Source organism: Kitasatospora sp. NPDC049285, from assembly GCF_040678815.1.
Taxonomy (GTDB): Bacteria; Actinomycetota; Actinomycetes; order Streptomycetales; family Streptomycetaceae; genus Kitasatospora.
This window is the reverse complement of sequence record NZ_JBFAQR010000043.1, coordinates 1-54785: the sequence shown is the minus strand read 5'-3', so window position 1 is coordinate 54785 and position 54785 is coordinate 1. Positions and strand designations below refer to the sequence as shown.

The following is a 54785-nucleotide window of genomic DNA, read 5'->3' as shown; positions in this document are numbered from 1 at the left end:
TGACGACGCCTCAGGGCTCGGCGACGGTCCTGGACGTCTCCGACCACCCGTCGGTGGAGGACCTCTACCTGGCCGCGGACGCCCTGGTCACCGACTACTCGTCGATGATGTTCGACTACGCCGTGCTGGACCGGCCGATCGCGGTGTACGCCCCCGACTGGGAGGAGTACCAGGAGGTCCGCGGCGTGTACTTCGACCTGATGAAGGAGCCGCCGGGCGCGGTGGCCGCCGAGCAGGACGCGCTGGTCGAGGCCTTGCTGGCGGGCGACCCGGAGCCGGAGGCCCGCCGGCGCTTCCGCGCGCGGTTCTGCCCGTGGGACGACGGCCGGGCCGCCGAGCGGGTGGTCAGCCGGATCTTCCCGGTCCGCAAGTGACCGCGTCCCACCAGGTGGGACGCACCATTCCCACCTGGTGGGCGTGACATATCTCGCAGCCGCGCCCGGGGTCCGAGTGGTGGACGGGGCGCGGGGTGGATGTCGTAGTCTGCGGTTCTCCGAACGGCCAGGGAGGGCCCGTGATCTACCCCCTTACCAAGCTCGTCCTCAAGCCGCTCGCCAAGGCGCTGTACCGGCCGGTGATCGAGGGCCTGGAGAACGTGCCGCGCAAGGGCGGGGTGATCCTGGCCAGCAACCACCTGTCCTTCGTGGACAGCGTGGTGATCCCGCTGACCGCGCCGCGCCAGGTGTTCTTCCTGGCGAAGGCCGAGTACTTCACCGGCACCGGCCTCAAGGGCGCGATCTCCCGGGCGTTCTTCACCCACGTGATCAACGCCGTCCCGGTGGAGCGCGGCACCTACCGCTCCGCCGCCGCCTCGCTGGACCAGGCGCTGGAGATCCTCCAGGACGGCCGCGCGTTCGGCATCTACCCGGAGGGCACCCGTTCGCTGGACGGCCGCCTCTACCGCGGCAAGACCGGTGTGGCCTGGCTGGCGCTGACCGCCGGCGTGCCGGTGGTGCCGGTCGCCCTGGACGGCCCGCAGCACATCCTGCCGGTCGGCAAGCGGATCCCCCGGCTGCGGAAGATCACCGTGAAGTTCGGCGCGCCGCTGTACTTCGACGAGCTGCACGGCCAGGCCCGCTCCGCCAAGGCCCGCCGCCAGGTCACCGACGAGGTGATGGCCGCCATCCACGAGCTCTCCGGCCAGCAGCTGGCCGAGGCGTACAACGAGACCCCGAAGGCCGCCTGACGGCCCGACGGCCCCGCCGCGCTCAGTGCGCGGCGCTCGGCACCGGCAGCGCCTCCCGGCGCAGCAGTGCCGCGTAGCGGCCCTCGCGGGCCACCAGCTCGTCGTGGCCGCCGAGTTCGACGATCCGGCCGTGGTCGAGGACGGCGATCTGCGCGGCCTCCCGGATGGTGGAGAGCCGGTGCGCGATGGTGATCGTGGTGCGGCCCGCGGCGAGGGTGTCCAGGGCCTGCTGGACGGCGTGCTCGGTCTGGTTGTCCAGCGCGCTGGTCGCCTCGTCCAGGATCAGCACCGGCGGGTTGCGCAGGATGGTCCGGGCGATGGCCAGCCGCTGCTTCTCGCCGCCGGAGAACCGGTAGCCGCGCTCCCCGACCAGGGTGTCGTAGCCGTCCGGCAGTTCGGCGATCATCTGGTGGATCTGCGCGGCGCGGGCCGCCGCCACCAGCTCCTCGTCGCTCGCGTCGGGCTTGGCGAAGCGCAGGTTGTCGGCCACCGAGGCGTGGAACAGGTAGGTCTCCTGGGAGACCACGCCGACCGCCCGGGACAGCGTCTCGAACGACAGCTCGCGCACGTCGACCCCGTCGATCAGCACCCGGCCGCCGGTGACGTCGTACAGCCGCGGCACCAGGTAGGACAGCGTCGACTTGCCCGACCCGGTCTCGCCGACCACCGCCAGCGACGTCCCCGCCGGGACGGTCAGCTCGATGCCGCTCAGGGTCGGCCGGTCCTGGCCGCTCTGGTACTGGAACTCCACCTGCTCGAAGCGGACGTCGCCGCGGATCTCCGCGAGGTGGACGGGGTTCTCCCGCTCGGCGATCTCCACCGGCAGGTCGAGGTACTCGAAGATCCGCTGGAACAGCGCCAGCGAGGTCTGCACGTCCACGCCCGTGGACAGCAGGCTGACGGTGGGTCGGAACAGGCCCTGCTGCAGGGACACGAACGCCACCAGCGTGCCGAGCGAGACGATCGGCGCACCGGCCGCGCCGGTCAGGCCGGCCGCCCAGTAGATGATCGCCGGCATGGCCGCCATCACGATGCCGATCGTCGACATCCGCCAGCGGCCCGCCATCGAGGAGCGCACCTCCAGCTCGGCGAGCTGGTCGGACTGGGCGGCGAACTCCTTGGTCAGCGAGTCCGAGCGGCCCATGGTGCGGCCCAGCAGGATGCCGCTCACCGACAGCGACTCCTGCACCGCCGAGGAGAGCCGGGCCAGTTGGCGCTGCCGCTCGGTGGTGATCTTCTTGCGCTCGCTGCCGACCCGGCGGCTGATCCACACGAAGACCGGGAGCAGCAGCAGCGAGACGATGGTCAGCCGCCAGTCCAGGGCGACCATCGCGACCACGGTGGCCACCACCGCGGTCAGGTTCGACACGAGCGAGGTGGCCGTGGAGGTGACGGTGGCCTGCATGCCGCCGATGTCGTTGGCGATCCGCGACTGCACCTCGCCGGTGCGGGTCCTGGTGAAGAAGGCCAGGCTCATCCGCTGCAGGTGCGCGTAGACGGCGGTGCGCAGGTCGTGCATCACTTGCTGCCCCACCGTGGTGGAGATCAGCGTCTGCAGCACGTTCAGCACGCTGGTGACCACCGCGGCGGCGATCATGCCGAGCGCGAGCAGCGTCAGCAGTCCCGTCCGCCCCTGCGGTATCGCGGTGTCCAGCACCGCCCGCAGCAGGAACGGCGTGGCCACCGACACCACCGCCGAGGCCGCGACCAGCAGCCCGACCACGCCGAGCCGGCCCGCGTACGGGCGGAACAGCCGCAGGATCCGCCCCACCTGCGCAGGCGGCTTCTCCTCGCCCTGCTCGCGCACGGGCGGTTTCCAGTCGATCCGGTCGGGACGCAAGGGCGGCCTCCAGGGCAGCGCGGACGGTGTGCTCGGCGACTTTACAGAGCAATACTCACCATTAGCAAACCTAAGCTTTCCGGTATTCCCGGCCGGCCGTCGTCGACACCTTGCCCAGTCCGCCCACCGGCAGCAGGCGGGCCAGCGCGACCGCGAGCTTGTAGCGCTTGCCGGGGACGGACAGCGGACGGTTCCGGGCGAGGTCGCGCAGCGAGTCGTCGACGACGCGGTCGGCGGCGAGCCAGCCCCAGGAGGGGATGGAGGAGGTGCCCATGCCGGCGCGCTGATGGAACTCGGTGCGGGTGAAGCCGGGGCACAGGGCCTGCAGGCGCACGCCGCTGCCGGCCAGGTCGCGGGCGATGCCGAGGGTGAAGTTGACCACCCACGCCTTGGTCGCGCCGTAGGTGCCGCGCGGGACGAACGCCGCCACCGAGGCCACGTTGATCACCCCGCCGCGGCCGCGCTCGCGCATCCCGGGCACCGCCGCGGTGGTGGTCCGCAGCACCGCCTCGATGTGCACCTTGAGCATGTCGAGCTCGTCCTGGACGGGGACGGCCAGGTACGCGCCGCGGTGACCGAACCCGGCGTTGTTGACCAGCAGGTCGACGGGCCGCGCGGCGTCGCGCAGGCGGTCCTCGACCGCGCCGATGCCCGCGTCGGTGGCGAGGTCGGCGGTCAGCGTCTCGACCTGGACGCCCCACCGGTCGGCGAGTTCGGCGGCGGCCTTGGCGAGGCGCTCGGTGTCCCGGGCGACCAGCACCAGGTCGCGGCCGTCCCGGGCCAGGCGGTCGGCGAAGGCGGCGCCGATTCCGGCGGTGGCGCCGGTGATGAGAGCAGTCGTCATGCGCCGACCGTACCGGGCGGTAGCCCGGGGCCGCATCGACCGCCCGGCGGACGGACCGGTCGGCTTTTCGGGCGACACTGCCGGGCACGACGGCGCGTCCCGCGGTGGCGTTGGTCGGATGACCCTACGGTGTCGGGCAGCGCCGCTGGTCCCACACGGCGCCCATCCCCCCTGGAGAACCGATGCTCGTTCAACCCCTTCCGCGCTCCATAGAAGTCGCGCCGCCGGCCCGTCACCGACCCCGTCGCTCCTGACGGCCGACGGCCGGCACCGCCTTCCTCCCTCCCGGGCCCGCCCCTCTCCACGGGGCCGGGCCCGGTGCGCGTTTGCGCGGCCCCGAAGTGAACCCCGGTCGTACTGGCCGGTAAGTCATCGCGTCCAATCCCTTGACGGCCCGTCATCAACTCAGGATTCTCGGGTGGGACCGGGTGTGAAACGCACCCGTTTCGCACCCTCTCCCATCCCCGCCTCAACCAGCCGAGGTGTGAGCATGAACGGGCACCACCAGGCCAGACGCATCGTCATCTCCCTGCTGTCGCTGATCCTCGTGGCGGTCACCGCCACGCTCGGCGCTCCCGGCCGCACCGCGCAGGCCGCCGACGGGTGGTGGAACCCCACCGCCCGCCCCGTCCCGGACTCGCAGATCAACGTGACCGGGCAGCCGTTCGGCGGCACCGCGGCCGACGGCAGCGTCCGCGGATTCGTGGACGCGCACAACCACCTGATGTCCAACGAGGGCTTCGGCGGCCGGATCATCTGCGGCGCCACCTTCTCCGAGCAGGGCGTCGCCGACGCCCTCAAGGACTGTCCCGAGCACTACCCGGACGGCTCGCTGGCGCTCTTCGAGAACGTCACCGGCGGCGCGAACGGCCACCACGACCCGGTCGGCTGGCCGACCTTCAAGGACTGGCCGGCCCACGACTCGCTCAGCCACCAGCAGGACTACTACGCCTGGGTGGAGCGGGCCTGGCGCGGCGGTGAGCGGATCCTGGTCAACGACCTGGTCACCAACGGGCTGCTGTGCTCGATCTACCCGTTCAAGGACCGCGGTTGCGACGAGATGGACGCGATCCGCACCGAGGCCGCCAAGTCCTACCAGCTGCAGTCCTACGTCGACACCATGTACGGCGGCCCCGGCAAGGGCTGGTTCCGCATCGTGACCGACTCCGACCAGGCCCGACAGGTCGTCGCCCAGGGCAAGTTGGCGGTGGTGCTCGGCGTGGAGACCTCCGAGCCGTTCGGCTGCAAGCAGATCCTGGACGTCCCGCAGTGCGACCGGGCGGCGATCGACCGCGGCCTGGACGAGCTGTACGCGCTGGGCGTGCGCAGCATGTTCCTGTGCCACAAGTTCGACAACGCGCTGTGCGGGGTGCGCTTCGACGAGGGCACCACGGGCGTCGCGGTGAACGCCGGCCAGTTCCTGTCCACCGGCACCTTCTGGACCACCGAGCAGTGCACCGGCCCGCAGGCGGACAACCCGATCGGCCTGCCCACCGCGCAGGCCCAGTCGATGCTGCCCGCCGGGGTCACCCTGCCCACCTACGGCAGCGGCGCCCGGTGCAACACCCGCGGGCTGACCGACCTCGGCGAGTACGCGGTGCGCGGCATGGTGCAGCGTCACATGATGCTGGAAGTCGACCACATGAGCGTGAAGGCGGCCAACCGGGCGTTCGACATCCTGGAGTCGCAGGCCTACCCGGGCGTGCTGTCCAGCCACAGCTGGATGGACCTGCAGTGGACCGAGCGGGTCTACCGGCTCGGCGGCTTCATCGCCCAGTACGACCACGACGCGAGCGCGTTCGTCGCCGAGGCGCACCGCACCAAGGCGCTGCGCGACCAGTACCACGTCGGCTACGGCTACGGCACCGACCTGAACGGCGTGGGCGGCTGGCCGGGCCCGGTGGGCGCGGGCGCGCCGAACGCGGTGAGCTACCCGTTCCGCAGCGCCGACGGCGGCTCGGTGCTGGACCGCCAGGTCACCGGCGACCGGGTGTGGGACGTCAACACCGACGGGCTGGCGCACGCGGGGATGATCCCGGACTGGATCGAGCAGATCCGGCTCAGCGGCGGCCAGGACGTGGTGGACGACATGCTGAAGGGCGCGCAGTCCTACCTGACCACCTGGCGGGCCACCGAACACCACGACCCCGGTCGGGAGTTGGCCACCGGTGCGAGCGCCTCGGCGAGCTCGGCCGAGTGGAACCCGTTCACCTCCTACCAGCCGGGCCGGGCGCTCGACGGCGACCGGTCCACCCGGTGGGCCAGCGACTGGAGCGACGACCAGTGGCTGCAGGTCGACCTCGGCGCCACCCACTCCGTCGACCGGGTCACCCTCGACTGGGAGCGCGCGTACGCCCGCGGCTACCGCATCGAGGTCTCCACGGACGGCGCCACCTGGCGCACCGTCTGGTCCACCACCGCGGGCGACGGCGGCCTCGACACCGCCGCCTTCACCCCGACCCAGGCCCGCTACGTCCGCTTCCACGGCACCGCGCGGGCGACGAACTGGGGCTACTCGCTCTACGAGCTGTCGGTGCACGGCGTCTGACGGCGCGAACGACGGTGGGACGGTCGGCCTCTCTCCAGGCCGACCGTCCCACCGTCGCGTGGTGACGGACCGTCACTCCGCTTTGCCGGCCCGCACGTCCTGGTCTGCCTGCCCGCCCGCGCCGACCGGGCGCAGCCGGGTGTCCGCGGTGGCCTTCAGCTCCGGGGCGAGGCGGGCGACGTCGCGGGAGCCGACCGCGGCGATCAGACCGGGCAGCATCCAGCGGATCGGCTGCATGCCGCGCAGCCACGCCTGGGCGTAGACGTGCGCGGAGCGGCGGCCGATGCCGGCCACCAGGCGGTCCACGGCGGGCTCGATCGGGTAGGTCTTGTTCGCCGGCCAGGGGAGCTTGGCGCGCATCTGCCGGAGCACCGCGTCCTGGTCGGCGCCGCGCACCATGTCGGTGTCGGTCCAGCTCAGGTAACCGACACCGACCTTGACGCCCTGGTAGGCGACCTCGGCGCGCAGCGCGTGGGCGAAGGACTCGACGCCCGCCTTGGAGGCGCAGTAGGCGGACATCAGTGGGGCGGGGGTGAGCGCGGCGAGCGAGGCGATCTGCAGCAGGTAGCCGCGGCTCTCGGCGAGCGCGGGCAGGAAGGCCCGGGCGGTGGCCACCGAGCCGAGCAGGTTGACCTCGATCACCCGGCTGTAGGTGCGGTGGTCGCTGTCCAGCATCGGCCCGCCGAGGGCGATGCCGGCGTTGGCGACCACGGTGTCGATCCGGCCGTAGCGCTCCTTGATCCGCGCGGCGGTCTCGGTCAGCGCGTCCAGGTCGGTGACGTCGGCCTCCCAGGCGGTGGCGTGCTCGCCGCAGCGCGCGGCGACGGCCTTCAGCTCGGCGGGCTCCAGGCCGAGCAGCGCCACCTTGGCGCCCTGCTCGGAGAGCTTGCGGGCCATCAGCGCACCGAGGCCGCGGGCGGCTCCGGTGACGACCACGACCTGCGAGGACAGCGGCGGGGTCATGCGATCTCCTCCACGGCGGCGGACGGGGGGTTGGCGGGGCCGGACGGGCCGGCGGCGGCCGCGCGGTCGGCCGGCGCCGCCAGGCGGTCGGCGACCAGTGCGGCGATCCGGCGGATCTCGGCGGCGACCTCGGCGGGCCGCTCGACCGGGCTCATGTGGCCGGTACCGGGCAGTTCCAGCAGGCCGCGCGGATCGGCCAGGCCCGCGACGATCCGGCGCGCCAGCACCGGCGGGGTGAGCTTGTCACAGGCGCCGGCGATCACCGCGGTCGGCGCGGCGATCCGGGCCAGGCCGGCGTGCACGTCGAGGGTCTCGAGCACCGTCGCCCACTGGTACCGGACCCGGGTGGGGCAGGCGTGCACCACCTGCGCGCAGGCGGCGACCCGGTCGGCGGGGGTGGCGGGGCCCATGGTGGCGTACTTGAGGGCGGCCCGGGAGACGCCGTTGACCGGGCCGAGCGGCAGCCGGGAGCGCAGGATCTGCCGGTGCAGGAAGCGGCGCAGGCCCTTGGCCCGGACGGCGGGCGGCAGCACCGCGAGCTCGTCGACCAGGTCGCCGGCGCCGGTGTTGACCAGCACGTTGGCGGCGGTCCGCTCGGCCACCGCGGGCCGGTCGCCGGCCGCCATGATGGTCATCCCGCCCATGCTGTGGCCGGCCACCACCGCGCGCCGCCCGGCCGGGACGGTCGCGGTGAGCACGGCCTCCAGGTCGTCGGCGAGCTTCGCGGTGGAGTAGCCGGCCGCGCTCGCCGGGGCCGGGCTGCGGCCGTGGCCGCGCTGGTCGTAGGCGACCACCCGGAAGTCGGCGGCGAGCCGGTTGACCACCGGCGCCCAGAACGCGGTGGCGCAGGTCCAGCCGTGCGAGAGCACGATCAGCGGCGCGCCCTGGGGGCCGTACTCCTCGACGTTCAGCTCGGCGCCGTCGGCGGAGCGGACGGCACGGACGACAGCCGGGACGGGCAGCACGCAGTCGGCGGGGACGGGCGGGTTCACGCGGTCACCGCCTCGGCGAGGGCGGGGCGCGCGGCGGGGGCGGTGCGCTTGATCAGCTCGTACTCCTCGAGGTCGACGCGGCGGGTGGCGCGCCGGAAGGCGGTGGTGGAGGCGGGCCACAGCACGGTGTTCTTGCCGCCCTCGTCGAGGTACCAGCTGCGGCAGCCGCCGGTGGTCCACACGGTGCGGCTCATCCGGTGCTGGAGTTCCAGGTTCCACTGGCGCTGGGCGCGCTCGGTGGGCTGCATGGCGGTGGCGCCGACCGCGTCGAGCGTGGTGAGCGCGTCGATCAGGTAGTTCAGCTGGGACTCGATCATCAGGATCATCGAGTTGTTGCCGAGCCCGGTGTTCGGGCCGATCAGGAAGAACAGGTTGGGGAAGCCGCGCACGGTGGAGCCGCGCAGCGCCTCCATGCCGTCCTTCCACGCCTCGGCGAGGGCGGTGCCTCCGACGCCGAACACCCGCTGGGCGATCGGCAGGTCGGTGACGTGGAAGCCGGTGCCGAAGACGATGGCGTCCACCTCGTGCTCGCTGCCGTCGGCGGCCACCAGGGTGGAGCCGCGCACCTCGCGCAGGCCGGCGGCGACCACCTCGGTGTTGGGGGCGGCGAGCGCCGGGTAGTAGGTGTTGCTGAGCAGGATCCGCTTGCAGCCGATCCGGTAGTCCGGGGTCAGCTTGGCGCGCAGCGCGGGGTCGGCGACGCCCTTCTTCAGGTGGCGGACGGCGACCTGCTGGACCAGGCGGAGCAGTCCGGGCCGCCGGACGAACGCGTCGACCTGGAGCTCGCGGAGCACGAACAGGCCGGCCCGGCGCAGCAGCGCGCTCGGCGGGAGCGCCCGGTGCAGTCGCCGCTCCAGCGCGGTGACCTCGCGGTCGGCGCGCGGCAGAACCCAGGCGGGGGTGCGCTGAAAGACCGTCAGCCGGCCGACCTGCGGCTGGATGGCGGGGATGATCTGGGCGGCGGAGGCGCCGGTGCCGACCACGGCGACCCGCTTGCCGGTGAGGTCGTAGTCGTGGTCCCAGCGGGCGGTGTGGACGACCTTGCCAGGGAAGGCGTCCAGGCCCGGCAGGTCGGGGATCTGCGGGTCGGCGAGCGGCCCGGCCGCGGAGACCACGGCGTCGGCGGTCCAGTCGCCGACCGCGGTGCGGATCCGCCAGCGGGTGTGCTCCTCGTCCCAGCGCAGTTCGGTGACCTCGGCGCCGAACCGCAGGTGCGGGCGCAGGCCGAAGGTGTCGGTGACCTTCTCCAGGTAGGCGCGGATGTCGGGCTGGCCGGAGAACACCCGGGGCCAGTCGGCGTTCGGCGCGAAGGAGAAGGAGTACAGGTGGGACGGGACGTCGCAGGCGCAGCCCGGGTAGCTGTTGTCCCGCCAGGTGCCGCCGACCGAGTCGGCGCGCTCCAGGATGACGAAGTCGGTGATCCCGGCCCGGCGGAGCCGGACGCCGGCGCCGAGTCCGCCGAAGCCGGAGCCGATCACGGCGACCCGGACGTGCGGGGCCGGCCGCTGCCCGGCGCCGGCGGGCTTGGGTGGCTGCTTGGTGCGGGGTGCCATGCGGGGGCCTCCAGGCGGGGGTGGGGGTGCAGTGGCGGTGCTGGAGCGGGGCCGGTGCGCCGGGTGGTGCGGGCGGGACCCCTGAATGCTGCCAGTAATCACTGGCGCGTTTGGCAGAGTAGCTCTTGTTGACACCGAGTGGAATAGCGCGGGCGCAGCGTTTCTCGGCGGCCCGGCCGGCCCTATGCTGACCGGCGTGGCGGAGATCGAGAACGACCAGGCGCACCCGCGCGAGTACCGGGTCGCCGAGCTCGCCGAGGCGGCGGGCGTCAGCGTGCGCACCGTCCGCTTCTACCGCGAGCGCCGCCTGCTGCCGCCGCCCCGCAAGGAGGGCCGGATCGCCTGGTACGGCGAGCAGCACCTGGCCCGGCTGCGGCTGATCGCCGAACTGCTGGAGCGCGGCCACGCGCTGAGCGGCATCGCCGAGCTGATCGGCGCCGGCGAGGACGGCCGGGACGTCGCCGAGCTGATCGGCCTGCAGGCCGCGCTGGTCGCGCCGTGGTCCGACGAGACCCCCGTCCACCTCGACTGGGACGAGCTGCACGCCGCGTTCGGCGACCAGCTCACCGAGGCCAACACCGCCGAGTCCATCGCCCAGGGCTTCATCACCGTCGAGGACGACGGCATCACCCACATCAGCCGCCGCCTGATGGACGCCACCGTCGCCCTCACCGACGAGGGCGTCCCGCTCGCCGCCGTGCTGGCCGTCAGCCGCCGGGCCCGCGAGTACGCCGACGCGATGGCCGACATCTTCGTCACCCTGATCAGCGACCACCTGCTCGGCGGCCTCGCCCGCGTCCAGGACCTCACCCCCGCCGAGGCGGCCCGCCTCACCGAGCTGATCCAGCGCGTCCGCCCCCTCGCCCGCGCCGTCAACGACGCCCAGTTCACCCTGGCGATGGACCGCCGCGTCCGAGCCGAGTACGACCGCCTGAACCCCACCTGACCCACCGTCGGACCACCAGCCGCCACACGGCCCGTCACCCCACCCACCACCCCGTCCCGAGCGAGCACCCTCCCGCCCCACCCCCCTCTCGCATCACCCCACCTGCCGCCTGGACCTCACTGCGTCCCGAGCGAGCACCCTCCCGCCCCACCCCCTCTCTTCACCCCACCTGCCACCTGGACACCATGCCTCCCGCACGGGCGTGCGAGAGTGGGTACGGGTGGAAGGAGCACGGGCGTGCTGATGGAGAAGGTGGCGGAGATCCTCGCCGAGGCTTCGGCGATTGCGGTCGAGCCGCGATTCCGGGCGCTGGCGGCGGGCGAGGTGATGGAGAAGGCCCCCGGCGAGGTGGTCACCGTCGCCGACCGGGAGGCCGAGCAGATCATCGCCCGGCGGCTGACCGAACTGCTGCCGGTGCCGGTGGTCGGCGAGGAGGCCGTGGCCGCCGACCCTGACCTGGCCCGCGCGCTGCACGCCGAACCGGCGGCCTGGCTGGTCGACCCGGTCGACGGCACCAAGAACTTCGTGGCGGGCAAGCCGTCCTACGCCGTGATGGCGTCCCTGGTCCGGGCGGGCCAGACCGTCGCCGCCTGGATCTGGCAGCCCGCCACCGCCACCGCGTACGCCGCCGAGCTCGGCTCCGGCGCCTGGCGCAACGGCGAGCGGCTGGTGCGCGACCGGGTCGGCACCGGGCCCGAGAAGTGGACCGGCATCGTCAAGAGCCGCTACCTGGCCCCGACCATGCACCGGCGGCTGCTCGCCAACGCCCGCGCCCTCGGCCCGCTCGACCCCGGCCAGAGCGCCGCGGGCATCGAGTACCCGCGGGTCGCCACCGGCGAACTCGACTTCATCCTCTACTGGCGCACCCTCCCCTGGGACCACGCCCCCGGCTCGCTGCTGATCACCGAGGCCGGCGGCCGCTCCGCCCGCTTCGACGGCTCCCCCTACCGGCCCGAGGCCCCGGGCGGGCAGGACGGCCTGCTGGTCGCCGCCGACCCCGACCAGTGGGAGCGGCTGCGCACCGTCCTGCTCGCCGGGATCTGACGACGCCTCGGCCGGAAGCGGCTACCAGAGCACGGGCAGCCGCTCCGGCAGCCGCTTGATGAACCCGTCCCGCCAGGCCAGCTGGTCCGCCGGGACGGCCGGCCGCAGCTCAGGCAGGCGCTGCACCAGCGCGGTCAGCGCGATCTCCGCGTGGGTGCGGCCGAGCGCCGACGCCGGGCAGAAGTGGCGCCCGCCGCCGAACGCCAGGTGCGGGTTGGCCGGCCGGTCGAAGTCGATCCGCTCCGGGTGCGCGAACACCGCCGGGTCGTGGTTCGCGCCCTCGATCAGCACCAGCACCAACTCGCCCGCCCGGACCAGCACGTCGCCGAGCTGCAGGTCCGCCAGCGCGATCCGCGGCAGCGCGTCGCCGATCGACAGGTTGTAGCGCAGCAGCTCGTCCACCGCGCGCGGCGCGAGCCCCGGCTCCCGCCGCAGCCGCTCGGCCAGCTCCGGCCGCTCGCACAGGTAGAGGACCGCGTGCAGCAGGAACGAGGAGGTGGAGACCGCGCCCGCGCCGAACAGCGACAGCGCGACGGTGGCCAGCAGTTCGTCGTCCACCCGCTCGGCCGCGTCCGACGAGCGCCGCAGCGCGGCGAACCTGCCCAGCAGGCCCTCGGTCGGCTCGGCCTTCAACTGCCGCAGCATGTAGTCGAGATCCTTGTACCAGTTGGCGGCCGAGCCCTCGAACGGGACCGGGCTGGTCAGGAAGGCGACGTCGATCCCGGCCATCAGCCGGCGCCAGTCCGTGGCCGGGATGCCGAGCAGCCGGCAGTGCAACGCGGCCGAGTACGGCTCGGCGAAACCGGTCCGCAGCTCGCCGGGCGCGCCCTCGGCCTGCAGCGCGTCGATCAGCCGGTGCGCCTCGGCCTCCAGCCACGGCCCCAACTGGGCGTCCGCGCGCGGCGAGAGCGTCTTCATGACCGCGTCGCGCAGCCCCGCGCTGGTGATGTTCCCCATGTTGTCGACCACCTCCGCCGGGATGGTCAGCGCGTACTGCCGCGGCACGCCCGGGTTGGCGGTGTCCTTGAGGCTGAACCGCTCGTCCTCCAGCACCTGCCGGGCCAGCGCGTGGCTGGACACCAGCCAGGCCGGATCGCCGGTGAGCGTGCGTACCCGGGCGACCGGGCGCTCGGCGCGCAGTTCGGCCACCTCGGCGGGGACGACGTCGCCGCGGCGGGCGAGCGGGAAGGTGAACTCGGTGGGCATGAGGTGTCGCTTCCTTTGCTGGTACGGGTGATTGACCGACCGTCAGGCGACGGCGCGGGACGCGGCCACGGCGGGAGTGACCACCGCGTAGCCCTGTCCGGGCGCTGCCCGGAGTCCCTCGGTGCGGCCGAACAGGACCGCGGTGAGCGGGAGTTCGACGTGGTACGCGGCGATCGAGGTCGGTGCTCCGAGCAGCGCCGGGGAGTCCAGGAAGAACGGCAGTTCGGCGGCGATGTAGTCCACCGCCGCGGCGAGGTGATCGGGCCGCGGCGCGCTGTCGTCCGTCCCGCGGGCGGCGAGGAAGCCGCGGGCCATCCGCTCGGTGGCGGCGCGGAACTCGCCGTCGGTGCGCAGTGCTTCGGCGGCCCGGGCGGACAGCCGGCGGTAGACCGGGTCGTCGAGGAACTCCGAGAGCAGGTGGATTCCCACCCGGGTGCGACCGGCCTCGGCGACGCCGCGCTCGATCCGCCGCCGGGTCGCCTTGACCTCCTTCTCGGCCCGCCGCCGGGCGTGTTCGGCGTCGTACCCCGCCGCGGCGAACTGCGCGTCGACGCTGACGTCCGCCTGCACGACGTCCACCGCCGCGAAGAAATCGCGCCCCCAGTCCACGAGTTCGGCAATCCGCGCGGCGCTGAAGTAGCTGTTCCCCGGACTGACCCCGATCAGCAGGTGGTCACCGCGGGCGAATACCGACCGGCACCGGGCCGAGAACGGCAGGGCCTCGAAAGCGGTGTCACGGCATGCCAAGGAAACCGCAGAAACGCGGTCACGCATGGTGGAGCCCCCTTGTGCCGCAAGTCCCTGTGGAGCCGTGCGCTCCCGGTGTGGCGGCGACTACGCGAAGCTACCGCCCGGCGCGGCCGGAATCACAAGCGGAAAGCAGGGGTTGACGGAAATCCGGCCCTCTTGGCTGAATTCCGGTGGACAACCGGAGAACAGGTGTGTTCACGGACCTAGAACGCACAACGCCGGTGCCCGTAAGGTAATGTGACGGCACTTCAGAATACGCCAGTGGAGGATTGTCCAGCGAATTCCGTCAAGGAGCGGGCGCCCTTGGTCAGTTCGCCCGAGGCACCCGGGGCGTCGAGGGCGATGCGCAGCGCAGCCACCGGTCGGCGGCGCCGGGGGTCGGCTGGGCCGGGCCGCGGAGGTCGGCTGCCGGCTGCCGGCTGCCGGCTGCCAGTAGCGTCGATCCGCTGGTCCGCGACGAGAGGGCACGCGCGGCACCGGGAGCACACAGGCGGCTGACGCCCGGTTGTGGTGCCGCGTGCTCCCGGTCTCAGCGGACCGCGTGGCCCGCCTCCGTGACGGCGGCCAGGACCTCCGCCACCTCCTGCTCCGTCGTCCGCGGGTTGAGCAGCGTGAGCTTGAGCCGGACGCGGCCCGGTCCGCTGCCGGGGAGCTCGGTGCGGCCGACCACCGCCCGGCCCGAGCGCAGCAGGAGCCGCCGCAGTTCGGCGTTGACCCGGTCGGTGTCCGCCGCGTCCGCGTCGGCGGGGCGGTGGCGGAACACCACCGTGCTCAGGATCGGCTCGCAGTGCAGCTCCAACTCCGGCGACTCCTCGACGAGTCGGGCGACGCTGCGGGCGAGTTCGTGGCAGCGGTCGACCAGCTCGCCCAGGCCGGCCCGCCCGAGCGTGCGCAGGGTGACGGCGAGTTTGAAGGCGTCCGGGCGGCGGGTGGTGCGCAGCGACTGGCCGAGCAGACTGGGGTAGCCGGCCTCCTCGTCGTCGGCCGGGTTGAGGTAGACCGCGCGGCGCGCCAGCGAGGCGTAGGTGCGGGCCTCGCGGACCAGGAAGACCCCGGCCGCGGCGGGCTGCCAGCCGAACTTGTGCCAGTCCAGCGAGACGGAGTCGGCCCGGTCGAGGCCGTCGAGCAGCGGCGCCAGCCGCTCGGAGAACAGCGCGCCGCCGCCGTACGCGGCGTCGACGTGCAGCCAGGTCCCGTGGCGCGACGCCAGGTCGGCGATCCGCGGCAGCGGGTCGATGCCGCCGGTGTCGGTGGTGCCGGCGGTGGCGACCACCGCGATCGGGGTGACGCCCTCCCAGCCCGCCTCGGTGAAGGCGTCGGCCAACGCCTCGGGGACCATGCGCAGTTCGCGGTCGACCGGGATGGCGCGGACGGCGCGCTCGCCCAGCCCGAGCAGGGCGGCCGCGCGCTGGACCGAGAAGTGCGCGACCTCGGAGGCGAAGATCCGCGGCCGGACGGCCCGCGGCAGCCCGTTCAACTCGACGTCGGGGCCCAGGCGTTGGTCCCGGGCCAGCATCAGCCCCATCAGGTTGGACTCGGTGCCGCCGGTGGTCAGCACCCCCGCCGCCAGCTCCGGTTTGAAGCCGACCAACGCGGCGAGTTCGCCCAGCAGTTCGGTCTCCAGCGCGGTGGCCGCCGGGGCCTGGTCCCAGGAGTCCTGCGAGGGGTTGAGCGCGCTCACCGCGAGGTCCGCGGCCACCGCGACCGCGAGCGGCGGGCAGTGCAGGTGCGCCGCGCAGGCCGGATCGGCGGGGTCCGCCGCCCCGTACGCCAGCAGCTCCACCAGCCGCCCGAGCGCCCCGTCCCCCTCGGCCTCCGCCAACGCCACCCGCACCGCCGAGGCCACCTCCCCCGGCTCCCCGCCGACCACCGGCCCGCCACGCCGCGCCGCCCCCGCCGCCAGCGCCCCCAGCACCTCGGCCACCAGCGGCCGCAACGCCTCCGCCCCGGCCACCCCGCCGGACAGCTCCGTCAATCCGCTCACGTGGATCTCCCCACTTCGGTGCTTGATCGATTTGTTGACAAGGAGTCAGAAACGGCTCCGCCGCCGGCAGGGCGCCTCCCCCCGCCCGACCCTGCTACGCCGAAGGCGTCTGCATCGCGTGCTCGATCGCGTCGCAGAGCCGGTCGAGGACCGCGTCGGCCTGTTCGTCGGTGATGGTCAGCGGCGGGAGCAGGCGCAGGACGGCGTCGTGGCGGCCGCCGAGTTCGACGATCAGGCCGCGGGCGAGGCAGGCTTCGCGGACCCGGACGGCGAGCCGGGGGTCGGCGGGATGGGCGCCGCAGGTGTCGGTCTCGGCGGTGGGGTCGACGAGTTCGACGCCGAGCATCAGGCCGCGGCCGCGGACGTCGCCGATCACCGGGAGCCGGTCGCGCGCGCCGTCGAGGCGGGCGGCGATCCGCGCACCGACGGTCTCGGCCCGGGCGACCAGCCCGTGGGCGGCGATGTACCGCAGGGTCGCGGCACCGGCCGCCATCGCGAGGGTGTTGCCGCGGAAGGTGCCGGTGTGGGCGCCCGGCTGCCAGGTGTCGTACTCCTCGCGGTAGACCACCACCGCGAGCGGCAGGCTGCCGCCGATCGCCTTCGACAGCACCATCGCGTCCGGCATGATCCCGCTGTGCTCGACCGCCCACATCGCGCCGGTCCGGCCGACCCCGGTCTGCACCTCGTCGACGATCAGCGGGATGCCGCGTTCCGAGGTGATCCGCCGCATCTCGCGCAGCCAGCCGTCGGGCGCGGGGACGACACCGCCCTCGCCCTGCACGGCCTCCAGGATCATCGCCGCCGGCGGCAGCACCCCGCCTGACGGGTCGTCGAGCAGCCGCTCGGTGTACGCGACCGAGAGCTCGGCGCCGCGTTCGCCGCCGACGCCGAACGGGCAGCGGTAGGCGTACGGGTAGGGGAGGCGGGTGACCTCGCCGCCGCTGGGGAGCGGGGCCTTGGCGGCGAGGTTGCCGGTGACGGCGAGCGCGCCGGCCGTCATGCCGTGGTACGCGCCGGTGAAGGCGAGGGCGCCGCGGCGGCCCGTGGCGGTCTGCATCAGCTTGAGCGCGGCCTCGACGGCGTCGGTGCCGGCCGGGCCGCAGAAGTGGATCCGCGCCTTCTCGGCGAACTCCCGGGGAAGGCCGGCCAGCAGCGTGGTGGTGAAGTCGTCCTTCTCGGCGGTGGCGAGGTCGAGCAGGTGCAGCGGGGCGCCGCTGTCCAGGGTGCGGCGGATCGCCTCCAGTACCACCGGGTGGTTGTGGCCCAGCGCCAGGGTGCCCGCACCGGAGAGGCAGTCCAGGTACCGGCGCCCGTCCGCACCCTCCACGGTCATGCCGTTCGCGCGCACCGGGACGATCGGGAAGGACCGGGCGTAGGTGCGGGCGGCCGACTCGCGGATGCGCTGGCGGCGCAGGATCGCGTCTCCGGCCGGGGCGGCGGCGGTGCCGACGGTGAGGGTCACAGCGGAGCTCCCTTAGAAAAGTTAGGTAAGGCTAACTTTACTGCCGGATATCCGGACGCCCCTGCTGCCAGGGCGATTGATCACTCGTCCGAGTGAGACCGCTCCCCCACTCCCTCAACGAGCCGGGCCCGGAGTGGTAACGGCCCTTCCCGAAGTACCCTGCGAGCCATGACCACTCCGCCCTCCGACGCCGCACCGGCCACCGCTCCCGGGGACGGCGCCGCGCACCGTCGCGAACTCGCCGAGACCCGGGCCTTCTTCGCCGAACGCGCCGCCCGCTGGGACAGCAAGTACCCGGACGACAGCCCCCGGTACGCCGCCGCCATCGCCGACACCGGGCTGACCCGCGGTCAGTTCGTGGTGGACGCCGGGTGCGGCACCGGTCGCGCCCTGCCGCCGCTGCGCGCCGCGGTCGGCCCGGAGGGCACCGTGCTCGGTGTCGACCTCACACCCGAGATGCTCGCCCAGGCCGCCGCCCACCGCGCCGACGCCGCCCTCGTCCAGGCGGACTGCGCCCGCCTCCCGCTGCCCGACGGCGTCGCCGACCTGGTCTTCGGCGCCGGTCTGATCTCCCACCTCCCCGGCCCGGTCACCGGCCTGCGCGAGCTCGCCCGGATCACCCGCCCCGGCGGCCGCCTCGCCCTCTTCCACCCCCTCGGCCGCGCCGCCCTCGCCGCCCGCCAGGGCCGACAGCTCACCCCGGACGACCTACGCGCCGAACCCCGCCTGCGCCAACTGCTCACCGCAGCCGGCTGGACCCTGCACGACTACACCGACCAACCCGAGCGCTACCTGGCTCTCGCCGAGAAAGCGGTGCGGTAAGGGAGTTGACGCAGCATCGGCCACCCGCCACGACACCGCCTGTGCCGCACACCAGGGCCGACAGCTCACCCCGGACGACCTGCGCGCCGAACCCCGCCTACGCGAACTGCTCACCGCAGCGGGCTGGACCCTGCACGACTACACCGACCAACCCGAGCGCTACCTGGCTCTCGCCGAGAAAGCGGTGCGGTAAGGGAGTTGACGCAGCATCGGCCACCCGACGCGACGCGGTCCGTCAGCGTGCGTTCCACCGGTAGCTGAGCTCCGGGCGGCCGACCTGGCCGTACTGGGGCTCGCGGTGGGCGAGTCCGGTGGTGACCAGGTGTTCGAGGTAGCGGCGGGCGGTGATGCGGGAGACGCCGGTGGCGGTGGCGGCGGCGCCTGCGGAGAGGCCGTCGGGAGCCTCGCGCAGGGCGGTGGCGATGGTGTCGAGGGTGGGCGCGCTGAGGCCCTTCGGGAGGCTGCTCCGGTCGGTGGTGCGCAGCAGGGCGAGGGCCTGGTCGACCTCGTCCTGCCCCGTGGCGTCGCCGTCCCGCCCGAGTGTGGCCCGGTAGCGCGCGTACTGCCGGAGCCGGTCGGCGAGGGCGGCCGAGCCGAAGGGCTTGAGCAGGTACTGGACGACACCGACGGTGACGGCCTGCCGGACCATGGCGAGGTCGCGGGCGGAGGTGACGGCGATGACGTCGGCGGTGTGCCCGGCGGCGCGCATGCCGCGGCAGAGCTGGAGCCCGTGGCCGTCGGGGAGGTGCAGGTCGAGCAGGACCAGGTCGACGGGGGTACCGCCGTCCCGGGCCCGGTCGAGGGCGCGCATCGCGGCGGCGCAGGAGTGCGCGGTGGCGGTGACGGTGTAGCCGGGGGTGCGGCCGACGTAGCGGGTGTGGGCGTCGGCGGCGACCGGGTCGTCCTCGACCACCAGCACGTGGATGGTCATGCGCCCACCCCGCCCACTGCGCCCACCCCGGCCGCGCCGTCCGCCGCTCCACCGTCCGCGCCGGCAGAAGCCCCACCGTCCGCGCCGGCCTGCCGCTGTCGCGCCGGCGCCGCCGGGAGCGCCAGCGGGAGGCGGACGGTGAGCACCGCGCCGTGCTCCTTGCCGACCTGCACCTCGCCGCCGTTGCGGTGGGCGGTCTGGGCGACCAGGGCGAGGCCGAGGCCGCGGCCGTGCTGCTTGGTGGTCCAGCCGCGGCGGAAGACCTCGTCCGCGGCGCCGGGGTCGATGCCGGGGCCGGTGTCGGCGACCCGGAGCAGCAGGTGGCCGTCGGCGGTGCGGGCGGTGACCTGGACTTCGGGGGCGGCCTCGGCGGCGTTCTCGATGGCGGCGTCGACGGCGTTGTCGATCAGGTTGCCGAGCAGGGTGACCAGGTCCCGGGGGGTGAGCCGGGCCGGCAGGACGCCGTCGTCGATGCGGCTGTCGGGGGTGAGGATGAGGTCGACGCCGCGTTCGGCGGCCTGCGCGGCCTTGCCCAGCAGCAGGGCGGCGAGCACGGGTTCGGCGACCGCGCCGACCACCTGGTCGGTGAGCCGCTGGGCGAGCGCGAGTTCGGCGGTGGCGAACTCCACGGCTTCGCGGTGGCGGCCGAGTTCGATCAGCGAGACCACGGCGTGCAGCCGGTTGGCGGCTTCGTGGGTCTGCGCGTTGAGCGCCTCGGCGATTCCTCGGACGGTGTCCAACTCACCCGTCAGGCCCTGGAGTTCGGTGTGGTCGCGGAGGGTGACCACGGTGCCGAGGCCCGGTCCGACCGGGGAGGTGTTGACCAGCACGACGCGCTCGGCGGTCAGGTGCACCTCGTCGCGGACCGGCTCGGTGGCCTCCAGCGCCCTGGTGAGCGAGCCCGGAAGGTCGAGTTGACGGACCGTCAGCTCGGTCAACTCTCCGTTCAGGCCGAGCAGTTCGCGGGCGGCGTCGTTGCAGAGCAGCACCCGGTGGCGGCCGTCCAGCAGGACCAGTCCCTCGCGGACCGAGTGCAGCGTGGCCTGGTGGTACTCGTAGAGGTGGGCGAGCTGGTGGGCGTCCATCCCGTGGGTCTGCCGGCGCAGCCGGGCGGCGAGCAGGTAGCTGCCGGCGCCGCCGAGGGCGAGCGCGGCGGCGGCGACGCCGACCAGGGCGAGCAGCGGGGTGCGCAGCCGGGCGGAGATGTTGTCGACGGTGATGCCGGCGCTGACCAGTCCGACGACGTGGTGCGCGTCGTCGTAGACGGGGGTGACCACCCGGATCGAGGGGCCGAGGGTGCCGGTGTAGGTCTCCTGGTAGGTGCGGCCGGCCAGCGCCTGCTCGATGTGGCCGAGGAAGGGGCGGCCGATCTGGGCGGGGTCGCGGTGGGTCCAGCGGATGCCCTGCGGGTCCATCACGGTGACGAAGTCGACGCCGGTGTCGACCCGGACCCGCTCGGCGTAGGGCTGGAGCACCCCGCTGGGGTCGGGGCCGGTGGCGGCCTCGCGGACGGTGGGCGCGTCGGCGACGGCGAGGGCGACGGAGGTGACCTGGTGGCGGGCGGAGTCCTCGGCGCGCTGCGCGGTGAACAGGTAGGCGAGGACGGCGCCGCCGGCCACCACGGCGGCGACGATGACGATCTGCAGCGCGAACAGGCGGCCGGCCAGGCTGCGCCGCCGCCGGCGCTGCGCGGCGGGTGCTCCCCGGGAGGTGCCGTTCGGGTCCATGTCGAACAGTGTGCCGCGTGTCCGGGACCGGACTCCACGCCCGCGACGGTCGGGGTGCCGCCCAGCGGGTCACGTGGCGGTGAAGGCCGGGTGCTGAACCCGGCGTGGCACGGCGTGCGTGAACTCTATGTACGCAAACGTGACCTGGCTCACTCGGGCTCGGATAGTCGTGCCCGGCCCACCACCCAGGGCCGGGCGCCCTTCCCCCCGAGGGCGCGAGGACTTGCACGGCGAAGGAGCCGCACCATGACGTCGACCGGGTCGAGAAGGGCCGATCGCACCCACTACCTGTACCTGGCGGTGATCGCCGCGGTGGTCGCGGGCATCGTGGTCGGGTTGGCCGCGCCGAAGTTCGCGGTGGAGCTGAAGCCGGTGGGCACCGGCTTCGTCAACCTGATCAAGATGATGATCAGCCCGGTGATCTTCTGCACCATCGTGCTGGGCGTGGGGTCGGTCACCAAGGCCGCGAAGGTCGGCCGGGTCGGCGGCCTGGCCCTCGGCTACTTCCTGGCCACCTCGACCGTGGCGCTCGGCATCGGCCTGCTGGTCGGCAACCTGCTGGAGCCGGGCAGCGGCCTGCACCTGACCGCCGCGCTGGCCAAGTCCGGCCACGCGCAGGCCGCGGCGGGCGGAGCCGCCTCCACCGCGGACTTCCTGCTCGGCGTCATCCCGACCACCCTGGTCTCGGCGCTGACCCAGGGGCAGGTGCTGCAGACCCTGCTGGTGGCGCTGCTGGTCGGCTTCGCGCTGCAGGGCATGGGCGCGGTCGGCGCCCCGGTGCTGCGCGGGGTGGAGCACCTGCAGAAGCTGGTGTTCAAGGTGATGTCGATGATCATGTGGGTGGCCCCGATCGGCGCCTTCGGCGCGATGGCCGCGGTGGTCGGCGCGACCGGCACCGCCGCGCTGAAGAGCCTCGCGGTGATCATGGTCGGCTTCTACGTGACCTGCGTGCTGTTCGTGGTCGTGGTGCTCGGCCTGCTGCTGCGGCTGGCCGCCGGGGTCAACGTCTTCACCCTGCTGCGCTACCTGGGCCGCGAGTTCCTGCTGATCCTGTCCACCTCCTCCTCGGAGAGCGCGCTGCCCCGTCTGATCGCCAAGATGGAGCACCTCGGCGTCAGCCGCCCGGTGGTAGGCATCACCGTCCCGACCGGGTACAGCTTCAACCTGGACGGCACCGCGATCTACCTCACCATGGCGTCGATCTTCATCTCCGAGGCGATGGACAAGCCGATGTCGATCGGCGAGCAGCTCTCCCTGCTGCTCTTCATGGTGATCGCCTCCAAGGGCGCGGCCGGTGTCACCGGCGCGGGCCTGGCGACCCTGGCCGGCGGCCTGCAGTCGCACAAGCCGGCCCTGGTGGACGGCGTCGGCCTGATCGTCGGCATCGACCGCTTCATGTCCGAGGCCCGCGCGCTCACCAACTTCGCGGGCAACGCCGCCGCCACCGTCCTGATCGGGCACTGGACCGGCGAGCTGGACCGCACCCGGATGGCCGCGGTCCTCGCCGGCGAGCTCCCGTTCGACGAGGCCGCCGAGGTCGGCCACGACGTGCCCCACGTCCCGGCCCAGCCCGCCGCCCCCGCGGTCGAGCACACGGCCTGACGCGCCCTCGCCCCCCGGCTCCCCCGTCCTCACCCCCCTGCGAGGACGGGGGTCGCGCGTCTGCGCCCGCTCCCCGCTCGTCGACGGCCGCTCAGCACGGGTCGGCGGTGCTGCCGGAGAGCGCCCAGGCCAGGCCGGTGGCGGGGTCCTCGACGGCGAGGTGGACCGGCCAGAGTTCGTCGGCGGGGTCGGTCCAGGCCAGGCAGCGCAGCCGGGCCACCAGGGCTTCGACCTCGGTCCGGGCGGGGTGGCGTTCGCCGGTCATCGCGGCGAGCACCTGCCAGACGGCGAGCCGGCCCTGCGCGGCCCCGCGGTCGGGGCGGGCGGACGCGAGGTGGACCAGCGCGGGGTAGGCGGCGGCGAACGGAAGCTCGCCGCCGGTCACCCGCCCGGCCGGGACGAATTGCGCGGCGGCGTCGGCGGCCCGGCCGCGGACGCACACGGCGGCGGTCCAGCCGGCCAGCCCGGCCAGCAGCCTGGTCGCCGTCTGGCCGATCAACCGCTGCCCTGGATAAGGGAGTTCGATGACGGTCAGGCCTTCGCGGGTGGGCGGGACGGCGTGCAGGGCGCGGCGGGCGCCGCCGGCCGGCAGGTACTCGCGGACCCGGGTCTCCGGCTCCCAGCCGCCCTCCTCCCAGGGGCGCAGGCCGTAGGGCACCCCCACCTCGTCGGTGCCGGCGGGCAGTTCCTCGCCGAGCAGCACCCGGGTGTGCCGGACCAGCCGCCGGATCGGCGGCGCGGTGAGCAGCCCGTCCAGCCGCCACCAGGGGTGCCGGGTGGCCAGCACCTCCCACAGCGGACCGGCGTCGTGGTCCCCGGCGGTGGCCGGCGCGCCCGGCCCGCCGTCGTACTCGAACAGTCCGACCCCGACGAGTGCGGGCGCGCCGTACGCGACCAGGTGACCGAGCGGTCCGGCCAGCGGGTCGCCGAGCGCGCGGGCCGTCCGGAACCGCGCCAGCAGTTCCGGCCACCGGCCCTCCGCGGCCAGCCGGCGGCCCGACGGCCCCCACCCGTACCCCGGCGGCCGCGCCGGCTGCGAACCGTTCTCGACGATCATCTTTTCAATGTACGACCGCCCGCGGTCGCCGCCCTGACATCCCGTCGGTCACGGAGCGTCGCGCCCGGCGGCGGGCGGCCGCCGGTCCATCAGGCCGAGCCGGTACGCGGCGGCGACCGCCTGCGAGCGGTCGCGGGCGCCGAGCTTGCCGAGGATCCGCTTCACGTGGGTCTTCACGGTCGACTCGGCGAGGTGCAGCAGCGCGGCGATCTCCGCGTTGGGGTGGCCCTCGGCGGCCAGCCGCAGCACCTCGCGCTCACGGGCGGTGAGCGCCGCCAGCGGGCCCTCGGCGGGCGGGGGTACGGGGTCGGGGCGCTCGAGCAGGTGGCCGAGCAGGTCGCGGGTGACCGCCGGGTCCAGCGCCGCCTCGCCCGCCGCGACCGCCCGCACCGCGTCGATCAGCCGCTCCGGCGAGGCCCGCTTCAGCAGGTACCCGGCGGCCCCGGCACGCAGCGCGCCCCAGACGTACGCGTCGTGGTGAAAGGTCGTCAGCACCAGGACCCGCGGCCCGAGTCCGGCCAGCCGGGCGGTCGCGGTGACGCCGTCGCAGCCGGGCATCCGGACGTCCATCAGCACCACGTCGGGCAGCAGCCGCCGGGCCAGCCCCACCGCCTCCAGGCCGTCGGCGGCCTGCCCGACCATCTCGATGCCCTCCGCGCTCTCCAGCACCACGGCGAGTCCGGCGCGCAGCAGGGGGTCGTCGTCCGCGAGCAGCACTCGCACGGGCCGGCCCGCGCCGGCCGGGCTCATCAGCCCTTCCCGAGCGGGAAGGTGACGCGCAGTCGGAAGCCGCCGTGCTCACCGGGCAGGTGTCCGCCGGCGCCGTGGTCGACGGCCCCGCCGAACCTGGCCGCGCGTTCCGCGATGCCGCGCAGGCCGCGTCCGGGGCGGTAGCCGTCCGGCGGTCCGGCGCCGTCGTCGCGGACCTCCACCACCGCGGCGGCGCCCGCCCGGCCGATCGACACCGCGGCCCGCGCGGCGCCGGAGTGGCGCAGAGTGTTGGTGAGCGCCTCCTGGACGATCCGGTAGGCGCAGCGGTCGAGGTCGGCGGGCAGCTCGGCGGTGTGCCGGACCGTCACCTCCAGTCCGGCCTGCGCCATTCGCCCGGCCAGCCGCGGCAGTTCGGCCAGTCCCGGCTCGGCGGCCGTGTCGTCGCCGGACGCGGTGCCGGATGCGGTGCCGCTGTCGCCGCCGCCGTCGCTGCCGCGCAACAGGCCGAGGACCCGGTCGAGTTCGCCGAGCGCGTCCTGTCCGGTGCGCTCCAGTTCGCCGAGCAGCTCGCGGCCGCGTTCGGGCGTCCGGTCGAGCACACGGCGGGCGGCGCCGGCCTGCACCAGCATCAGGGTGAGCGAGTGGCCGAGCAGGTCGTGCACCTCGCGGGCGATCCTGGTCCGCTCCTCGGCGAGCAGCAGCCGACGGGCCCGGCTGCGCTCGGCGGCCTGCGCGGCGAGCCGGTGGGCGGTGGCGTAGCCGAACGCCCAGGCGGCCAGCCACACCGTCAGCACCCCGATCGGGAGCACCGGGGCGGCCTCCTGCGCGCCGGTGAAGTACCCGGCCATCCCGGCCACCACGATCGGCGGCCCGAACAGCGCCCGCCCCCGCCCGGCGTACCGGCCCAGCGCGTACGCGCCGAGCAGGTTGGCGTACGGCGACACCGGGCTGGGCAGCACCGCCAGCGACTCGGCGGCGAGCGCGGCGGTGCCCACCAGGTACGCGGCCAGCGGGGCGCGGCGGCGCAGCGCGACGGCCGCGGTCAGCACGGCGGTGAGGGCGAGCGCCGCGGGCATCCGGGCGCCGATCCGCTCGGCGGCGCCGAACCGTTCGACCAGCATGGCGGCGAGCAGGGCGACGGCGGGGACGGTGTCGGCGAGCCGCTCCCGCCCGGCGGGGCCGAGCCGGACGGCCGGGCCGGGAGCGGCGGGGGTGGGGTGCATGGGCCCGTCCTCGGGTCTTCGGGGTCTGCCGCTGCGAGGCTAGCCAGCGCCCGTGCCCGCGGCGCCGGTTCTCGGGGGTTTCTCCGGGTGCGCTCCGGGTCGCTACCCCAGCGGGGGTACGCCGGCCGACCCCGCTGCGGGGACGCCGCCGGCGGCGCGCCGTCCCTAGCGTCGGCGGCATGGAAATCCCCACCGCCCCACGGCTGTTGCCCCGCCACCGCGTCGGTCTCGGCGTCGTCTTCCTGCTCGCCGCGGCGATCGCCCTGCTGTCCGCCCGCTACTTCGCGCTCGACCCGGACTCCTTCCTCCCGGAGCAGCGCGACACCTACCTCGCGCACGAGGTCCCGCTGCTGTTCCACATCGGCGGCGGCACCGGCGCGCTGCTGCTCGGCCCCTGCCAGTTCCTGCCCCGGCTGCGCGCCCGCCGCCCCGCCGTCCACCGCGTCCTCGGCCGGCTCTTCGCCCTGTTCGCCGCCGCCACCGGTGTCGGCGGCCTCCTGCTCACCCCGTACGGCCTGTTCCGCCCCGCCGCCCCACTGGGCTTCGCCGCCCTCGCCGTCGGCGTGCTCACCACCGTCACCCTCGGCGTGACCGCCGCCCGGCGCGGCCGGATCGCCCGCCACCGGGTCTGGATGGTGCGCTGCTACGCCCTGATCTTCACCGGCGTCACCTTCCGCCTCTGGCTGATGCTGCTCGGCGCGGCGGGCGTCCCCTTCGAGCAGGCGTACGTCAGCGGTGCCTGGGCCGCCTGGCTGCTCAACCTGGCCGTGGCGGAACGCCTGTTGCGCCCGCGCACGTGAGGCCCCGTCCGCCCGTGCCCACGACGCGGCCCGCTACCTCAGCGACATCAGCGGCATGTGGGTCCGGACCGTGCGGGTCGAGGGAGGCTCCGTGAGTCACGTCCTCGGCCACGGCGCCTTCACCGTCAGCGACGGCATTCGGGCCGCCCTCGCCGACGCCGTCCACGCGCAGCCGCTGAACTCCTGGCCGGTCGCCTCCCGTCTCACCTCCTGGCTCCGGGCGATCGCCCGGCACCAGGCCGACCAGTCCGAGCCGCCGCACGTGGAGTGCGTCAGCTGACGCCCCGTCAGCTTCTGGCCTGGGCCAGCAGCCGCGCCGAGTGCACCTTCCCGGCGTGCTCGACCAGGCGGATGAGCACCTGCTTGCCGGAGGCCCGCTCGCGGGCGTCGCAGACCACCACCGGGGTCTCGGAGTCCAGGTCGAGGGCGCGGGAGACCTCGACGGGTCGGAAGTCGCGGGTGCCGGCGAAGTGGTTGACGGCGACCACGAAGGGGATGCGGCGGTGCTCGAAGAAGTCGACGGCGGGGAAGCAGTCGGTGAGGCGGCGGGTGTCGGCGAGGACGACCGCGCCGAGGGCGCCCTGGGCGAGTTCGTCCCAGAGGAACCAGAAGCGGTCCTGCCCGGGGGTGCCGAAGAGGTAGACGGCCAGGCCCTCGCGGATGGTGATCCGGCCGAAGTCCATCGCCACCGTGGTGGTCGTCTTCCGCTCGACCCCGCCGAGGTCGTCGACGTGCCGGCCGGCCGCGGTGAGCTGTTCCTCGGTGCGCAGCGGCTTGATCTCGCTGACCGCGCCGACCAGCGTGGTCTTGCCGACGCCGAAGCCGCCCGCGACCAGGATCTTCAGCGCGAGCGCGTCAGAGAGCGCGGAGTCCATTGATGACCTCCTGGAGGATGTGCTCGTCGGGGAGCAGGGCCGGTGGGACGGGTCGGCTGACCCGGATGTGGTCGGCGTCGAGGAGGTCGCCGAGCAGGACGCGGACCACGCCGACCGGCAGGTCGGTCTCGGCGGCGAGTTCGGCGACCGAGAGGGCGTTGCCCCGGCACAGGGTGAGGATGGCGGTCTGTTCCGGGCCGATCGGCAGCGCGGCGGGGTCGGCGACGTCGGTGACCACCAGCGCGATCAGGTCGAAGGCCTGGCCGGGGCGGGTGCGGCCCTTGGTGACGGCGTACGGGCGGACCATCGGCCCGGCGTCCTCGTCGTACCACTGGACCGGGCGGTCGGGTGGCGGCGGGTAGCCGAACGGGGAGCCGGGCAGGTAGCGGCGGGGCGGGTAGGCCACGGGGTCACCCCTGGTAGGGACTGCGGGGTGCGGCGTGCAGGTGTTCGCCGACCCGGCGGACCAGGCGGGCCATCTCGTAGGCGATGAGGCCGAGGTCGGCGTCGGAGGTGGCGAAGACGGCCAGGCAGGTGCCCTGTCCGGCGGCCGCGACGAACAGGTAGCCGTGCTCCAACTCGACCATGGTCTGTCGTACTTCGCCCGCCTCGAAGTGCCGCCCGGCGCCCTTGGCGAGGCTGTGGAAGCCGGAGGCGACGGCGGCCAGGTGCTCGCCGTCCTCGCGGCTGAGGCCGGTGGAGTGGCCCATCGACAGCCCGTCGGCGGAGAGCACCACGGCGAACCGGACCTGGGCGGTGCGGGCGACCAACTCGTCGAGCAGCCAGTTGAGTTCGCCGGTGGGGTGGGTGGTGCCGATCATCGGGCGTCTCCTCGGTTCTCGGAGTGCGGGGCGGGGGCGCTGCCGCGCGCCCAGCCGCGCTGGAAGGCGGCCATGGCGTCGCGGGCCCGCTCGGGGTCGCGGTCGACGGGCCCGGCGGGGCGCTGCCCGGGCGCGGGCGGTTCGGGGGCCTCGCGCAGTTGCGGGGCGAGGCTGGCCTGCCGTACCCGGCGCGGGAGTTCGTCCTCACCGGCGGCGGGCACCGCGATCGACGGCAACGCCTGCGCGGGAGCCGGCGGCGTCGGCACGTCGACGCGCTGCGACGGCACCGCCGTCGGCGCGAGCGGCACGGACCTGGGCTGCACGGACGTGGGCGGCACCGGCGCGGGCGGCACGGGTGCTGGCGGAACAGGTGCGGGCGGAACAGGTGCGGGCGGCACCGGCCCGGGTGCCAACTCGGCTTCCAGGACGGCGGGTTCGCTCGGCCGCAGGTCGAGCATCTCGGTCGGCAGCAGCACGACGGCGGTGGTGCCGCCGTACGCGGAGGGCCGCAGCGCGACCTTGACGCCGTGGCGCTTGGCGAGCCGGCTGACCACGAACAGGCCGAGGCGGTCGCTGTCGAAGAGGTCGACCTGTTCGCTGGCCTCGATCCGCCGGTTGGCGTCGGCGAGTGCTTCGGGGCCCATCCCGAGGCCGCGGTCCTCGATCTCCACCGCGTAGCCGTTGCCGACGAGTTCGCCGCGGACCAGGACCTTGGTGTGCGGCGGGGAGAACCCGGTGGCGTTCTCGACGAGTTCGGCGACCAGGTGGGTGAGGTCGGCGACGGCGGGGCCGGTGACGGCGGCGTCGGGCATCCGGTGGACCTCGACCCGGGGGTACTCCTCGACCTCGGCGACGGCGGCCCGCACCACGTCGGTGAGCGGGACGGGCTTGCGCCAGGCCCGGCCGGGCGCGGCACCGGAGAGGATGATCAGGCCCTCGGCGTGGCGGCGCATCCGGGTGGTGAGGTGGTCGAGCCGGAACAGGTCGTCGAGCTCGGCGGGGTCCTCGGTGCGCCGCTCCATCGCGTCCAGCAGGGTGAGTTGACGGTGCACCAAGACCTGGCTGCGGCGGGCCAGGTTGACGAACACCCCGGAGACGCCGGAGAGCACCTCGGCGCGTTCCACCGCCGCGGTGACGGCGGCCCGCTGGACGGTGTCGAGCGCGCGGTGCACCTGCCCGATCTCGTCCGCGCCGTGCGGGCGCAGCGGTGCCTCGCGCTCCACGTCGACCTCCTCGCCGGACCTCAACCGCCGCATGGTGGCGGGGAGTTTTCGTCCGGCGAGCTCCAGCGCGGAGTTCCGCAGGCCCTGCAGTTCGGTGACCAGGCCGCGGCCGATCTGCACCGAGACCAGCAGTGAGCCGATCACCGCGAGCAGGCCGAGCAGCACGGCGGTGCCGGAGGTGCTGAACAGGCCGAGCGCGTACGGGTCGGAGCGTTCGGCGGCGGCTGCCCCGGCCTGCTGCTCGATGCCGGCCAGCGCGCGGGCGACGGCGTCGGCGGCCAGGTTCCACCGGTCGGCGGGGACGGCGGCGAGGGCGGCGCGGCCGTCGGCGGCGGTGCGCACCGCGTCCTCGTAGCGCTGGAGTTCCTGGTAGTCGGCGCCGCCGGTGACGGTGGCGAGGGCGGCCCGGTCCGCGCTCGGCAGGTCGCGCGCGGCGGTCTGCTCGAACTGGCGGCGGGCGTAGGCGGCGGCGGTGAACTCGCGCTGCTGCTCGTCGGCGAGCCGGCCGGAGGCGACGGCGGCGCGCAGCAACGCGTCCTCGCGGGCGAGCAGTTCGCGGGAGCGGGCGAACTCCAGGAGCACCCGGGCGTCGGCGGCGACCCGGTGGTCCTGGAGTCCGCCGAGCGAGCCGGTGACGGCGAGCGCGTCGTCGACGGCGGTGGTGTAGGTCGCGTAGGCGTCGGCCCAGGCGGCGGTCCGGGCGAACAGCTGCTCCCGCAGGGCGGGCAACCCGGCGACGGCCCGGCCGAGTTGGTCGAGCCGGGCGGCGGCCTCGGCGCCGAGGCCCTCGGCGTCGGCCCGGTTGTAGCCGTCGGCGAGGACGAGCGGCGCGGCGGCCCGGTCGGTGGCGCCGGCCGCGCTGCGCAGCTCGGCCTCCCTGGTGGCGCCGGGTCCGGCCAGTAGCTGTCCGGCGGCGGTGCGTTCGGCCTGCAGGGCGGCGACGGTGCGGTCGACGGGGGTGCGGACGGTGGCGTCGACGTCCTTGATCCGCAGCAGGTCCCAGACGTCCCCGGCGGCGGTGATGGTGGCGAACGACCACAGTGCCATCACCGAGATCACCGGGACCATCAGCACCGCGACGATCTTGGCGCGCACGGTGCGCGGGCGCAGCCCGAGGCGGGGGCCGGGGACGTCGGACCGCACGGCGGTCTCCCGGGCGGGCGGTCCGGCGTGGGCGCCGCGGCGCGGGGTGCCCGGTCCGGAGCGGGCGGGGCCGCGGGAGGTGCTGGGGGCGGGCGGTCCGCTGCGGGAGGTGCCTCGGCTTGGGCGCATCGTGGGGGCGGCCTTTCGGGGTGGGCTCCGGGGTGCAGTGACGTTTCGTCAGGCGGTCTGGTCCGGGGTGCTGCGCGGTGACGTGCCGTCGGCCGGCGTGCGACGGTCCGTCAGGCGGCGCGGCCGAGGTCCTCGACGGCGATCTCGCCGGCCTCGCGGTAGGCGGCGCGCTCCTGCGCGGTCGGGGAGAGCGCGACGAAGGCGGAGGTGAGGAAGAGGAAGGAGCCGAGGCCGACCGCGAGCGGGAAGATGAACTGCATCGGGGTGGCGCCGCCGAGGTCGCTGCGGGCGGGCACCATGTGGACCTGCACGGCGGCCATGCCGGTGTAGTGCATGCAGCTGACCGCGATGCCCATCACCGCCGAGGCGGCGCCGGCCGCGAACACGTTGCGGATGGTGACGGCGGCCCACAGTGCGGCGGTCGCGGCGGCCACCGCGATCAGCACCGACAGCGCGACCGTCCCGGGCCGGTACGCGAGGTGTCCGTGGATCCGCACGGCGGACATCCCGAGGTAGTGCATCGCGGCGACCCCGACGCCGGTGGTCAGGCCGCCGAGCAGCAGGCCGCGCCCGCGGTGCGGCCCGTACCCGACGGCGAAGACGCCGAGGCCGACCACGGCGATCGCGACCAGCAGGCTGAGGACGGTCAGCGGGACGTCGTAGCGCAGTTCGGTGCCGTCGACGGTGAAGCCGAACATGGCGACGAAGTGCATGGTCCAGATCCCGGAGCCGATGGCGGCGGCCGCGGTGAGCAGCCAGTTGCGCCGCGCGGCGCCGGTGGCGGTGAGGGCGCGCAGGGTGCAGCGCAGGCCGAGCGCGGCACCGGCGCAGGCCATCAGGTAGGAGAGCGTCGGTGTGATCCAGCCGAAACTGAAGTGGTTCATCGTTCCCATCGGGTGCCTCCGACGGCGGGTGACATATGCCACCTGCCCATGCTCTTTCGGTCTCGGATGGGCTGGACGCTACCCAGAGTTGAGAGATGGTCACCGGAAGATGTGAAAAGCACCCCGCAGTATGGGGAGATTGTGCTCAAATGGCCCGGAGTGGTCTGTCCGTGTGGTGTGCCGGAGATCGCCACGGGGCGTCAGGAGCCCGCTGACGAGGGAATATTCGCTGTCGCACGGTCTGCGGCGGCCGATAGCATCCGCCTGCTCACCGCCGTACCGCTTCCGCAGAGGATCCTCTTTGTCCATACCTTCGCCGTCGTCCCCGCCTGCCGCCGACGCGATCGTCGCCGGCCCGGCCTCCGACCCGGCACCCGAACTCTCCTGCCGCTTCTGCGGTTCGACGCCCGCCGTGGACGTGACCGTCCGGGGCCACATCGGCTTCCTGGTCATCATGAAGTTCCTGAAGCTCCGCGGCCCGTTCTGCCGCGACTGCGGAACGGCGTCCGTCCGGGAGATGAGCGCCGACAGCCTGTGGCAGGGCTGGTGGAGCATCGGCTCACTGCTGTTCAACCCGTTCGCGCTGATCTCCAACCTGGTGGCGATGCGCCGGATCCGCCGCCTGGCGCCCCCGCTCCCGGGTGCCGCCGGCACGCCGAAGCAGCCGGGCAAGCCGCTGTACCTGCGGCCGGAGATCGCCGGCCTGCTCGCGCCGGTCCTGATCGTCGGCGCGATCGTCCTGGTCTCCCAGGGCGACCCGGACTACGCGGACGTCGGCGACTGCGTCCGCAACAGCGGCAGCGTCCTGATGCCGGACGTCAAGGTGGTCGACTGCGGCGGCTCGGACGCCCAGTACCGGATCGTCGGCCGCACCGAGAACGCCGACGACGCCGCCTGCAAGCCGTACCCGCAGACCGACGCCAGCTACGTGGTCAAGGGCGGCCGCACGACCTACACCCTCTGCCTCGCCCCGGTCACGCGCTCCTGACCCGCCCATCCACCCGCTGCCCGCCCCGGAACCCCGGCGCGGGCAGCGGGCGTTCGAAGCCCTAGCGCCGGGTCAGCCGCAGGCGGACCGGGCCGTGTGTCTCCAGGGTGATGCCCTGCCCGAGCGGGACCTCCTGGTCGATCGCCTCGACCTCGAACTCCCGCAGCAGCACGCCCAGCGCCAGCACCGACTCCAGCATCGAGAAGTGCTGCCCGATGCAGGCCCGCGGGCCGCCGCCGAACGGGAACCAGGCGTAGCGGTGGCGCTGCGCCTCCCGCTCGGGGGTGAACCGCTCCGGGTCGAAGCGCTCGGGGTCCTCCCAGTGCGCGGGGTGACGCTGCGTCACGTACGGGGAGACCAGGACGTCCGCGCCGGCCGGGATCTCCACGCCGCCGATCACGGTGGCCTTGACGGCGCGGCGGCCGATCGACGGGGCGGCCGGGAAGAGCCGCATCGCCTCCTTGAGCACCTGGGTCAGGTAGGGGAGCTTCGGGTAGTCCTCGGCGGTGGGACGGCGGCCGCCGCCCAGGACCCGGTCGGCCTCCTCGCGGGCCAGCCGCTGCTGTTCGGGGTGCTTGCCGAGCAGGTGCAGGGCGAAGGTCAGCGAGGTGGCGGTGGTCTCGTGGCCGGCCAGCAGGAAGATCAGCACCTGCTCGCGCAGTTCGGTGGCGTCCAGCCGGGTGCCGTCCTCGTCCCGGGCCTCGGTCAGCAGGCTGAGCAGGTCCTCGCCGCCCTCGGCGGCGCCGTCGGCGGCGCGGCGCGCGATGATCTCGTCGCAGACCGCGTACAGCCGGCGTTCGGCCTCCAGCGCCTCGCGGTGGCCGGGGAGCGGCCACTCGCGGGGCAGCCGGACCGGGGACATGCCGCGGCCCCGGACGAAGGAGCCGAGCACCGGGAAGCTGGTGTGCACGGTCTCCACGGCCTGCTCGACGTCCTGGCCGAACAGGATCCGGGCCACCGTGCGCAGCGCGAAGCGGGACATCTCGTCGGCGGCCTCCACCTGCCCGTCCGGGAGCTTGGCCCAGCGCTCGACCAGCGAATCGGCCTCGACCGCGATCGCCTCGGCGTAGTTGTCGACCCGGCGGCGGGTGAACAGCGGCTGCACCAGGCGGCGCTGGCGCAGGTAGTCCTCGTCCTGGGAGGTGAGCAGGCCGTTGCCGAAGCTCTGCCGGATCTCGCCGTAGAAGACGTTGTCCTTGCGGAAGTTGGCCGAGTCGGCGGCCAGCACCTGCTGGGCGCCCTCGGGCGAGAAGACCATGTAGACCTCGACGCGCAGGCCGGGCGGGCCGGCCCACAGCCGCACCACGTCGCCGTGGTCGCGCCGGGCCGCGAGGTAGGTGGCCAGCGCGTCGCGCTTCAGGTCGAGCAGCGAGCCGATCAGCGGCAGTCCGGGCGGGCCGGGCACTCGGGTGGCAGTCGTCATGGAACCCCCTCCTCCAGCGGTCGAACCCCCGTGCGCGAAGGGTTCGCTGACTACTCGTCAGTATCACCTGGGCGGCGGCTCGTGGCGAGGGTAGCCTCGGTGGCCGGAACGGACGCTTGAGCTATTGCACATGCGGCCCTTAAGTTCCGCTTAAGCTCGCTTGTGCGATGAGACAGCAGTCCTGGGCCCCGCAGCTGCGGCACTATGATCACACCGTCTCCACCGGATTCGACTCAGCCTCCGCCTCCGTCTCGACCAGGGGAAACCGCCCATGCGCAGCGCCAGAAGCCTCCTCGCCGCCTCCGCCGTCCTCGTCCTCGCGGCCGGCCTGACCGCCTGCAGCAGCAGCGGCGGCACCGGCACCTCCGCGGCGGGCTCGTCCGCCCCGTCCGCTCCCAAGGTGACCGGCACGGTGACGGTGTTCGCGGCGGCCTCGCTGAAGGAGTCCTTCACCGAGCTGGGCAAGCGCTTCGAGGCGGCCTACCCGGGCACCAAGGTGACCTTCAACTTCGGCGGCAGCTCGGCCCTCGCGCAGAGCATCGTCTCCGGCGCGCCAGCCGACGTCTTCGCCGCGGCCAGCCCGGCCACCATGAAGACCGTCACCGACGCCAAGCTCGCCGGCGGCGACCCGAAGGTGTTCGTCCGCAACACCCTGGAGATCGCCGTCCCCAAGGGCAACCCCAAGCACATCACCGGGCTGAAGGACCTGGCCGGCGTCAAGACCGCGCTGTGCGCCAAGGAGGTGCCGTGCGGCGCCGCCGCACAGACCGCGCTCAAGGCGGCCGGCGTCAACCTCACCCCGGTCACCCTGGAGCAGGACGTCAAGGGCGCCCTCACCAAGGTCGAACTCGGCGAGGTGGACGCCTCGCTGGTCTACCAGACCGACGTGAAGGCGGACGCCGCGAAGATCGACGGCGTCGACTTCCCGGAGGCCGCGCAGGCGGTCAACGACTACCCGATCGCCACGCTCGCCAAGGCCCCCAACGCGGACGGCGCCGCCGCCTTCCTCGGCTACGTCAACTCCGCGGACGCCCGCAACGTGCTCACCCAGGCCGGTTTCCAGGCGCCGTGAGCACCGCCCGTACCACCACCGCACCACACCCCCGGGGCCGGCGGCGGCCCCGGGGGACCTCCCGCACCCCCGTCGCGCTGCTGCTGCCCGCGCTCGCGGGGCTCGCCTTCCTGGTGCTGCCGCTGCTCGGACTGCTGGTCCGGGCCCCGTGGAGCGCCCTGCCGGAGCTGCTCACCAGCGCCGAGGTGTGGCAGGCGCTGAAGCTCTCGCTGCTCTCCGCCACCGCCGCCACCGGCGTCTCGCTGCTGCTCGGCGTGCCGCTGGCCTGGCTGCTGGCCCGCACCGAGTTCCCCGGCCGCCGGCTGGTGCGGGCGCTGGTCACCCTGCCGCTGGTGCTGCCGCCGGTGGTCGGCGGCGTCGCCCTGCTGCTGGTGCTCGGCCGCAACGGCATCGTCGGACGCTGGCTGGACTCGGCGTTCGGCCTGACCCTGCCGTTCACCACCGCGGGCGTGGTGCTCGCCGAGGCGTTCGTCGCCATGCCGTTCCTGGTGATCAGCGTCGAGGGCGCGCTGCGCGCCGCCGACCCGCGCTACGAGGAGGCCGCCGCCACCCTCGGCGCCTCCCGGCTGACCGCCTTCCGCCGGGTCACCCTGCCGCTGGTCGCCCCCGGCATCGGTGCGGGCGCGGTGCTCGCCTGGGCGCGCGCGCTCGGCGAGTTCGGCGCCACCATCACCTTCGCGGGCAACTTCCCGGGCCGGACCCAGACCATGCCGCTCGCGGTCTACCTCGCCATGGAGTCCGACCCCGAGGCCGCGATCGCCCTCAGCCTGGTGCTGCTCACCGTCTCCATCGCCGTCCTCGCCGGGCTGCGCGACCGCTGGATGTCCACACCGTGACCACCCCCTCCCTGGACGCCCGACTGCGGGTCACCCGCGGCCCGTTCACCCTCGACGTCGGACTCGCCGCGCACCCGGGCGAGGTGCTCGCCCTGCTCGGCCCGAACGGCGCCGGCAAGTCCACCGCGCTGCGCGCCCTCGCCGGGCTGCTCCCGCTCACCGACGGCCATCTCCGGCTCGACGGCGCCCCGTTGGACTCGCCGTCCACCGGCCTGTTCGTGCCCGCCGAGCGGCGGCCGATCGGCGTGGTCTTCCAGGACTACCTGCTCTTCCCGCACCTGTCGGCGCTCGACAACGTGGCGTTCGGCCTGCGCTGCCAGGGACTTCGCCGCGCCGCCGCGCGCACCGAGGCGCTCCCCTGGCTGGAAAAGATGGGCCTCGCCGAGCACGCCGGCACCCGCCCCGGCCGGCTCTCCGGCGGCCAGGCCCAGCGCGTCGCGCTCGCCCGCGCCCTGGCCGTCCGGCCCCGACTGCTGCTGCTGGACGAGCCGCTGGCCGCGCTGGACGCCCGCACCCGCCTCGAGGTCCGCGCCGAACTGCGCCGCCACCTAGCCGAGTTCGAGGCCGTCGCGGTGCTGGTCACGCACGACCCGCTGGACGCCATGGTGCTCGCCGACCGCCTCGTCGTGATCGAGGACGGCCACGTCGTACAGACCGGGCGCCCCGCCGAGGTGGCCCGTCGGCCGCGCACCGACTACATCGCCCGGCTGGTCGGCCTGAACCTCTACCAGGGCACCGCCGACGGCCGCCAGGTCACCCTCCCCGACGGCCAGGTGCTGGCCACCGACGACGAGTTGCACGGCCCCGCGTTCGTCGCCTTCCCGCCCGCCGCGGTCACCCTGCACCGCCACCGGCCCGAGACCAGCGCCCGCAACCTCTTCTTCACCACCGTCGCCGGCCTCGACCAGCACGGCGACCGCATCCGCGTCGACCTCGCCGGCCCCCTCCCCCTCGCCGCCGACCTCACCCCCACCGCCGCCGCCGACCTCGACCTCACCCCCGGAGCCCGGGTCTGGGCCGCCGTCAAGGCCACCCAGACCCACGCCTACCCGGCCTGAACCGGCGTCGGACGCCCTGGCCGCCGACGCCCCCATGGCCTGGTGGCCTGGCGGCGCTAGCATCGGCCCCGCACCAGTCGTCCCCGTACCACCGGAGTCCCGTATGAGCGCACCACGGATCGGCGTCGTGATCGTCACCATGGGCAACCGCCCCCGCGAACTCGCCGCGCTGCTGGACTCGGTGGACCGGCAGGACGTCCCGGCCGCGCGGGTCGTGCTGGTCGGCAGCGCCACCCCGCTGACCGACGTCGACCACCCCGCGCAGAAGCTCCCGCTCGCCGACAACCCGGGCTGCCCGGGCGCGCGCAACGTCGGGCTGCAGGCGCTGCTGGACGCGGGAGACGTCGACGTGGTCGTGGAGTTGGACGACGACGGGCTGCTGATCGCCGCCGACGTCTTCCGCCGCGTGGCCGAACGCTACGCGGCCGACGCCGAGTTGGGCATCCTGGCGTTCCGGATCGCGGACGAGCACGGCGAGACCCAGCGCCGCCACGTACCCCGTCTGCGGGCGGGCGATCCGATGCGGGCCGGGCAGGTGACGTCCTTCCTCGGCGGCGGGCACGCGTTCTCCGTCCCGATGCTCCGTCAGACCGGCCTGTGGGCGGGCGAGTTCCGCTTCGGCCACGAGGAGACCGACCTGGCCTGGCGCGCCGTGGACGCCGGCTGGACCATCCACTACGACCCGGCCCTGGTCCTCCAGCACCCCAAGACCTCGCCCGCCCGCCACGCGGTCTACCACCGCTACACCGCCCGCAACCGCGTCTGGCTCGCCAAGCGCCGCCTGCCCGCGCCGCTCATCCCGCTCTACCTCACCACCTGGCTCGTGCTCACCCTCCTGCGCACCCGCTCCCTCCCCGGCCTGACCGCCTGGTTCGGCGGGTTCGCCGAGGGCCTGCGCACCCCCTGCCCGCCCCGCCGCCCCATGCGCTGGCGCACCGCCTGGCACCTCACCCGCCTCGGCCGCCCACCCGTGATCTGACCGGCCCTGCGCCCGTCCGCTGACGGCCGTCCGGGGGCGGCGAATAACCGGTTGGCGCGTACCGGGGGTTCGGCTACGGTGACGGTCGCGGGCGGCTCCGCGGCGTGCTTCCTTCTCTTCCCCCCTGCCAACCAGCAGCGCGCCCCCTCTCCGTCGCATTCTCCTGTTCGTCCTCCGTGGGGGGATCCTTCCGCATGCCCCGAGCCATCACGGCTCCCTTCGACGTGTCCGTCGACCTCGATCTCGGTTCCTTCCTGTTGCGCCGCCGCTCCGCCGTCGCGGTCGATCCCGGCGCACTGCGCCCGACCGCCGACCCGCGCAATGCCCGCGGCCTGCAGGCTCTGGACGCCGACCTGGCCGAACGCGGCTACCTGCTCGGCTCCGAACTCCGCACCGCACTGGCCCGGTTGACCCCGCTGGCGCTGGCCGACCTGGGCACCCGGCCTGACCGCCCCCGGTGCCCGGGCCGTCAGGCCTGGCGCAGTGCGGCCGTGCCCGCGACGATGATCGCGAGACCGCGTTCGAAGCGGCGGTCGTAGTCGGTGAACAGGGCCGCGCTCGCGGCGGCGGCCAGCGGGTGGGCCGGGCCGATGCGTTCGGCGCGGGCGGCCGGGTCGTAGCCGGGGGCCTGTTCGCCGGGCATCGGGTGGACGGCCTGTTCCTCCCCGTTCCCCCGCGACCTCCCCGCCGCCGTCCCGGTCGTCCGCACCCCCGCCTACGGCCCCGGCCTCTTCCTGGTCCGCCCGGACGGCTACCTCGGCCTGGCCACCGAGAACCCGGCCGACCTGGCCGACTACGCCCGCGCGGTGGGCCTGTCGGCCTGAGCGCCGCGGATGCCGGCAGCGGGCGGACGACCTGCTGCCGGCACCCGCACCCGCTCGCGTACAGTGACCGCATGCACGTGGGCGTCCTGCCACCTCCCGCCGTCTGAGCGGGCGGCCGGCCACTTCCTGAGCCAACCCGGGCCGATGCCCCGGGCCGGTCGGTGCTGCCCGCACTCGGGACCACCGACCATGACGGCCCTTCTCGGGAGTACGCCCGTGTCCACGCTGCACTCTGCCCTGCCCGTCCGGCGGGGCCTGCTCTACGTCGCCCTCGCCGCCACCGCCTGGGGCACCGCCGGGGCGGTCGCCGCCCTGCTGTTCCGGCACAGCGGCCTCGGCCCGCTCGCCCTGACCTTCTGGCGTTCGCTCGGCGGCGCCGCCGTCCTGCTGGCGCTACGCCCGTTCACCGCACCGCGCCGCCGCAACGGCGCCGGCCGGACCGCCCGAGCCACCCAAGCCGCCCGGAACGGCAGGGTCGCCCAGAACGGCCGGCTCGGGCGGATCCTGCTCAACGGCCTCGGCCTGACGCTCTTCCAGGCCGCCTACTTCCTGGCCGTCCGGCACACCGGGCTGGCCGTCGCCACCGTGGTCACGCTCGGCGCGGCACCGGTGCTGGTGGCGCTCGGCGGCCGGCTCCTGATGGGCGAACGGCTCGGCCGCGCCGGGGCGTTGGCGGTGACGGGCGCGCTGCTCGGCCTGGGCGTCCTGGTGCTCGGCGGCGCCGGCGACACCGGCGTGCAACTGCCCGGCCTGGCCTGGGCGCTGGCCTCCGCGGCCGGCTACGCGGCGATCACCCTGGCCACCCGCCACCACGCCCGGACCGGCGTCGCCGACGACCCGGCCGACACCACCCTGTGGTCGTTCGCGATCTGCGCGGTCTGCCTGCTGCCGTTCGGCCTCGCCGAGGGCCTGCTCCCCGCGGCCGGCGCCGACCTGCCCGGCACCGCGCTGCTGCTCGGCTACCTGGCGACCGTGCCGACCGCTCTCGCCTACGCGCTCTACTTCGCCGGCGCGGCCGCGATCCGGGCCGCCACCGCCTCGGTGATCGCCCTGATCGAACCGCTCAGCGCCACCGCCATCGCCGGCGCCTTCCTCGGCGAGCCGCTCACGCCCGCCACCCTGACCGGCACCGCCGTCCTGCTGCTCTCGGTCACGGCCCTGGCCCGCGCCGAGCTGCGCAGCACCGGACAGCGCACCGGGCCGCGGGCCGCCTGACCCTGCGTCAAGGCCGACCGACTCGGCGTCAGGCGGTGCGGAACGCCGGGTGGTCGGCGACGACGGTGCAGCTGCCGGGGGCGATCTCGGTGAAGCCGGCGTCGCGGACCACCGGCAGCGAGCCGTCGGTGAGGGCGGGCCAGGCGTCGGCGGGAGCGGTCCTGACGGCCAGTCGGAAATCGTTGTCCGCCCACTCCTTGCGCTGCGCGTCGTCCAGCCGCCACCAGGCGAGCTGGGCGGCGTGGCCGGTCTGCGCCATGGTCTTGCCCGCGCTCATCTCCAGCTCGGGGTTGAGCCACAGCACCGGGACGCCCTCGGGGGCCGGGCCGGGGTCCGCGGGGTCGTCCAGGTCGGTGCCGGAGACCTGAAGCTTGGCGAGCTCCTTGGGCCAGCCGTCCAGCGGGATCGGCGGGAAGACCCGCACCTCGGCGCTCTCGCCGGTGACGGTGATGCCGGGCAGTTCGCCGGCCTTGCGCCACTCGCCGCCACGGGCCCGCCGCACCACCTTGCGGATCCGGGCGTCCTCCCAGGCGGCGATCCGCTCGGCCCACTCGCCGCCGTCCACCGCCCGCTCGTCGGCGAGCAGGGTGAGCACGGCCCGCGCCGAGGTCTCCAGCGCGTCGGTCCGGCCGGGCGGGTCGACCCGCTCCAGCCGGACCACCAACGGCAGCACGAACTGCGGCCGGGCGTCCCGGTCCTCGGCATGCCCGCCGACCGCGGGAAGGGGAACGCCCTCCGCGGGAACGGGAACGCCCTCCGCGGGAACGCCCCCCGCGCCAACAGCAGCCGCGGGTGCATCCGGGCCGGGCGCACCCCCGGCCGGCACGGCGGCGGACGCGGCGGACGGACGGTCGGCGGGGAGGTCGAACGGTGAGCTCACCCCACCAGCATGCCAGTTCAGCGCCGGTAGCCCCGGCCCGGGTCGCGTTCCTCGGCGTCCTCGTACCCGAGGAACCAGCCCTCGGGGTGGGTGGCGCCCAGCAACCGGTCGATGCGCTGGGCGGCGTCCAGGTCGGAGCCGTCGTCCTCCGGGCCGTAGACGCCGAAGAGTTCGTCGGTGCAGCCGTCCCAGTCGTAGTCGTACAGGTCGGCGGGCAGGTCGCCCATCATGTCGGCGACCGACTCCGGCTGGGCGCCGAGCAGGGCGCGGGCGTCGGCCAGCGCGAGGCGCAGCGCCAGGTCCTCGGCGAGGCTGCGCGGCAGCGGCCACTCGCCGAGCGCAAGATCGTCGGCGAGGTCGTCGAAGGCACGGGCGAAGGCCCGGCGCCAGCCGCGGTGCTGGTTCCAGGTGCGCTGCGGGAGCCGGGCGAAGACCGTCCAGTCGGTCTCGTCGGCGACGGTGACCGGGTCCTCGCCGTGCTCGTCGAGGTCCTCGTACGCGGCGTCGGCGAGGCCGATCAGCTGGGTGTGCACCAGGCAGGCGGTGCGCGGGGTGAGGGTCCAGTCGCCGGTGTCGCCGTCGTCCCCGTCGAGCGGGAAGAGTTCGGCGAAGTCGGGCCCGAACTCGTCGGTGACGCTGATCTCCAGCGTCCCGCCGAGTGCCTCGATGCCGGGGATCGCGGCGACCAGGCGGTCGGGGTGCAGCAGTGCCCCGAGGGCCGCGTTCGGGTCCTCGGAGACCTCACGCAGCAGCTCCGCGCGCTGGCCCGCCGGATCGATCCCGGCGAAGTCCAACTCCTCGACCGCCGCCCGCGCGGCAGCCCGCAACGCCGGCCAGTCGGTGATCCGGATACCCAGCACCACCGTGGCCTCGATCTCCTGCGCGCCGGATTCCTCCGCCGCGCCAGGCCCCTGTGGATGATCGCTTCGCTCGCCCATGCGACAAGGTTGACAAACCCGGGCACCGGTGTCCATCAGCTCTCCGGAACCGATCGATCGGACACCCGTCCGACCGGCCCGAGCTGGGCCGACGCGAGGTGCCGGGGCGACCGGTCCGGGCCGCGCCCGGCGTGGCTGCTTGGGCCGGGGGCGGGGGATGCCGGAGGGTGGGGCCCATGGGAAATCTGGACGACTTCGGCGGCGGGCAGGACCCGGCCGGCGGTGTGCTGGTGGTCACCACCAATGACGTGCCGGGCCACCGCGTGGAGCGGGTCATCGGCGAGGTCTTCGGCCTGACGGTGCGTTCGCGCCACCTCGGCTCGCAGATCGGCGCGGGCCTGAAGTCGCTGGTGGGCGGCGAGTTGCGCGGCCTCACGAAGACGCTCGTGGAGACCCGCAACCAGGCGATGGAGCGGCTGGTCGAGCAGACCAAGGCCCGTGGCGGCAACGCGGTGCTGATGATGCGCTTCGACGTCACCGAGGCCGCGGACGTGGGCACCGAGGTCTGCGCGTACGGCACCGCCGCGGTGATCGCGCCGATCGGCTGACCGCGAGGGCCCGGCCGGGGTGCCGGTGCGGTTCGACGCCGCCTTGGTGACCGACCTGGGCACCGACGCGGGCACCAGCGGAACGGTCCGATGATGTGAAGGTCATGAGATGACTTTGTGACGGTCATTTAGTCGGACGGTACGTAATACCGGTTGACACTGCTCAGGGGTGCATTAGAGCCTCGCTGCGGACCATCCCGCGCGACGCCTGGAGCCTCTCGTGAGCACCGCCCTGACCGCCCCCGTCCGCCCGCGCACCCCCCGGGTCGCGTACGCGACCTGCCAGGGCGTCGAGGACGTGGAGATGCTGCCGGTGCTGGCCGCGTTCGCCCGGCTGGGGGTGGTCGCCGACGCGGTGGTCTGGGACGACCGGAGCGCCGAGTGGACCGGCTACGACCTGGTGCTGGTGCGCAGCGTCTGGGACTACATCCTGCGCCGGGACGCCTTCCTGTCCTGGGCCCGGCGGACGGCGGCGCTCACCCGGCTGGCCAACCCGGTGCCGGTGCTGGAGCGCAACACCGACAAGACCTACCTGCGCGAGCTGGCCGCCGCCGGGGTGCCGATCGTGCCGACCGCCTGGGTCGCCCCCGGCGAGGAGCCGGCCGGGTTCGACTGGCCGGAGCTGGTGGTGAAGCCGACGGTCTCCTCGGGCGCCCGCGACACGCTGCGCACCACCGACCACGGCGCCGCGCTGGCCCACATCGCCGGCCTCACCGCCGCGGGCCGCACCGCGATGGTGCAGCCGTACCTGTCGATGGTGGAGGACGAGGGCGAGACCTCGCTGCTGTTCCTGGGCGGGGAGTTCAGCCACGCGGTGCGCCGCGGGCCGATGCTCGGCGGCGGTTTCGCGGACGTCGCGCGCGAGCCCGAGGCCGACCAGCTGGCGCTCGCCGAGCAGGTGCTGGCGACGGTTCCGGAGCGCCGCGAGCTGCTCTACGCCCGCCTCGACCTGGTCCGCACCGAGGACGGTGCACCCGCGCTGATCGAACTGGAGCTGACCGAGCCGCGACTCTTCCTCGCCCTCCACCCCAAGGGCCCGGACCGGCTCGCCGCCGCCGCGACCCGCCTGCTGCCGGGGAACACCCGGCCGCGGCCCGATGTTTCACCCTCGTGACTGTTTACGGTGCAACCATCGCCCGGCAGCAGGACCTCGCCCCGCGGCAGGACCTCGCCCCGCGGCAGGACCTCGCCCCGCAGCGGAACCCCGCCCCGCGGCGGAACCCCGCCCCGCGGCGGGACCTCACCGGGACGGCGCCCGACGCGCCCGCCGAGGTCGACGCCCTGGTGATCGGCGCGGGCCAGGCGGGCCTGTCCGCCGCCTACCACCTGCGCCGGCGCGGCTTCGCCCCGTACACCGGCTTCGTCGTGCTGGACGCGGACGACGCCCCCGGCGGGGCCTGGGCGCACCGCTCCCCCTCGCTGACCATGGCCACCGTGCACGGCTTCCACGACCTTCCGGACTTCGAGCTGCCCGCCACCGACCCGGCCACCCCGGCGCGGGTCGCCGTCCCCGGCTACTTCGCCGCGTACGAGGCCAGGCACGCCCTGCCGGTGGTGCGGCCGGTCAAGGTCCTGGCGGTGCGCGACCAGCCGGACGGCCGGCTGCTGGTGGAGACCGACGCGGGCCGCTGGCTGACCCGCGCGCTGCTGAACGCCACGGGCACCTGGACCCGCCCGTTCCTGCCCCGCTACCCCGGCCGCTTCGCGGGCCGCCAGCTGCACTACGCGGACTACCGCGGACCGGCGGAGTTCGCCGGCCGGCGGGTGCTGGTGGTCGGCGGCGGGGCCTCCGCGATCCAGGTGCTGTCCGAGGTCGGCGCGGTCGCCGAGACGGTCTGGGTCACCCGTACCCCGCCGGTCTTCCATGAGGGCCCGTTCACGCCCGAGTACGGCCGCGAGGTGGTCGCCAAGGTCGAGGAGCGGGTCCGCGAGGGCCTGCCGGTGCGCAGCGTGGTCTCGGTGACCGGGCTCGGCCCGTCGGTCGCCTACCGCCGCGCCGAGCAGCTCGGCGTGCTGCACCGCCGACCGATGTTCGACCGGCTGACCGAGCACGGGGTGGCGTGGGGCGACGAGGAGGTGCCCGTCGACGCGATCATCTGGGCGACCGGCTTCCGCGCCGAGCTCACCCACCTCGCCCCGCTGGGCCTCCGCGCCCCCGGCGGCGGCATCCGGCTCACCGGCACCCACGTCACCGGGGACCCCCGCATCCACCTGCTCGGCTACGGCCCGTCCGCCTCCACCGTCGGCGCCAACCGCGCCGGCCGCACCGCGGTCAACGAGGTCGTCCGCCTGCTCCGCGCCGGAGACGCCGAACACGCCGACTCGCCCCAGCCGGTGGCCCGCTGAGGCCCTGCGAACGGGTCAGTCCTCGGGGCTCTCGTCGCTGACGGGCACCTCGCGGCCGTCCCGGTAGGTGACCGTGCCGAACCAGGACACCACCCACACGGTGAGCCGGCCCGGCTCGTGCACGGTCTCGAACGGGTAGTCGGCCCACTCGCCGTAGGAGGTCACCATGACCTGCTCGCCGGGCTGCAGCCGGTACGCGCGGGCCATCGGTTCGACGAACAGTTCCAGCGGCTCGCCGCCCTCGTTGATCACCATCATCGGGACGGGGTTGCCCAGTGCTTCGATGCCCGCGCGCCCGAAGTCGCCGGCTCTCGGCATGTTCGCGCGCAGCGGGGCCATGAACTGGTCGATCGTCAGTCCCTCGACCGGGGCGGGGACGTCCTCGGGGTCACTTGACATGACGGAGATTCTGCTCGGCGGCCCGAGCGGCCGCGACGGCACCCCCCGGAACCGGTCCGGCGGGCGCCGCCGCGGTCAGCGGTCGTAGTCGACGGTCACCCGGTCGGACACCGGCCGGGCCTGGCATGTGAGGACGTACCCGGCGGCGAGTTCGGCGGCCTCCAGGGCGAAGTTGCGGCGCATCTCGACCTTTCCGTCGCAGACCAGCGCCCGGCAGGTGCCGCAGACGCCGCCCTTGCAGGCGAACGGCAGGTCCGGACGGGCGCGTTGGGCGCCGTCGAGGATCGAGCGGTCGCGCGGAAGGGCGAGGGTGCTGGCCCGACCGTCCAGAACCAGGGTGACCTCGCTGGCGTCGGTGTCGGCCGCCGGCTCCTCCGGCCGCTCCTCGACGATCTCGTCCTCGGCGTGGAACAGCTCCTGGTGCACCCGCTCGGCGGGGACGCCCACTCCGGCGAGCAGTTCCTTGGTGCCGGCCACCATCCCGAACGGGCCGCACAGCCACCAGTGGTCCACCGCCGGGACGTCGACCAGCGCCTCCAGCAGCGCCTTGACCCGGTCGGGGTCGAGGCGGCCGCTGAGCAGTTCGGCGTCGCGGCTCTCCCGGGAGAGCACGTGGACGAGTTGGAACCGCTCCAGGTAGCGGTCCTTCAGGTCGGCCAGCTCGTCGGCGAACATCACGGTGTCGCTGCGCCGGTTGCCGTACAGCAGGGTGACCCGCGAGTCGGGGTGGCCGGCCAGCACCGAGCCGGCGATGGACAGCATCGGGGTGATGCCGGAGCCGGCGGCGATCAGCACGTGCTCGCCGGGCTCGCCCGGGTCGGCGGTGAACGCGCCTGCGGGCGGCAGGACTTCGACCTGCTCGCCGACCGCGGTCTGCCGCACCAGCCAGTGCGAGAACAGCCCGCCGGGGACCTCGCGGACGGCGATCCGCAGCGGCCCGCCGACCGGGGAGCACAGCGAGTAGGAGCGGCGCTCGTCGACGCCGTCGACGATCCGGCGCAGCGTGAGGGTCTGGCCGGGGCGGAAGGCGAACTCCTCGGCCAGCTCCTGGGGGACGTCGAAGGTCACCGCGACGGCGTCCTCGCAGAGCCGTTCCAGGGCGCCGATCGGCAGTTGGTGGAACACCGGGCGGCGGGCGGCCATCAGATCTCCTTGATCCGGTCGAAGGGTTCGCGGCAACTGCGGCACCGCCACAGGGACTTGCACGCGGTGGAGCCGAACCGGGAGAGCTCCTCGGTGTCGGTGGAGCCGCACTGCGGGCACGACACGGCCAGCCGGGTCGGGCCGAGTGCCAGCAGGCCGCCGGGAGTCGGCGATCCGCCGCGGGTGGGCGGGGCGATCCCGGCCTCGGCCAGCTTGCGGCGGCCCTCCGCACTGATCCGGTCGCTGGACCACGGCGGGTCCAGGCGCAGCCGCACCCGCGCCGTCGGGAACCCGGCGGTGTGCAGCCGGGCCGCGACGTCGGCGGCCATCTCCGCGATGGCGGGGCAGCCGGAGTACGTGGGGGTGAGCCAGGCGGTGAGTTCGCCGTCCCGTTCCTCGACCTCGGCCAGCACGCCGAGGTCCGCGAGGGTGAGCATGGGCAGTTCGGGGTCGGGCACGGCGGCGGCGACCTCCCAGGCCCGGGTGATGGTGGTCACCACGTCGCCCCCGGGTGGGCCCGGGCCACCACCTGCAGTTCGGCGAGCATCGGCCCGAGCGCCTCGGTGTGCACCCCGTGCCGCCCGCCCCGGCCGTTGACGAACGCCCGCGGCAGCGTCTGCGGCACGCTCAACGTGGCCTCGCCCAGCACCGCGGCCAGCCGCTCCAGCACCGGCGCGCGCAGCGCCGACGGGTCGACGCCGAGCCGCAGTTCGACCTCGTGCGGGGTGAACAGCTCGTCCAGCCACGGCCACAGCGCGTCCAGCGCGGCCTGCATCCGCTCCCGCGAGTACGCGGTGCCGTCGCCGAGCCGCAGCACCCACGACTCGGCGTACTCGCGGTGGTACGCCAACTCCTTGACGCCGAGCGCCGCGACGGCCGCCAGCACCGGGTCGGCGAACGACGCCAGCCGCCGGTACAGCTCCTCCCGCGCGGTGGCGAACAGCAGCAACCGGGCCACGCACTGCGCGAAGTCGCCGTTCTCCAGCTCCACCAGCCGCACGTTGCGGTAGGCGGACTCCTCGCGCCAGTACGCCAGTTGGTCCTCGTCGCGGCCGCTGCCGTCGGCCTGCCCGGCCCGGGTGAGGAGCCGGCGGGCCTGCCCCAGCAGGTCGAGGCCGAGGTTGGCCAGCGCCACCTCCTCCTCCAACTCCGGTGCCCGGGTGACCCATTGGATCAGCCGCTGGGCCAGCACCAGCGCGTCGTCGCCGAGCATCAGGCAGTACGCCGCGAGGTCGGCCCCGTCGACTCCGGCCGGCAGCTCGGCGTCCACGCCCAGCAACGGGTCGGCGAAGCCGGTGCCGTACGCCCAGCGGGCCTCGCCGTCCGGCTCCGGCCCGGCCTCGGCGAGCGAGAGGTACACGTGGTCGTCGGTCATGTCGCGTTCCCTGCGGGTCGGTTGACGGTCGGTCAGATGTGCGGGACGTCCTCGGGAATCTCGTAGAACGTCGGGTGGCGGTACACCTTGTCGCCGCTCGGCGCGAAGAACGGGTCCTGCTCGTCCGGGGTGGACGCGGTGATCGCGTCCGACCGCACCACCCACAGGCTGACGCCCTCGTTGCGCCGGGTGTACAGGTCACGCGCGGCCAGCAGCGCCATCCGGTCGTCGGCGGCGTGCAGCGAGCCCACGTGCACGTGGTTCAGCCCGCGCCTCGGCCGCACGAACACCTCGTACAGCGGCCAACCCGCCCGGTCCGCTCCGCTCATCGCGCGCTCTCCTTCCGCCCGTGCTTCTCCGCGTACGCCAGCGCCGCCTCGCGCACCCACGCACCGTCCTCGTGGGCGGCGCGCCGCCGCTCCACCCGCTGCGCGTTGCACGGGCCCTGGCCCTTGATCACCTGCTGCAGCTCCGACCAGTCCGGCTCGCCGAAGTCCCAGCTGCCGCGCTCCTCGTTCCACGCCAGCGCCGGATCGGGCAGCGTCACGCCCAGGTGCTCGGCCTGCGGAACCGTCATGTCGACGAAGCGCTGACGCAGCTCGTCGTTGCTGTGCCGCTTGATCCGCCACGCCATCGACCGCTCGCTGTTCGGCGACGCACCGTCCGGCGGGCCGAACATCATCAGCGACGGCCACCACCAGCGGTCCACCGCGTCCTGCACCATCGCGCGCTGCGCGTCCGTCCCCGCCATCAGCGTCATCAGCAGCTCGTAGCCCTGCCGCTGGTGGAAGGACTCCTCCTTGCAGATCCGCACCATCGCCCGCGCGTACGGCCCGTAGCTGCACCGGCACAGCGGCACCTGGTTGCAGATCGCCGCGCCGTCCACCAGCCAGCCGATCACGCCCACGTCGGCGAAGCTCAACGTCGGGTAGTTGAAGATCGACGAGTACTTCTGCCGCCCGTCGACCAGCTTCTCGGTCAGCTCCGCGCGGTCCACCCCGAGGGTCTCCGCCGCCGCGTACAGGTACAACCCGTGCCCGGCCTCGTCCTGCGCCTTCGCCAACAGGATCGCCTTGCGCCGCAACGACGGCGCCCGGGTCAACCAGTTGCCCTCCGGCTGCATGCCGATGATCTCGGAGTGCGCGTGCTGCGCGATCTGCCGCACCAACGTCGCCCGGTACGCCTCCGGCATCCAGTCCCGGGGCTCCACCCGCTGCTCCGCGGCCACCACAGCCTCGAACCGCGACTCCAACTGCGCGAGCTGCTCCACGCGACCCACCTCCCGACTGACCGTTCGGTCGGTTCCATTCTGTACGCGACAGCTACTCTCTGGCAAGGCACCATCCAGGGGCCCGGGGAATGGCGGGGGTTCGTGGCGCCAGGGGTCACAGGGCGCTGCGAGGTCTGGGCGCATGGAGGTCTCCAAGACCGCCAGCCGACTCCAGACCACCAGCCACTCGCCTCGCAGTTCCGCCCCCAGCCCCAAGGGGGGCCGGGAGGTACTCCCAGAGCCCCTGGTCCGTTCCTCCCGAGCCCCTTGCCTAGCGCTCGCGCAGTCGCGGCAACGGCACCGCCAACAACGCCGCCAGCAGCGCGATCCGGGGACCGAGCTGGTCGACGCGGAGGTGTTCGTGGCGCGCGTGCGGCCCGCCGCCCACCGCGCCGAGGCCGTCCAGGGTCGGCAGACCCCTCGCGCCGGCCAGGTTGGTGTCCCCCGCACCGCCCGCGGGTGCGCCGTCGAGGTGCTGGCCGAGCGCCGCGGCGAGGGAGCGGACGTGGCGGAGCAGCGGGTTGCCGGTGCGTTCGGGCCAGGCGGGGCGGCTGGAGAGGACCTCGGTGCTGACGTCGGCGCCGGGGCGGGTCGCGGTGAGGTGGGCGAGGGTGTCGAGGGTGCGCCGTTGCGCCTCGGCGGTGGAGAAGCGCAGGCCGAGTTCGGCTTCGGCCCGGCCGGCCACCACGTTGGCGCGGGTGCCGCCGCTGATCCGCCCGGCGTTGAGCTCGGTGCCGGGCTGGGTGAGGCCGCGTACGGCGACCAGCTGGTCGACGAGTTCGTCGACGGCGGAGACGCCCTCCGCGGCGTCGTTCCCGGCGTGCGCCTCGCGTCCGGTGACGGTGAGCCGGACCCGGCTGGAGCCGCGGCGGGCGGTCTTGAGGCGGCCGTCGGGATGGCCGGGTTCCAGGCCGAGGACGGCGGCGGCGCCGCGCAGGTGGCGTTCGACCAGGCGGCGGCCGTCGGGACTGCCGACCTCCTCGTCGGAGACCACGACCATCCGGACCGGGCGGTGCGGACGCTGCCCGAGGTCGGCGAGGAGTGCGAACGCCCCTTCCAGCAGGGCGAGTCCGCCCTTCATGTCGAGGACGCCGGGACCGCTGAGCCGGCCGTCGTTGACTTCGACGGGCCAGTCGGCGAGGGTGCCGACCGGCCAGACGGTGTCGTGGTGGCCGACCACCAGCAGGTGCGGGAGGTCCTCCCGCTCGCCGGGCCAGCTGAGCACCAGATGGTCCCCGTGGGGTCCGGCCTCGCGGACGGCCTCGGCACCGGTGGCGGCGTAGCCGGCGGTGAGTTCCTCGGCGAGCGCGTCGAGCCGGGGGGCGTCCCCGGACGGCGACTCGATCCGGGCGAGGTCGGCGCAGCGGCGGCGGACGGCGCCGGCCAGGGTGCGGGCGCGGCTGGTGAGTGCCTGCGGAAGGCCGGGCAGGGCGGCGGTGGCCGCCGGTTCGGGTCCGGTCGCGGTCGCGGTGGCGGTGGCGGCACGGGTGTCCACCGCCGGTGCGGTGGTGGCGAGTTCGGGTCCGGTCGGTCGAGGTGAGGGGTCGGCCGGCGCGGCGGGCGCAGTGTCGGTATGCGGTCCTGGGGCCGCGGTATGCGGGCTCACCTCGCACCTCCGGCGGGGCGGCGGACGTGATGGGGTATCCGCGGACGGGCGGACCCGGCGGGGGTTGTGCGCGGCGTCGGGCTCGGCCTCGGCGACCGGTGCGACCTCGGGCTGGGCAACACTGCGTCCTCCTCGCTCGGTCCGCGACCCCGGCTCGGCCCGGGGTTCGGGGACGTCGGTCTCCGTTCCCCGGTGCGGCCGGGCACCGGGCAGGGGGACCGGAAGCGAGCCTAGAAGATTCGTTCGTCTCCCTGCGAGGTGGCCCGGCACTCCGCCCGCCGTGTCGGACCGGGGGCGCACGCCCGGCGGACGGAGTCCTTCGGGGCGCGCACGATGCCCGGGGCCTGGCGCGGCGAGCGGGACGCGATCTTCCGAGCGCGTCCGATTCCCACCTTGGACCCACGGGGGCGGATCGGCAGCACGAACCGCCCACGGACGAGCGAACCCCGTCCGATGGGTGACACCGGATCAGCCTTTGGTACCAGTCCGGAAATCCGTTCGACGGATGCACCGGTCCGTCGCCAGAATCGGCCGCACCGTCCACCCCGTGCCCCTGGCATCCGAACGCCCCGGAGTCCCGCCGTGTCCGCCCTCGCCCTCGTGCCCCCGCCGCCCGCCGCGCTGGACAGCCTGCGCGGCCTGGCCCTCGGCGATGCCTTCGGCGACCGCTGGTTCCACCCGCCCGTCGACGAGGCCTCCGCCGAGTACGCGTCCCGGATCACCCGTCCCGGCCCCTGGCACTGGACGGACGACACCGCGATGGCGCTGGTCCTCCACCGGCACCTCGCGCGCCGGGGCGAGGTGCACCCGGCGGAGCTGGCGCGGGAGTTCGCGGCCGAGTACACGGCGGTGCCGCACCGCAAGTACGGCCCGTCGATGCACCAGGTGCTGCGCGCGGTCCACGACGGCGCGGACCACGTCGCGGTGACCTCCGCCCTGTTCGGCGGTCAGGGGTCGCACGGCAACGGCGCGGCGATGCGGGTCGGCCCGCTCGGCGCCTGGTTCGCCGACGACCTGTCGGTCGTCGCCGAGCAGGCCGCCCGCTCCGCGACGGCCACCCACGCCCACCCCGAGGCCACGGCGGGCGCGCTCGCGGTGGCGCTGGCCGCGGCCCTCGCGGTCCGCTCCCGCGGTTCGGCCGCGCCGTCCCGCGAGGACTTCCTGTCCGAGGTGGCCGGTCTCCTGCCGGAGAGCGAGGTCCGCTCCGGCCTGCGGATCGCCGCGCGGCTGCCGGGAGGCACCAGCGTCCGGCACGCCGCGGTCGTCCTCGGCTCCGGCTTCCAGGTCTCCGCGCAGGACACCGTGCCCTTCGCGCTGTGGTCCGCCGCGAGCTCCCCGGACGACCTCTCCGAGGCGCTCTGGCTCACCCTCGGCGGCTGGGGCGACATGGACACCACCTGCGCCATCGCCGCCGCCGTCGTCGCCGCCCGCACGGGCCTGACCGGCGTCCCGGACGCGTGGCTCGCGGCGCAGGAGCCGGTCCGACTCTGAGTCATCGGGCGGGGCCCCGGGGTGCCCCGGGGCCCTCGAGGACCGTCAGTCGCGTGACCTGCCGAAGACGATCCGGTAGGCGATCAGCAGCACCAGCGCGCCGGCGATCGCGGCGATCCACGTGGGGAGGTCGAAGAAGTGCACGTTGATCGACCGGTGCAGGAACTTCGTGGAGAGCCAGCCGCCGAGGAAGGAGCCGGCGATGCCGATCAGGGTGGTGACGATGATGCCGCCCGGGTCCTTGCCGGGCAGCAGGAGCTTGGCGATGGCTCCGGCGAGGAGCCCCAGGATGATCCAACTGACAATGCCCATACCGTTGCCCATGTCGTTCTCCTGCCCTGAGTCGTCGCGGTCAATCACGTCGTGCCGATGCCCCTGGTGACGCGACCGTACGACCGGCCGGTTCCGGCCATCTCGAACGCATTCCCGCCGCCGCACCGCTGACGACGGCTCAGGGCGGCTCAGGGCGGCTCCACCCGGCGGCTCACCAGCCAGGCGTGCTTGCCGAGTTGCCGGACCCGCTCGAAGCCCTGCTGCTCGAAGAGCTCGACCGTCGCGGTGTACAGGAAGCGTCCCGGGGCCTCCCGTCCGGCGGTGGCCTCGGAGATCGCCTCGACCGATCCGCCGCCGGCCCGGGCGATCAGGTCCAGCGCGCCCTCCAGCGCGGCGCGCGCCACGCCCCGGCCCCGGTGGCGGCGGTCGACGAAGACGCAGCCGATCCGCCAGTCCGGCTCGGCGGGCGCGTCCTGCTCGTACGCCCGGCGGTGTTTGATCCGGGAGACCTCGGCGGGGTCGCCGTACTGGCACCAGCCCTGGGCGGTGCCGTCCTCGTCGAGGACGAGCGCGGCGTGGGCGCGGCCGGCGCGGACCCGCAGCCGTGTGGCGGCGAGCGTGGCCGGGCGGGTGATCGGGTGTCAAGGGTCCGATCACGGCGAGAGATCGAACGCGGCGCGGATCGCGGGCCAGCGCTGCGGGTCGCCGACGGCGGTCTCCAGCACCTGGTAGGCGGTCCGTTCGCAGAGCTCGACGAGCCCGTCGCGGGTGAGGTCGGCGCCGGCCAGCCAGCCGAGCACGGCCTCCTCCATGAAGGCGAGCCAGCCCGCCACCGCGAGGGCGATCCGGGGCGAGGCCTGGGCGCCGGCACCGGTGACCGCGTCGGTGATCCACTGCGCGAGAGTGGTGCGGGCGGCGCGGTGCAGGGTGGCCATCCGGCCCGCGCCGCCGCGGGCGCCGTGCCGGACCACGGCCTGGTAGAGCGTCGGATGGCGCGCCACGAAGTCGATGAACCGCTCGATCCCGGACCGGAGTTGGCCGGCCGCGCTGAGCGCCGGGTCGGGCGCGATCTGCTCCAGCAGCTCCTGCGCGACGAGCTCGACCACCGCGTCGCGGAAGCCGCGCTGCGAGCCGAAATAGTGGAACAGCAGTCCGGGCGAGACGCCGGCCTGCTGGGCTGCGGTCTCCACGGAGACCTCGTCGAGTCCCCGGACGCGCATCAACTCCCGGGCGGTGCCGAGGATCTGCTGCCGGCGCTGGTCCGCGGAGAGCCGCCGCGCCGGAACCTGGGAGGGGGCCATCCGCGCATCGTATTGACTTCCCCGGACGCCTCGCTACTTTTGAGTACTACCGCCGAGCGCCTCGCCGCCGACCTCCCCCGCCACAGCGAGCTGCTGCTGCACCGGCTCCGCGAGGGCGCGTCTCCCGCGAGCCTCGCCGCCGCCCTCACCGCCCGGGCCGCCCTCACCGCCCGGGCCGCCCTCACCGCCCGGGCCGACCTCGACGGCTACACGCTCGCCGCACCCGCCCTGCTGACGCCGGTCGCTCCCCGCCACCCGACCCCGCCCAGCCCCAACTCCCCTCTTCCGCCCGGCCTCTGGGCGCTGACCCGTACCTCGCCTTCCGCGACACCACCGCCGCCTTCGCCGAACTCCTCACCGTCACCTCCCACTCGGCGTGCTGGCTCGACGACGACCTCCCGCACAGCGGCGCCCGCCCGGGCGTCTCCCGCAGCTGACGCGGTCAGCCAACGCCCGGCAGCTCCAAGGGAGTTCGGCCGCTCTCGGCCCAGGTCGCGATGATCGGCCCGGCGGGCGCTCCGCAGGCGCGCGCCAGCAGTACGTGCAGCAGGAGCCGGGCGGCCGTGACGAACAGCAGCGGGGAGGACTCCCGGTCGTAGCCCGCCCGGTCGATCACCAGCCGGCCCGCCGGGAGCGCCCCGCCGTCGAGGTGGGGTCGCAGGCCGGTCACCGGCGTTTCGCCCAGCCAGTCGGGCAGGCCCGGCTGCAGCGCACCGGGCAACAGCCCCGGCAGCGGCGCGAACCGCTCCGGTTCCCCGAGCCCGACCTGCCAGGCCAGCCGGTCGCCCTCCCCCGGCACGAACTCGCCGCCCAGCAGGGCGACGGCCCGCTGACCGCCGTGGTTGCGGTGCAGCTCCAGGACCGCGCGGGCCTTGACCCCCGTGCTGACCGGCCGGGCGGGGACCAGCCCGCCGACCCGGCGCTCGCCCGGGATGCCGAACTCCGGTCGGTCGTCGTCGCATGCCGCCTCGGCGCCGCGCATCCGTACCGCAAACACCTGCAGGTGCCTCACTCTCGCGCCGGACCACGGGCCACGGCACGCGGTCCGATCAATCTGATCAACCAGCCGGACAGTACCCGGCCACGGCGGCCCTCCTTCCCCACCAGGCGGCAACTGCCGTCCGTGCAGGTCCGGTCGAGGCGGCCCCGGGAGAGGGTCTCGATCAGGCCGAGCGTCCAGCACATCGGGCAGCCGCGCAGGGCGAACAGTCCGAGGGGCAGCAGGAGCAGGCTGAGCGGGCCGACCGCGGGGAGCAGGAGGACGGCGGCGGCGAGCGAGCCGAAGCCGACGGCGCCGCGCAGCAGGTGGCGGGGCAGGGTGGAGCCGGCGAAGCCGCGCGAGGTGGTCATCGGCGGTCACCTGCGGCCGGCTCGACGGTGAGGGTGTGCTGGACGGCGAGTCTGGCGCGGTGCAGGCGGGACTTCATCGCGGCCGTGCTGAGCCCGAGGGCGGTCGCGACCTCGCGGCCGCTCCAGCCCCGCAGGTCGCGCAGGACCAGCACGCGCCGCTGGTCGGGCGGCAGCGCCGCGACGGCGGCGGCCGCCCAGGTGGCC

At 74.5% G+C, this 54785-nt stretch carries 56 protein-coding genes and 1 pseudogene (1 of these 57 running past the window's edge); 21 read left to right on the top strand and 36 right to left on the bottom strand.

The features are described from left to right. Window positions 1-374, top strand: the final stretch of a protein-coding gene (locus tag AB0K51_RS24370) for a CDP-glycerol glycerophosphotransferase family protein (protein ID WP_363458958.1). It extends 1807 nt beyond the left edge of the window; the window shows 374 of its 2181 coding nt (coding positions 1808-2181); its start codon lies off the left edge, out of view; the stop codon is at window positions 372-374. A 140-nt stretch (window positions 375-514) separates the two neighbouring features. Beyond that, the gene (locus AB0K51_RS24365; RefSeq protein WP_363458956.1) at window positions 515-1186 is read left to right on the top strand and encodes a lysophospholipid acyltransferase family protein; all 672 of its coding nucleotides are present in this window, start codon (window positions 515-517) and stop codon (window positions 1184-1186) included. A gap of 22 nt (window positions 1187-1208) precedes the next feature. Here AB0K51_RS24365 and AB0K51_RS24360 read toward each other — a convergent pair whose 3' ends face one another. Beyond that, on the bottom strand, window positions 1209-3026 hold the full coding sequence (locus AB0K51_RS24360) for an ABC transporter ATP-binding protein (RefSeq protein ID WP_363458955.1): 1818 nt from the start codon (window positions 3024-3026) through the stop codon (window positions 1209-1211). 70 nt (window positions 3027-3096) lie between these two features. Then, window positions 3097-3870 carry an SDR family oxidoreductase gene (locus AB0K51_RS24355; protein ID WP_363458953.1) on the bottom strand — a complete coding sequence of 258 codons (774 nt, stop codon included), beginning with the start codon at window positions 3868-3870 and terminating at the stop codon, window positions 3097-3099. A 490-nt stretch (window positions 3871-4360) separates the two neighbouring features. On the opposite strand from AB0K51_RS24355, the gene AB0K51_RS24350 reads away from it, so the two are divergent. After that, entirely contained in the window at window positions 4361-6418 is a 2058-nt protein-coding gene (locus AB0K51_RS24350) for a discoidin domain-containing protein (protein ID WP_363458952.1), read from the top strand. Window positions 6419-6490: 72 nt separating this feature from the next. Here the strand turns inward: AB0K51_RS24350 and AB0K51_RS24345 are convergent, their stop codons facing one another. Genes AB0K51_RS24345 through AB0K51_RS24335 form a run of 3 tightly spaced genes read right to left on the bottom strand, consistent with a single transcriptional unit; the run spans window position 6491 to window position 9926 of the window. Further along, on the bottom strand, window positions 6491-7381 hold the full coding sequence (locus tag AB0K51_RS24345; RefSeq protein WP_363458950.1) for an SDR family oxidoreductase: 891 nt from the start codon (window positions 7379-7381) through the stop codon (window positions 6491-6493). Continuing rightward, on the bottom strand, window positions 7378-8373 hold the full coding sequence (locus tag AB0K51_RS24340; protein WP_363458949.1) for an alpha/beta fold hydrolase: 996 nt from the start codon (window positions 8371-8373) through the stop codon (window positions 7378-7380). The genes AB0K51_RS24345 and AB0K51_RS24340 overlap by 4 nt, the downstream gene beginning before the upstream one ends. Next, a complete protein-coding gene (locus AB0K51_RS24335; RefSeq protein ID WP_363458948.1) occupies window positions 8370-9926 on the bottom strand; it encodes an NAD(P)/FAD-dependent oxidoreductase in 1557 nt (518 codons plus the stop codon). The genes AB0K51_RS24340 and AB0K51_RS24335 overlap by 4 nt, the downstream gene beginning before the upstream one ends. 196 nt (window positions 9927-10122) lie before the next feature. Here AB0K51_RS24335 and AB0K51_RS24330 point away from each other — a divergent pair, with 196 nt between their 5' ends. Both AB0K51_RS24330 and AB0K51_RS24325 read left to right on the top strand, forming a co-directional pair. Then, entirely contained in the window at window positions 10123-10872 is a 750-nt protein-coding gene (locus tag AB0K51_RS24330; RefSeq protein WP_363458946.1) for a MerR family transcriptional regulator, read from the top strand. A gap of 243 nt (window positions 10873-11115) precedes the next feature. Further along, the gene (locus AB0K51_RS24325; RefSeq protein WP_363458978.1) at window positions 11116-11916 is read left to right on the top strand and encodes an inositol monophosphatase; all 801 of its coding nucleotides are present in this window, start codon (window positions 11116-11118) and stop codon (window positions 11914-11916) included. Between the two features lie 21 nt (window positions 11917-11937). On the opposite strand, the gene AB0K51_RS24320 is transcribed toward AB0K51_RS24325, so the two are convergent. From AB0K51_RS24320 to AB0K51_RS24305, 4 genes are all read right to left on the bottom strand, one after another. Next, on the bottom strand, window positions 11938-13122 hold the full coding sequence (locus AB0K51_RS24320; RefSeq protein WP_363458944.1) for a cytochrome P450: 1185 nt from the start codon (window positions 13120-13122) through the stop codon (window positions 11938-11940). Window positions 13123-13164: 42 nt separating this feature from the next. Continuing rightward, window positions 13165-13896: a tRNA-dependent cyclodipeptide synthase gene (locus tag AB0K51_RS24315; RefSeq protein ID WP_363458943.1), complete on the bottom strand. Its 732-nt coding sequence runs from the start codon at window positions 13894-13896 to the stop codon at window positions 13165-13167. 505 nt (window positions 13897-14401) lie between these two features. Then, on the bottom strand, window positions 14402-15856 hold the full coding sequence (locus tag AB0K51_RS24310) for a pyridoxal-dependent decarboxylase (protein ID WP_363458941.1): 1455 nt from the start codon (window positions 15854-15856) through the stop codon (window positions 14402-14404). Between the two features lie 94 nt (window positions 15857-15950). Then, window positions 15951-17318: a diaminobutyrate--2-oxoglutarate transaminase gene (locus AB0K51_RS24305; RefSeq protein WP_363458939.1), complete on the bottom strand. Its 1368-nt coding sequence runs from the start codon at window positions 17316-17318 to the stop codon at window positions 15951-15953. A 168-nt stretch (window positions 17319-17486) separates the two neighbouring features. Here AB0K51_RS24305 and AB0K51_RS24300 point away from each other — a divergent pair, with 168 nt between their 5' ends. Continuing rightward, the gene (locus tag AB0K51_RS24300) at window positions 17487-18140 is read left to right on the top strand and encodes a class I SAM-dependent methyltransferase (RefSeq protein ID WP_363458937.1); all 654 of its coding nucleotides are present in this window, start codon (window positions 17487-17489) and stop codon (window positions 18138-18140) included. A gap of 37 nt (window positions 18141-18177) precedes the next feature. Continuing rightward, a pseudogene (locus AB0K51_RS24295) lies at window positions 18178-18333 on the top strand (SAM-dependent methyltransferase); the annotation flags it as partial. Between the two features lie 42 nt (window positions 18334-18375). On the opposite strand, the gene AB0K51_RS24290 reads toward AB0K51_RS24295, so the two are convergent. Both AB0K51_RS24290 and AB0K51_RS24285 read right to left on the bottom strand, forming a co-directional pair. Further along, on the bottom strand, window positions 18376-19071 hold the full coding sequence (locus tag AB0K51_RS24290) for a response regulator (protein ID WP_363458936.1): 696 nt from the start codon (window positions 19069-19071) through the stop codon (window positions 18376-18378). Next, window positions 19068-20798, bottom strand: a complete 1731-nt coding sequence (locus AB0K51_RS24285; RefSeq protein WP_363458935.1) for a sensor histidine kinase — start codon at window positions 20796-20798, stop codon at window positions 19068-19070. The genes AB0K51_RS24290 and AB0K51_RS24285 overlap by 4 nt, the downstream gene beginning before the upstream one ends. Before the next feature lie 246 nt (window positions 20799-21044). Between AB0K51_RS24285 and AB0K51_RS24280 the strand changes: the two genes are divergently transcribed. Beyond that, window positions 21045-22400: a cation:dicarboxylase symporter family transporter gene (locus tag AB0K51_RS24280; RefSeq protein WP_363458933.1), complete on the top strand. Its 1356-nt coding sequence runs from the start codon at window positions 21045-21047 to the stop codon at window positions 22398-22400. Between the two features lie 91 nt (window positions 22401-22491). Here the strand turns inward: AB0K51_RS24280 and AB0K51_RS24275 are convergent, their stop codons facing one another. From AB0K51_RS24275 to AB0K51_RS24265, 3 genes are read right to left on the bottom strand one after another with little or no spacing between them, the layout of a single operon-like run. Beyond that, complete coding sequence (locus AB0K51_RS24275) at window positions 22492-23457, bottom strand: hypothetical protein (protein ID WP_363458931.1); 966 nt, start codon at window positions 23455-23457, stop codon at window positions 22492-22494. 48 nt (window positions 23458-23505) lie between these two features. After that, window positions 23506-24207 carry a response regulator transcription factor gene (locus AB0K51_RS24270; RefSeq protein WP_363458929.1) on the bottom strand — a complete coding sequence of 234 codons (702 nt, stop codon included), beginning with the start codon at window positions 24205-24207 and terminating at the stop codon, window positions 23506-23508. Further along, window positions 24207-25391 carry a histidine kinase gene (locus tag AB0K51_RS24265; protein WP_363458927.1) on the bottom strand — a complete coding sequence of 395 codons (1185 nt, stop codon included), beginning with the start codon at window positions 25389-25391 and terminating at the stop codon, window positions 24207-24209. Before AB0K51_RS24265 ends, AB0K51_RS24270 begins: the two co-directional genes overlap by 1 nt. A 179-nt stretch (window positions 25392-25570) precedes the next feature. Here AB0K51_RS24265 and AB0K51_RS24260 point away from each other — a divergent pair, with 179 nt between their 5' ends. After that, the gene (locus AB0K51_RS24260; protein WP_363458926.1) at window positions 25571-26191 is read left to right on the top strand and encodes a DUF2306 domain-containing protein; all 621 of its coding nucleotides are present in this window, start codon (window positions 25571-25573) and stop codon (window positions 26189-26191) included. A gap of 91 nt (window positions 26192-26282) precedes the next feature. Beyond that, on the top strand, window positions 26283-26471 hold the full coding sequence (locus tag AB0K51_RS24255; RefSeq protein WP_363458925.1) for a hypothetical protein: 189 nt from the start codon (window positions 26283-26285) through the stop codon (window positions 26469-26471). 7 nt (window positions 26472-26478) lie between these two features. Here the strand turns inward: AB0K51_RS24255 and AB0K51_RS24250 are convergent, their stop codons facing one another. The 5 genes from AB0K51_RS24250 to AB0K51_RS24230 all read right to left on the bottom strand — a co-directional run bounded on the left by AB0K51_RS24250 (window position 26479) and on the right by AB0K51_RS24230 (window position 31275). Then, the gene (locus tag AB0K51_RS24250; RefSeq protein WP_363458924.1) at window positions 26479-27066 is read right to left on the bottom strand and encodes an ATP/GTP-binding protein; all 588 of its coding nucleotides are present in this window, start codon (window positions 27064-27066) and stop codon (window positions 26479-26481) included. Beyond that, window positions 27047-27373, bottom strand: a complete 327-nt coding sequence (locus AB0K51_RS24245; protein WP_363458976.1) for a DUF742 domain-containing protein — start codon at window positions 27371-27373, stop codon at window positions 27047-27049. The genes AB0K51_RS24250 and AB0K51_RS24245 overlap by 20 nt, the downstream gene beginning before the upstream one ends. A gap of 103 nt (window positions 27374-27476) precedes the next feature. Then, a complete protein-coding gene (locus AB0K51_RS24240) occupies window positions 27477-27887 on the bottom strand; it encodes a roadblock/LC7 domain-containing protein (protein ID WP_363458923.1) in 411 nt (136 codons plus the stop codon). Further along, the gene (locus AB0K51_RS24235; protein ID WP_363458921.1) at window positions 27884-30382 is read right to left on the bottom strand and encodes a nitrate- and nitrite sensing domain-containing protein; all 2499 of its coding nucleotides are present in this window, start codon (window positions 30380-30382) and stop codon (window positions 27884-27886) included. Before AB0K51_RS24235 ends, AB0K51_RS24240 begins: the two co-directional genes overlap by 4 nt. A gap of 110 nt (window positions 30383-30492) precedes the next feature. Next, window positions 30493-31275: an MHYT domain-containing protein gene (locus AB0K51_RS24230; RefSeq protein ID WP_363458919.1), complete on the bottom strand. Its 783-nt coding sequence runs from the start codon at window positions 31273-31275 to the stop codon at window positions 30493-30495. Between the two features lie 292 nt (window positions 31276-31567). Between AB0K51_RS24230 and AB0K51_RS24225 the strand changes: the two genes are divergently transcribed. Beyond that, a complete protein-coding gene (locus AB0K51_RS24225) occupies window positions 31568-32254 on the top strand; it encodes a hypothetical protein (RefSeq protein WP_363458918.1) in 687 nt (228 codons plus the stop codon). Between the two features lie 61 nt (window positions 32255-32315). On the opposite strand, the gene AB0K51_RS24220 is transcribed toward AB0K51_RS24225, so the two are convergent. Beyond that, window positions 32316-33677 carry a cytochrome P450 gene (locus AB0K51_RS24220; protein ID WP_363458917.1) on the bottom strand — a complete coding sequence of 454 codons (1362 nt, stop codon included), beginning with the start codon at window positions 33675-33677 and terminating at the stop codon, window positions 32316-32318. Between the two features lie 271 nt (window positions 33678-33948). Here AB0K51_RS24220 and modA point away from each other — a divergent pair, with 271 nt between their 5' ends. The 5 genes from modA (at window position 33949) to AB0K51_RS24195 (ending at window position 38161) form a co-directional block, all read left to right on the top strand. Then, complete coding sequence (modA, locus tag AB0K51_RS24215) at window positions 33949-34749, top strand: molybdate ABC transporter substrate-binding protein (RefSeq protein ID WP_363458915.1); 801 nt, start codon at window positions 33949-33951, stop codon at window positions 34747-34749. Next, entirely contained in the window at window positions 34746-35585 is an 840-nt protein-coding gene (locus AB0K51_RS24210) for an ABC transporter permease (protein ID WP_363458913.1), read from the top strand. Before modA ends, AB0K51_RS24210 begins: the two co-directional genes overlap by 4 nt. Beyond that, window positions 35582-36643 (top strand): ABC transporter ATP-binding protein, encoded by a 1062-nt coding sequence (locus AB0K51_RS24205; RefSeq protein WP_363458911.1) that lies wholly within the window; start codon window positions 35582-35584, stop codon window positions 36641-36643. Before AB0K51_RS24210 ends, AB0K51_RS24205 begins: the two co-directional genes overlap by 4 nt. 103 nt (window positions 36644-36746) lie before the next feature. After that, complete coding sequence (locus tag AB0K51_RS24200; protein WP_363458909.1) at window positions 36747-37622, top strand: glycosyltransferase family 2 protein; 876 nt, start codon at window positions 36747-36749, stop codon at window positions 37620-37622. 194 nt (window positions 37623-37816) lie between these two features. Continuing rightward, window positions 37817-38161, top strand: a complete 345-nt coding sequence (locus tag AB0K51_RS24195; protein ID WP_363458907.1) for a hypothetical protein — start codon at window positions 37817-37819, stop codon at window positions 38159-38161. On the opposite strand, the gene AB0K51_RS24190 is transcribed toward AB0K51_RS24195, so the two are convergent. Continuing rightward, the gene (locus AB0K51_RS24190; RefSeq protein WP_363458906.1) at window positions 38092-38265 is read right to left on the bottom strand and encodes a TetR/AcrR family transcriptional regulator C-terminal domain-containing protein; all 174 of its coding nucleotides are present in this window, start codon (window positions 38263-38265) and stop codon (window positions 38092-38094) included. The genes AB0K51_RS24195 and AB0K51_RS24190 overlap by 70 nt on opposite strands. A 397-nt stretch (window positions 38266-38662) precedes the next feature. On the opposite strand from AB0K51_RS24190, the gene AB0K51_RS24185 reads away from it, so the two are divergent. Further along, complete coding sequence (locus AB0K51_RS24185; RefSeq protein ID WP_363458904.1) at window positions 38663-39661, top strand: EamA family transporter; 999 nt, start codon at window positions 38663-38665, stop codon at window positions 39659-39661. A gap of 28 nt (window positions 39662-39689) precedes the next feature. On the opposite strand, the gene AB0K51_RS24180 is transcribed toward AB0K51_RS24185, so the two are convergent. Continuing rightward, entirely contained in the window at window positions 39690-40334 is a 645-nt protein-coding gene (locus AB0K51_RS24180) for a peptidyl-tRNA hydrolase (protein WP_363458974.1), read from the bottom strand. 224 nt (window positions 40335-40558) lie between these two features. After that, window positions 40559-41479, bottom strand: a complete 921-nt coding sequence (locus AB0K51_RS24175; protein ID WP_363458902.1) for a hypothetical protein — start codon at window positions 41477-41479, stop codon at window positions 40559-40561. A 176-nt stretch (window positions 41480-41655) separates the two neighbouring features. On the opposite strand from AB0K51_RS24175, the gene AB0K51_RS24170 reads away from it, so the two are divergent. From AB0K51_RS24170 to AB0K51_RS24160, 3 genes are all read left to right on the top strand, one after another. Continuing rightward, window positions 41656-42027: a YbjQ family protein gene (locus AB0K51_RS24170; protein ID WP_363458900.1), complete on the top strand. Its 372-nt coding sequence runs from the start codon at window positions 41656-41658 to the stop codon at window positions 42025-42027. Window positions 42028-42247: 220 nt separating this feature from the next. Continuing rightward, window positions 42248-43141: a hypothetical protein gene (locus AB0K51_RS24165; RefSeq protein ID WP_363458898.1), complete on the top strand. Its 894-nt coding sequence runs from the start codon at window positions 42248-42250 to the stop codon at window positions 43139-43141. Window positions 43142-43308: 167 nt separating this feature from the next. Beyond that, the gene (locus AB0K51_RS24160) at window positions 43309-44373 is read left to right on the top strand and encodes an NAD(P)-binding domain-containing protein (RefSeq protein ID WP_363458973.1); all 1065 of its coding nucleotides are present in this window, start codon (window positions 43309-43311) and stop codon (window positions 44371-44373) included. Window positions 44374-44388: 15 nt separating this feature from the next. On the opposite strand, the gene AB0K51_RS24155 is transcribed toward AB0K51_RS24160, so the two are convergent. The 7 genes from AB0K51_RS24155 to AB0K51_RS24125 all read right to left on the bottom strand — a co-directional run bounded on the left by AB0K51_RS24155 (window position 44389) and on the right by AB0K51_RS24125 (window position 50055). Then, on the bottom strand, window positions 44389-44772 hold the full coding sequence (locus AB0K51_RS24155; protein ID WP_363458896.1) for a hypothetical protein: 384 nt from the start codon (window positions 44770-44772) through the stop codon (window positions 44389-44391). Between the two features lie 75 nt (window positions 44773-44847). Continuing rightward, window positions 44848-45915, bottom strand: a complete 1068-nt coding sequence (gene paaE / locus AB0K51_RS24150) for a 1,2-phenylacetyl-CoA epoxidase subunit PaaE (protein WP_363458894.1) — start codon at window positions 45913-45915, stop codon at window positions 44848-44850. Beyond that, window positions 45915-46415, bottom strand: a complete 501-nt coding sequence (gene paaD, locus AB0K51_RS24145) for a 1,2-phenylacetyl-CoA epoxidase subunit PaaD (protein WP_363458892.1) — start codon at window positions 46413-46415, stop codon at window positions 45915-45917. The genes paaE and paaD overlap by 1 nt, the downstream gene beginning before the upstream one ends. Next, on the bottom strand, window positions 46409-47290 hold the full coding sequence (gene paaC, locus AB0K51_RS24140; protein WP_363458891.1) for a 1,2-phenylacetyl-CoA epoxidase subunit PaaC: 882 nt from the start codon (window positions 47288-47290) through the stop codon (window positions 46409-46411). The genes paaD and paaC overlap by 7 nt, the downstream gene beginning before the upstream one ends. A gap of 32 nt (window positions 47291-47322) precedes the next feature. Beyond that, complete coding sequence (gene paaB, locus AB0K51_RS24135) at window positions 47323-47619, bottom strand: 1,2-phenylacetyl-CoA epoxidase subunit PaaB (protein ID WP_363458889.1); 297 nt, start codon at window positions 47617-47619, stop codon at window positions 47323-47325. Then, a complete protein-coding gene (gene paaA / locus AB0K51_RS24130) occupies window positions 47616-48560 on the bottom strand; it encodes a 1,2-phenylacetyl-CoA epoxidase subunit PaaA (protein ID WP_363458887.1) in 945 nt (314 codons plus the stop codon). The genes paaB and paaA overlap by 4 nt, the downstream gene beginning before the upstream one ends. A gap of 271 nt (window positions 48561-48831) precedes the next feature. Beyond that, entirely contained in the window at window positions 48832-50055 is a 1224-nt protein-coding gene (locus AB0K51_RS24125; protein ID WP_363458885.1) for a M20 family metallopeptidase, read from the bottom strand. 693 nt (window positions 50056-50748) lie between these two features. Between AB0K51_RS24125 and AB0K51_RS24120 the strand changes: the two genes are divergently transcribed. Continuing rightward, window positions 50749-51657, top strand: a complete 909-nt coding sequence (locus AB0K51_RS24120) for an ADP-ribosylglycohydrolase family protein (RefSeq protein ID WP_363458884.1) — start codon at window positions 50749-50751, stop codon at window positions 51655-51657. A gap of 45 nt (window positions 51658-51702) precedes the next feature. Here the strand turns inward: AB0K51_RS24120 and AB0K51_RS24115 are convergent, their stop codons facing one another. The 6 genes from AB0K51_RS24115 to AB0K51_RS24090 all read right to left on the bottom strand — a co-directional run. Then, entirely contained in the window at window positions 51703-51969 is a 267-nt protein-coding gene (locus AB0K51_RS24115; RefSeq protein WP_363458972.1) for a GlsB/YeaQ/YmgE family stress response membrane protein, read from the bottom strand. Window positions 51970-52118: 149 nt separating this feature from the next. Further along, a complete protein-coding gene (locus AB0K51_RS24110) occupies window positions 52119-52532 on the bottom strand; it encodes a GNAT family N-acetyltransferase (RefSeq protein ID WP_363458970.1) in 414 nt (137 codons plus the stop codon). Window positions 52533-52583: 51 nt separating this feature from the next. Then, window positions 52584-53231, bottom strand: coding sequence for a TetR/AcrR family transcriptional regulator (locus AB0K51_RS24105; protein ID WP_363458882.1), 648 nt, complete (start codon window positions 53229-53231; stop codon window positions 52584-52586). A 442-nt stretch (window positions 53232-53673) separates the two neighbouring features. Beyond that, entirely contained in the window at window positions 53674-54213 is a 540-nt protein-coding gene (locus AB0K51_RS24100) for a hypothetical protein (RefSeq protein ID WP_363458880.1), read from the bottom strand. Window positions 54214-54239: 26 nt separating this feature from the next. Continuing rightward, entirely contained in the window at window positions 54240-54581 is a 342-nt protein-coding gene (locus AB0K51_RS24095; RefSeq protein WP_363458879.1) for a hypothetical protein, read from the bottom strand. After that, a partial coding sequence (locus AB0K51_RS24090) for a sigma factor-like helix-turn-helix DNA-binding protein (protein WP_363458877.1) occupies window positions 54578-54785 on the bottom strand: 208 nt, incomplete at its 5' end. The genes AB0K51_RS24095 and AB0K51_RS24090, both read right to left, overlap by 4 nt.

What these genes read in the sequence shown, in the direction of transcription:
- AB0K51_RS24355 (WP_363458953.1), bottom strand. Translation starts at nt 3,870, where the DNA reads ATGACGACTGCTCTCATCACCGGCGCCACCGCCGGAATCGGCGCCGCC.
- AB0K51_RS24350 (WP_363458952.1), top strand. Translation starts at nt 4,361, where the DNA reads ATGAACGGGCACCACCAGGCCAGACGCATCGTCATCTCCCTGCTGTCG.
- AB0K51_RS24345 (WP_363458950.1), bottom strand. Translation starts at nt 7,381, where the DNA reads ATGACCCCGCCGCTGTCCTCGCAGGTCGTGGTCGTCACCGGAGCCGCC.
- AB0K51_RS24335 (WP_363458948.1), bottom strand. Translation starts at nt 9,926, where the DNA reads ATGGCACCCCGCACCAAGCAGCCACCCAAGCCCGCCGGCGCCGGGCAG.
- AB0K51_RS24325 (WP_363458978.1), top strand. Translation starts at nt 11,116, where the DNA reads ATGGAGAAGGTGGCGGAGATCCTCGCCGAGGCTTCGGCGATTGCGGTC.
- AB0K51_RS24320 (WP_363458944.1), bottom strand. Translation starts at nt 13,122, where the DNA reads ATGCCCACCGAGTTCACCTTCCCGCTCGCCCGCCGCGGCGACGTCGTC.
- AB0K51_RS24315 (WP_363458943.1), bottom strand. Translation starts at nt 13,896, where the DNA reads ATGCGTGACCGCGTTTCTGCGGTTTCCTTGGCATGCCGTGACACCGCT.
- AB0K51_RS24300 (WP_363458937.1), top strand. Translation starts at nt 17,487, where the DNA reads ATGACCACTCCGCCCTCCGACGCCGCACCGGCCACCGCTCCCGGGGAC.
- AB0K51_RS24290 (WP_363458936.1), bottom strand. Translation starts at nt 19,071, where the DNA reads ATGACCATCCACGTGCTGGTGGTCGAGGACGACCCGGTCGCCGCCGAC.
- AB0K51_RS24285 (WP_363458935.1), bottom strand. Translation starts at nt 20,798, where the DNA reads ATGGACCCGAACGGCACCTCCCGGGGAGCACCCGCCGCGCAGCGCCGG.
- AB0K51_RS24280 (WP_363458933.1), top strand. Translation starts at nt 21,045, where the DNA reads ATGACGTCGACCGGGTCGAGAAGGGCCGATCGCACCCACTACCTGTAC.
- AB0K51_RS24275 (WP_363458931.1), bottom strand. Translation starts at nt 23,457, where the DNA reads ATGATCGTCGAGAACGGTTCGCAGCCGGCGCGGCCGCCGGGGTACGGG.
- AB0K51_RS24270 (WP_363458929.1), bottom strand. Translation starts at nt 24,207, where the DNA reads ATGAGCCCGGCCGGCGCGGGCCGGCCCGTGCGAGTGCTGCTCGCGGAC.
- AB0K51_RS24265 (WP_363458927.1), bottom strand. Translation starts at nt 25,391, where the DNA reads ATGCACCCCACCCCCGCCGCTCCCGGCCCGGCCGTCCGGCTCGGCCCC.
- AB0K51_RS24260 (WP_363458926.1), top strand. Translation starts at nt 25,571, where the DNA reads ATGGAAATCCCCACCGCCCCACGGCTGTTGCCCCGCCACCGCGTCGGT.
- AB0K51_RS24250 (WP_363458924.1), bottom strand. Translation starts at nt 27,066, where the DNA reads ATGGACTCCGCGCTCTCTGACGCGCTCGCGCTGAAGATCCTGGTCGCG.
- AB0K51_RS24245 (WP_363458976.1), bottom strand. Translation starts at nt 27,373, where the DNA reads ATGGTCCGCCCGTACGCCGTCACCAAGGGCCGCACCCGCCCCGGCCAG.
- AB0K51_RS24240 (WP_363458923.1), bottom strand. Translation starts at nt 27,887, where the DNA reads ATGATCGGCACCACCCACCCCACCGGCGAACTCAACTGGCTGCTCGAC.
- AB0K51_RS24235 (WP_363458921.1), bottom strand. Translation starts at nt 30,382, where the DNA reads ATGCGCCCAAGCCGAGGCACCTCCCGCAGCGGACCGCCCGCCCCCAGC.
- AB0K51_RS24230 (WP_363458919.1), bottom strand. Translation starts at nt 31,275, where the DNA reads ATGGGAACGATGAACCACTTCAGTTTCGGCTGGATCACACCGACGCTC.
- AB0K51_RS24220 (WP_363458917.1), bottom strand. Translation starts at nt 33,677, where the DNA reads ATGACGACTGCCACCCGAGTGCCCGGCCCGCCCGGACTGCCGCTGATC.
- modA (WP_363458915.1), top strand. Translation starts at nt 33,949, where the DNA reads ATGCGCAGCGCCAGAAGCCTCCTCGCCGCCTCCGCCGTCCTCGTCCTC.
- AB0K51_RS24200 (WP_363458909.1), top strand. Translation starts at nt 36,747, where the DNA reads ATGAGCGCACCACGGATCGGCGTCGTGATCGTCACCATGGGCAACCGC.
- AB0K51_RS24195 (WP_363458907.1), top strand. Translation starts at nt 37,817, where the DNA reads ATGCCCCGAGCCATCACGGCTCCCTTCGACGTGTCCGTCGACCTCGAT.
- AB0K51_RS24190 (WP_363458906.1), bottom strand. Translation starts at nt 38,265, where the DNA reads ATGCCCGGCGAACAGGCCCCCGGCTACGACCCGGCCGCCCGCGCCGAA.
- AB0K51_RS24175 (WP_363458902.1), bottom strand. Translation starts at nt 41,479, where the DNA reads ATGGGCGAGCGAAGCGATCATCCACAGGGGCCTGGCGCGGCGGAGGAA.
- AB0K51_RS24170 (WP_363458900.1), top strand. Translation starts at nt 41,656, where the DNA reads ATGGGAAATCTGGACGACTTCGGCGGCGGGCAGGACCCGGCCGGCGGT.
- AB0K51_RS24155 (WP_363458896.1), bottom strand. Translation starts at nt 44,772, where the DNA reads ATGTCAAGTGACCCCGAGGACGTCCCCGCCCCGGTCGAGGGACTGACG.
- paaE (WP_363458894.1), bottom strand. Translation starts at nt 45,915, where the DNA reads ATGGCCGCCCGCCGCCCGGTGTTCCACCAACTGCCGATCGGCGCCCTG.
- paaC (WP_363458891.1), bottom strand. Translation starts at nt 47,290, where the DNA reads ATGACCGACGACCACGTGTACCTCTCGCTCGCCGAGGCCGGGCCGGAG.
- paaB (WP_363458889.1), bottom strand. Translation starts at nt 47,619, where the DNA reads ATGAGCGGAGCGGACCGGGCGGGTTGGCCGCTGTACGAGGTGTTCGTG.
- AB0K51_RS24115 (WP_363458972.1), bottom strand. Translation starts at nt 51,969, where the DNA reads ATGGGCATTGTCAGTTGGATCATCCTGGGGCTCCTCGCCGGAGCCATC.
- AB0K51_RS24105 (WP_363458882.1), bottom strand. Translation starts at nt 53,231, where the DNA reads ATGGCCCCCTCCCAGGTTCCGGCGCGGCGGCTCTCCGCGGACCAGCGC.
- AB0K51_RS24100 (WP_363458880.1), bottom strand. Translation starts at nt 54,213, where the DNA reads ATGCGCGGCGCCGAGGCGGCATGCGACGACGACCGACCGGAGTTCGGC.
- AB0K51_RS24095 (WP_363458879.1), bottom strand. Translation starts at nt 54,581, where the DNA reads ATGACCACCTCGCGCGGCTTCGCCGGCTCCACCCTGCCCCGCCACCTG.